Annotated in this window: 56 protein-coding genes, 1 pseudogene and 2 riboswitches (2 of these 59 cut by a window edge); of the genes and pseudogenes, 41 read left to right on the top strand and 16 right to left on the bottom strand. The window is 70.8% G+C overall.

The window, feature by feature from the left end; translation table 11 throughout:
* On the bottom strand, positions 1-1,374 hold the 5' portion of the coding sequence (locus BJ965_RS11660; protein ID WP_184908592.1) for an ABC transporter ATP-binding protein. 444 nt of this gene lie to the left of the window's left edge; 1,374 of the gene's 1,818 nt are visible here — the first part of the coding sequence; it begins with the start codon at positions 1,372-1,374; its stop codon lies beyond the left edge, outside the window.
* Between the two features lie 217 nt (positions 1,375-1,591).
* Between BJ965_RS11660 and BJ965_RS40420 the strand changes: the two are divergent.
* Positions 1,592-1,669: pseudogene (locus tag BJ965_RS40420) on the top strand (DNA-binding response regulator); the annotation flags it as partial.
* Positions 1,670-1,678: 9 nt separating this feature from the next.
* Here BJ965_RS40420 and glgX read toward each other — a convergent pair.
* Positions 1,679-3,931 carry a glycogen debranching protein GlgX gene (gene glgX / locus BJ965_RS11655; RefSeq protein WP_184908591.1) on the bottom strand — a complete coding sequence of 751 codons (2,253 nt, stop codon included), beginning with the start codon at positions 3,929-3,931 and terminating at the stop codon, positions 1,679-1,681.
* A gap of 188 nt (positions 3,932-4,119) precedes the next feature.
* Between glgX and BJ965_RS11650 the strand changes: the two genes are divergently transcribed.
* The 8 genes from BJ965_RS11650 (at position 4,120) to BJ965_RS11615 (ending at position 11,917) form a co-directional block, all read left to right on the top strand.
* Positions 4,120-5,364, top strand: coding sequence for a L,D-transpeptidase (locus tag BJ965_RS11650; RefSeq protein WP_184908590.1), 1,245 nt, complete (start codon positions 4,120-4,122; stop codon positions 5,362-5,364).
* 155 nt (positions 5,365-5,519) lie between these two features.
* Positions 5,520-6,743 carry a L,D-transpeptidase gene (locus BJ965_RS11645; protein WP_376777914.1) on the top strand — a complete coding sequence of 408 codons (1,224 nt, stop codon included), beginning with the start codon at positions 5,520-5,522 and terminating at the stop codon, positions 6,741-6,743.
* Between the two features lie 238 nt (positions 6,744-6,981).
* Positions 6,982-7,749 carry an enoyl-CoA hydratase/isomerase family protein gene (locus BJ965_RS11640; protein WP_184908588.1) on the top strand — a complete coding sequence of 256 codons (768 nt, stop codon included), beginning with the start codon at positions 6,982-6,984 and terminating at the stop codon, positions 7,747-7,749.
* 169 nt (positions 7,750-7,918) lie between these two features.
* Complete coding sequence (locus BJ965_RS11635; RefSeq protein WP_184908587.1) at positions 7,919-8,527, top strand: ATP-binding protein; 609 nt, start codon at positions 7,919-7,921, stop codon at positions 8,525-8,527.
* Positions 8,528-8,603: 76 nt separating this feature from the next.
* Positions 8,604-9,782 (top strand): YncE family protein, encoded by a 1,179-nt coding sequence (locus tag BJ965_RS11630; RefSeq protein WP_184908586.1) that lies wholly within the window; start codon positions 8,604-8,606, stop codon positions 9,780-9,782.
* A gap of 67 nt (positions 9,783-9,849) precedes the next feature.
* Positions 9,850-10,764 (top strand): MerR family transcriptional regulator, encoded by a 915-nt coding sequence (locus BJ965_RS11625; RefSeq protein ID WP_184908585.1) that lies wholly within the window; start codon positions 9,850-9,852, stop codon positions 10,762-10,764.
* Positions 10,765-10,823: 59 nt separating this feature from the next.
* A complete protein-coding gene (locus BJ965_RS11620; protein ID WP_030855113.1) occupies positions 10,824-11,036 on the top strand; it encodes an EF-hand domain-containing protein in 213 nt (70 codons plus the stop codon).
* A 218-nt stretch (positions 11,037-11,254) separates the two neighbouring features.
* Entirely contained in the window at positions 11,255-11,917 is a 663-nt protein-coding gene (locus BJ965_RS11615) for an NADPH-dependent F420 reductase (RefSeq protein WP_184908584.1), read from the top strand.
* A gap of 43 nt (positions 11,918-11,960) precedes the next feature.
* Here BJ965_RS11615 and BJ965_RS11610 read toward each other — a convergent pair whose 3' ends face one another.
* The 6 genes from BJ965_RS11610 to gcvT all read right to left on the bottom strand — a co-directional run bounded on the left by BJ965_RS11610 (position 11,961) and on the right by gcvT (position 18,541).
* Positions 11,961-12,518: a glycoside hydrolase family 25 protein gene (locus tag BJ965_RS11610; RefSeq protein WP_184908583.1), complete on the bottom strand. Its 558-nt coding sequence runs from the start codon at positions 12,516-12,518 to the stop codon at positions 11,961-11,963.
* 130 nt (positions 12,519-12,648) lie between these two features.
* On the bottom strand, positions 12,649-14,061 hold the full coding sequence (locus tag BJ965_RS11605) for an MFS transporter (RefSeq protein WP_184908582.1): 1,413 nt from the start codon (positions 14,059-14,061) through the stop codon (positions 12,649-12,651).
* Between the two features lie 103 nt (positions 14,062-14,164).
* Positions 14,165-15,532, bottom strand: a complete 1,368-nt coding sequence (locus BJ965_RS11600) for an L-serine ammonia-lyase (RefSeq protein WP_030851317.1) — start codon at positions 15,530-15,532, stop codon at positions 14,165-14,167.
* A gap of 87 nt (positions 15,533-15,619) precedes the next feature.
* Positions 15,620-16,882, bottom strand: a complete 1,263-nt coding sequence (gene glyA / locus BJ965_RS11595) for a serine hydroxymethyltransferase (RefSeq protein ID WP_184908581.1) — start codon at positions 16,880-16,882, stop codon at positions 15,620-15,622.
* Positions 16,883-16,890: 8 nt separating this feature from the next.
* A complete protein-coding gene (gene gcvH / locus BJ965_RS11590; RefSeq protein WP_184908580.1) occupies positions 16,891-17,268 on the bottom strand; it encodes a glycine cleavage system protein GcvH in 378 nt (125 codons plus the stop codon).
* Between the two features lie 103 nt (positions 17,269-17,371).
* Positions 17,372-18,541, bottom strand: coding sequence for a glycine cleavage system aminomethyltransferase GcvT (gene gcvT / locus BJ965_RS11585; RefSeq protein ID WP_221513102.1), 1,170 nt, complete (start codon positions 18,539-18,541; stop codon positions 17,372-17,374).
* Positions 18,532-18,652: riboswitch (glycine riboswitch) on the bottom strand. Its footprint overlaps the gene before it by 10 nt.
* A riboswitch (glycine riboswitch) is annotated at positions 18,653-18,752 on the bottom strand.
* A gap of 222 nt (positions 18,753-18,974) precedes the next feature.
* Here gcvT and BJ965_RS11580 point away from each other — a divergent pair.
* The 9 genes from BJ965_RS11580 (at position 18,975) to BJ965_RS11540 (ending at position 28,671) form a co-directional block, all read left to right on the top strand.
* Positions 18,975-19,649 (top strand): AAA family ATPase, encoded by a 675-nt coding sequence (locus tag BJ965_RS11580; protein ID WP_184908578.1) that lies wholly within the window; start codon positions 18,975-18,977, stop codon positions 19,647-19,649.
* A gap of 102 nt (positions 19,650-19,751) precedes the next feature.
* Complete coding sequence (locus BJ965_RS11575) at positions 19,752-20,540, top strand: enhanced serine sensitivity protein SseB (protein ID WP_184908577.1); 789 nt, start codon at positions 19,752-19,754, stop codon at positions 20,538-20,540.
* Positions 20,541-20,676: 136 nt separating this feature from the next.
* Entirely contained in the window at positions 20,677-21,477 is an 801-nt protein-coding gene (locus BJ965_RS11570; protein WP_184908576.1) for an enhanced serine sensitivity protein SseB C-terminal domain-containing protein, read from the top strand.
* A gap of 343 nt (positions 21,478-21,820) precedes the next feature.
* Positions 21,821-22,819, top strand: a complete 999-nt coding sequence (locus BJ965_RS11565; RefSeq protein WP_184908575.1) for an ABC transporter permease — start codon at positions 21,821-21,823, stop codon at positions 22,817-22,819.
* Between the two features lie 8 nt (positions 22,820-22,827).
* A complete protein-coding gene (locus tag BJ965_RS11560; RefSeq protein ID WP_184908574.1) occupies positions 22,828-24,594 on the top strand; it encodes an ABC transporter substrate-binding protein in 1,767 nt (588 codons plus the stop codon).
* 91 nt (positions 24,595-24,685) lie between these two features.
* On the top strand, positions 24,686-25,696 hold the full coding sequence (locus BJ965_RS11555) for an ABC transporter permease (protein WP_184908573.1): 1,011 nt from the start codon (positions 24,686-24,688) through the stop codon (positions 25,694-25,696).
* Positions 25,693-26,775: an ABC transporter ATP-binding protein gene (locus BJ965_RS11550; RefSeq protein WP_184908572.1), complete on the top strand. Its 1,083-nt coding sequence runs from the start codon at positions 25,693-25,695 to the stop codon at positions 26,773-26,775. The genes BJ965_RS11555 and BJ965_RS11550 overlap by 4 nt, the downstream gene beginning before the upstream one ends.
* A complete protein-coding gene (locus BJ965_RS11545; protein ID WP_313666814.1) occupies positions 26,772-27,932 on the top strand; it encodes an ABC transporter ATP-binding protein in 1,161 nt (386 codons plus the stop codon). Before BJ965_RS11550 ends, BJ965_RS11545 begins: the two co-directional genes overlap by 4 nt.
* Positions 27,933-27,996: 64 nt before the next feature.
* A complete protein-coding gene (locus BJ965_RS11540) occupies positions 27,997-28,671 on the top strand; it encodes a trimeric intracellular cation channel family protein (RefSeq protein WP_184908571.1) in 675 nt (224 codons plus the stop codon).
* Here BJ965_RS11540 and BJ965_RS11535 read toward each other — a convergent pair.
* Positions 28,562-29,797, bottom strand: a complete 1,236-nt coding sequence (locus tag BJ965_RS11535) for an alpha/beta hydrolase (RefSeq protein WP_184917066.1) — start codon at positions 29,795-29,797, stop codon at positions 28,562-28,564. The two genes, BJ965_RS11540 and BJ965_RS11535, sit on opposite strands and share 110 nt — an antisense overlap.
* A 144-nt stretch (positions 29,798-29,941) precedes the next feature.
* On the opposite strand from BJ965_RS11535, the gene BJ965_RS11530 reads away from it, so the two are divergent.
* Positions 29,942-30,802 carry a thioesterase family protein gene (locus BJ965_RS11530; protein WP_184908570.1) on the top strand — a complete coding sequence of 287 codons (861 nt, stop codon included), beginning with the start codon at positions 29,942-29,944 and terminating at the stop codon, positions 30,800-30,802.
* Between the two features lie 190 nt (positions 30,803-30,992).
* Here the strand turns inward: BJ965_RS11530 and BJ965_RS11525 are convergent, their stop codons facing one another.
* Complete coding sequence (locus tag BJ965_RS11525; RefSeq protein WP_184908569.1) at positions 30,993-31,631, bottom strand: TetR family transcriptional regulator; 639 nt, start codon at positions 31,629-31,631, stop codon at positions 30,993-30,995.
* Between the two features lie 116 nt (positions 31,632-31,747).
* Between BJ965_RS11525 and BJ965_RS11520 the strand changes: the two genes are divergently transcribed.
* The 3 genes from BJ965_RS11520 (at position 31,748) to BJ965_RS11510 (ending at position 33,539) form a co-directional block, all read left to right on the top strand.
* Complete coding sequence (locus BJ965_RS11520) at positions 31,748-31,912, top strand: hypothetical protein (protein WP_031103608.1); 165 nt, start codon at positions 31,748-31,750, stop codon at positions 31,910-31,912.
* A 50-nt stretch (positions 31,913-31,962) separates the two neighbouring features.
* A complete protein-coding gene (locus BJ965_RS11515) occupies positions 31,963-32,229 on the top strand; it encodes a hypothetical protein (protein WP_031103607.1) in 267 nt (88 codons plus the stop codon).
* A gap of 140 nt (positions 32,230-32,369) precedes the next feature.
* Positions 32,370-33,539, top strand: a complete 1,170-nt coding sequence (locus tag BJ965_RS11510) for a cysteine desulfurase family protein (RefSeq protein ID WP_184908568.1) — start codon at positions 32,370-32,372, stop codon at positions 33,537-33,539.
* Positions 33,540-33,546: 7 nt separating this feature from the next.
* On the opposite strand, the gene BJ965_RS11505 is transcribed toward BJ965_RS11510, so the two are convergent.
* Positions 33,547-33,924 (bottom strand): helix-turn-helix transcriptional regulator, encoded by a 378-nt coding sequence (locus BJ965_RS11505; RefSeq protein WP_184908567.1) that lies wholly within the window; start codon positions 33,922-33,924, stop codon positions 33,547-33,549.
* Between the two features lie 383 nt (positions 33,925-34,307).
* Here BJ965_RS11505 and BJ965_RS11500 point away from each other — a divergent pair, with 383 nt between their 5' ends.
* Positions 34,308-34,784, top strand: coding sequence for a hypothetical protein (locus BJ965_RS11500; RefSeq protein ID WP_184908566.1), 477 nt, complete (start codon positions 34,308-34,310; stop codon positions 34,782-34,784).
* A 173-nt stretch (positions 34,785-34,957) separates the two neighbouring features.
* Here the strand turns inward: BJ965_RS11500 and BJ965_RS11495 are convergent, their stop codons facing one another.
* Positions 34,958-35,623, bottom strand: a complete 666-nt coding sequence (locus BJ965_RS11495) for an N-acetylmuramoyl-L-alanine amidase (RefSeq protein ID WP_184908565.1) — start codon at positions 35,621-35,623, stop codon at positions 34,958-34,960.
* Positions 35,624-35,683: 60 nt separating this feature from the next.
* On the opposite strand from BJ965_RS11495, the gene mnmA reads away from it, so the two are divergent.
* On the top strand, positions 35,684-36,814 hold the full coding sequence (gene mnmA, locus BJ965_RS11490; RefSeq protein WP_184908564.1) for a tRNA 2-thiouridine(34) synthase MnmA: 1,131 nt from the start codon (positions 35,684-35,686) through the stop codon (positions 36,812-36,814).
* A 66-nt stretch (positions 36,815-36,880) separates the two neighbouring features.
* Here mnmA and BJ965_RS11485 read toward each other — a convergent pair whose 3' ends face one another.
* Both BJ965_RS11485 and BJ965_RS11480 read right to left on the bottom strand, forming a co-directional pair.
* Entirely contained in the window at positions 36,881-37,663 is a 783-nt protein-coding gene (locus BJ965_RS11485; protein ID WP_184908563.1) for an alpha/beta fold hydrolase, read from the bottom strand.
* A gap of 61 nt (positions 37,664-37,724) precedes the next feature.
* Positions 37,725-38,048 (bottom strand): DUF427 domain-containing protein, encoded by a 324-nt coding sequence (locus BJ965_RS11480; RefSeq protein WP_184908562.1) that lies wholly within the window; start codon positions 38,046-38,048, stop codon positions 37,725-37,727.
* An 81-nt stretch (positions 38,049-38,129) separates the two neighbouring features.
* On the opposite strand from BJ965_RS11480, the gene BJ965_RS11475 reads away from it, so the two are divergent.
* From BJ965_RS11475 to BJ965_RS11450, 6 genes are all read left to right on the top strand, one after another.
* Positions 38,130-38,933 (top strand): class I SAM-dependent methyltransferase, encoded by an 804-nt coding sequence (locus BJ965_RS11475; protein ID WP_184908561.1) that lies wholly within the window; start codon positions 38,130-38,132, stop codon positions 38,931-38,933.
* A complete protein-coding gene (locus BJ965_RS11470) occupies positions 38,930-39,469 on the top strand; it encodes an LOG family protein (RefSeq protein WP_184908560.1) in 540 nt (179 codons plus the stop codon). The genes BJ965_RS11475 and BJ965_RS11470 overlap by 4 nt, the downstream gene beginning before the upstream one ends.
* A gap of 18 nt (positions 39,470-39,487) precedes the next feature.
* Entirely contained in the window at positions 39,488-40,186 is a 699-nt protein-coding gene (locus tag BJ965_RS11465) for an SDR family oxidoreductase (protein WP_184908559.1), read from the top strand.
* 31 nt (positions 40,187-40,217) lie between these two features.
* Complete coding sequence (locus BJ965_RS11460; RefSeq protein WP_313666809.1) at positions 40,218-41,225, top strand: methionine synthase; 1,008 nt, start codon at positions 40,218-40,220, stop codon at positions 41,223-41,225.
* A 15-nt stretch (positions 41,226-41,240) separates the two neighbouring features.
* Complete coding sequence (gene ligA, locus BJ965_RS11455; RefSeq protein ID WP_184908558.1) at positions 41,241-43,436, top strand: NAD-dependent DNA ligase LigA; 2,196 nt, start codon at positions 41,241-41,243, stop codon at positions 43,434-43,436.
* Positions 43,437-43,693: 257 nt separating this feature from the next.
* Positions 43,694-45,970: a putative bifunctional diguanylate cyclase/phosphodiesterase gene (locus BJ965_RS11450; RefSeq protein WP_184908557.1), complete on the top strand. Its 2,277-nt coding sequence runs from the start codon at positions 43,694-43,696 to the stop codon at positions 45,968-45,970.
* A 54-nt stretch (positions 45,971-46,024) separates the two neighbouring features.
* On the opposite strand, the gene BJ965_RS11445 is transcribed toward BJ965_RS11450, so the two are convergent.
* Positions 46,025-46,612: a TetR/AcrR family transcriptional regulator gene (locus BJ965_RS11445; RefSeq protein WP_184908556.1), complete on the bottom strand. Its 588-nt coding sequence runs from the start codon at positions 46,610-46,612 to the stop codon at positions 46,025-46,027.
* A 95-nt stretch (positions 46,613-46,707) separates the two neighbouring features.
* On the opposite strand from BJ965_RS11445, the gene BJ965_RS11440 reads away from it, so the two are divergent.
* The 5 genes from BJ965_RS11440 (at position 46,708) to gatB (ending at position 50,745) form a co-directional block, all read left to right on the top strand.
* Entirely contained in the window at positions 46,708-47,079 is a 372-nt protein-coding gene (locus BJ965_RS11440) for a DUF4267 domain-containing protein (RefSeq protein WP_184908555.1), read from the top strand.
* A 103-nt stretch (positions 47,080-47,182) separates the two neighbouring features.
* A complete protein-coding gene (gatC, locus tag BJ965_RS11435) occupies positions 47,183-47,479 on the top strand; it encodes an Asp-tRNA(Asn)/Glu-tRNA(Gln) amidotransferase subunit GatC (protein WP_030851400.1) in 297 nt (98 codons plus the stop codon).
* Between the two features lie 5 nt (positions 47,480-47,484).
* Complete coding sequence (gene gatA / locus BJ965_RS11430; protein WP_184908554.1) at positions 47,485-48,978, top strand: Asp-tRNA(Asn)/Glu-tRNA(Gln) amidotransferase subunit GatA; 1,494 nt, start codon at positions 47,485-47,487, stop codon at positions 48,976-48,978.
* Positions 48,975-49,214, top strand: a complete 240-nt coding sequence (locus BJ965_RS11425; RefSeq protein WP_030851407.1) for a hypothetical protein — start codon at positions 48,975-48,977, stop codon at positions 49,212-49,214. The genes gatA and BJ965_RS11425 overlap by 4 nt, the downstream gene beginning before the upstream one ends.
* A 16-nt stretch (positions 49,215-49,230) precedes the next feature.
* Positions 49,231-50,745, top strand: coding sequence for an Asp-tRNA(Asn)/Glu-tRNA(Gln) amidotransferase subunit GatB (gene gatB, locus BJ965_RS11420; RefSeq protein WP_184908553.1), 1,515 nt, complete (start codon positions 49,231-49,233; stop codon positions 50,743-50,745).
* Positions 50,746-50,817: 72 nt separating this feature from the next.
* Here gatB and BJ965_RS11415 read toward each other — a convergent pair whose 3' ends face one another.
* Positions 50,818-51,621: an SAM-dependent methyltransferase gene (locus tag BJ965_RS11415; protein WP_184908552.1), complete on the bottom strand. Its 804-nt coding sequence runs from the start codon at positions 51,619-51,621 to the stop codon at positions 50,818-50,820.
* A 191-nt stretch (positions 51,622-51,812) separates the two neighbouring features.
* Here BJ965_RS11415 and BJ965_RS11410 point away from each other — a divergent pair, with 191 nt between their 5' ends.
* The 6 genes from BJ965_RS11410 to BJ965_RS11385 all read left to right on the top strand — a co-directional run.
* Complete coding sequence (locus BJ965_RS11410) at positions 51,813-52,154, top strand: hypothetical protein (RefSeq protein ID WP_184908551.1); 342 nt, start codon at positions 51,813-51,815, stop codon at positions 52,152-52,154.
* A gap of 158 nt (positions 52,155-52,312) precedes the next feature.
* On the top strand, positions 52,313-54,559 hold the full coding sequence (locus tag BJ965_RS11405; RefSeq protein ID WP_184908550.1) for an MMPL family transporter: 2,247 nt from the start codon (positions 52,313-52,315) through the stop codon (positions 54,557-54,559).
* Entirely contained in the window at positions 54,537-55,109 is a 573-nt protein-coding gene (locus BJ965_RS11400; protein WP_184908549.1) for a GNAT family N-acetyltransferase, read from the top strand. The genes BJ965_RS11405 and BJ965_RS11400 overlap by 23 nt, the downstream gene beginning before the upstream one ends.
* Positions 55,110-55,144: 35 nt before the next feature.
* Entirely contained in the window at positions 55,145-55,681 is a 537-nt protein-coding gene (locus BJ965_RS11395; protein ID WP_184908548.1) for a hypothetical protein, read from the top strand.
* A gap of 197 nt (positions 55,682-55,878) precedes the next feature.
* Positions 55,879-56,064 carry a hypothetical protein gene (locus BJ965_RS11390; protein ID WP_184908547.1) on the top strand — a complete coding sequence of 62 codons (186 nt, stop codon included), beginning with the start codon at positions 55,879-55,881 and terminating at the stop codon, positions 56,062-56,064.
* Between the two features lie 128 nt (positions 56,065-56,192).
* On the top strand, positions 56,193-56,341 hold the start of the coding sequence (locus BJ965_RS11385) for a helix-turn-helix transcriptional regulator (protein ID WP_184917060.1). The gene runs 2,896 nt beyond the window's last position; 149 of the gene's 3,045 nt are visible here — the first part of the coding sequence; its start codon is at positions 56,193-56,195; its stop codon lies beyond the right edge, outside the window.

The raw sequence follows: 56,341 nt of genomic DNA, 5'->3' as shown, positions 1-56,341 counted from the left end.
GTTGTCGCCGACCGCGGCCGAGAACAGGGTGGGCTCCTCAAAGGCCACGGCGACCTTGGCGCGCAGCGCTTGTCTGGACAGTTCCGTGATGTCGACGCCGTCGAGGGTGATGCGGCCCGAAGTGAGCTCGTAGAGGCGGGGGATGAGCGCGGTGAGGGTGGTCTTGCCGCTGCCGGTGGCGCCGACCAGGGCCATGGACTCGCCCGGCCGGATGTGCAGGTCGATGTGCTGCAGGACGGGCGGGGTGCCGGCGGGGGCGTCGGGGTAGCGGAACCGGACGTCGTGGAAGCGCAGTCCCCGGTCCCCGGCCCGAGCGGTGCCGGAGCCGGTGGCGGCGGCGGAGCCGGTGCTGGTGCTGGTGCCCGGTGTGGCGGTGGTGTCCTCCACCTCCTCGTCCATGACCTCGAAGTAGCGCTCCGTCGCCGTCGCCGCCTCCTGGCTCATCGCCAGCAGGAACCCGATCGACTCCACCGGCCATCGCAGCGCCAGCGCCGTCGACAGGAACGCCACCAGCGTCCCCGCCGACAGGGCGCCGTCGGCCACCTGGACGACCCCCACCACCAGCGCCGCCCCGATCGCGATCTCCGGCAGCGTCACGATGACGCCCCAGATCGTTGCCAGCAGCCGTGCCTTGCGCAGTTCCGTGCCGCGCAGCGTCTGTGACAGGTCCCGGAACGCCCGCGCCTGGCTGCGGTGGCGGCCGAAGCCCTTGATGATGCGGATGCCCAGCACGCTCTCCTCGACGACCGTCGTCAGGTCGCCGACCTGGTCCTGGGCGCGCCGGGCCACCTTGGCGTAGCGCTTCTCGAAGACCATGCAGGTCACCATGAGAGGGATGGCGGGCCCGAGGACGACCAGCCCGAGGGTCCAGTCCTGGAGCAGCATGATGACCACGCCCACGACGATCGTCACACCGTTGACCAGGAGGAACGTCAGCGGAAAGGCGAGGAACTGACGCAGCAGCATCAGATCCGTCGTCGCCCGGGACAGCAACTGCCCCGAGGCCCAGCGGTCGTGGAAGGCCACCGGCAGCCGCTGGAGGTGCCGGTACAGACCCGCCCGCATCGACGCCTCGACGTGCGAGAGCGGACGGGCCACCAGCAACCGCCGCAGCCCGAACAGCAGGGCCTCCGTGAGGCCGAGCAGCAGCAGGTACAGCGCGCCGAGCCACACTCCGGCCGGGTCCCGGTGGGCGATCGGCCCGTCCACCATCCACTTCAGGACGAGCGGGATCACCAGGCCCACGCAGGAGGCGAGTATCGCGACGAACGCGGCGCTGAACAGCCGCGCCCGCACGGGCCGCACATACGGCCACAGGCGCAGCAACGTACGCACGGTGGAACGGTCCTGGGCGGGGGCGGGTGTCGTGGCCATCAGCAGCGAGCCTACGGATCGCCACTGACACTGCCCACCGAGTTTCCGCCGGACCGGAATCGGTCGTCGGTCCTACGACCTGGGCGTTCGACGGGCCGCACGGCGCCAACCGGCCGGGCCGCACCGCCGCATCAGCCGATCGGTTGATGTCCGTTCGAGTGCGACGGCCCATGTGGCGGATCCCGCCTCGCCGGGACACTTCCTCTATGCCGACCGCACCCACCTCTACGCCAAGCTCGGCGTCAAGGACCGCGCGGTGGCGGTGGCGGTGGTCTACGACCGGGGCATCCTCGGCCGGCCGGGATCACCCCGCCACCCGCAGCAGCAGCACCGCCCGTGCCGGCATCGTGATCTCCGTCCCCGCCCGGTGCTCCACACCCGGGGCCGCCCCCTGCTCCTCCAGGCTCGTGTCGACGACGACCTCGTAGCGCTCGGCCCAAGGCGGCCCCGGCAGCCGGAAGTCCACCGGCCCCTCGCCCGCGTGCAGCACGGCCAGAAAACTGTCGTCGAGGATCTGCTCGCCGCGCTCGTCCCGGCCGGGGATGTCCCGGCCGGACAGGTACATGCCCAGCGTGGCGGCGGGCGCGTACCAGTCCTGCTCCGTCATCTCCGTGCCCCGGGACGTGAACCAGGCCAGGTCGCGCAGCCCGTCCGCGGTCTGGGCCCGGCCCGAGAAGAACGCCCTCCGCCGGAGCACCGGGTGCCGGTGGCGCAGCGCGATCAGCCGGGAGGTCAGCGCGAACAGGGCCTGCCAGCCGGGATCCTCCAGCAGCTCCCAGTCCAGCCAGCTGATCTCGTTGTCCTGGCAGTAGGCGTTGTTGTTGCCGCGCTGGGTGCGGCCCAGTTCGTCGCCCGCCACAAGCATGGGCACGCCCGTCGACAGCAGCAGGGTGGTCAGCAGGTTGCGGAGCTGCCGCCGCCTGAGCGCCCGTACGCCCTCGTCGGACGTCTCGCCCTCGGTGCCGCCGTTCCAGGCCCGGTTGTCGTCCGTGCCGTCCCGGTTGCCCTCGCCGTTGGCCTCGTTGTGCTTGCGCTCGTAGGACACGAGGTCGCGCAGGGTGAAGCCGTCGTGCGCGGTGATGAAGTTGACGGACGCGTACGGCCTGCGCCCGCCCCAGGCGTACAGGTCGCTGGAGCCCGACAGCCGGTAGCCCATCTCCCGTACGTCCGGCAGCGCGTGCCGCCAGAAGTCGCGCACGGCGTTGCGGTACCGGTCGTTCCACTCCGTCCACAGCGGCGGGAACGCCCCCACCTGGTAGCCGCCCGACCCCACGTCCCACGGCTCGGCGATCAGCTTCACCCGGCGCAGCACCGGGTCCTGGGCGATGACCGCGAGGAACGGGGACAGCATGTCGACGTCGTGCATGGAGCGGGCCAGCGCCGCCGCCAGATCGAAGCGGAAACCGTCGACGCCCATCTCGGTGACCCAGTAGCGCAGCGAGTCCGTGATCAGGCGCAGGACATGGGGCTGGACCACGTGCAGGGTGTTGCCACAGCCGGTGTAGTCGGCGTACCGGCGGGCGTCGTCCTGGAGGCGGTAGTAGCCGCGGTTGTCGATGCCCTTGAGGGACAGCGTCGGGCCCAGTTCGCCCGCCTCCGCGGTGTGGTTGTAGACCACGTCGAGGATGACCTCGATCCCGGCGGCGTGCAGGGCGCGCACCATCCGCTTGAATTCGCCGACCTGCTGTCCGGTCGTCCCGGAGGCCGCGTACGCCGCGTGCGGGGCGAAGTAGCCGATGGAGTTGTAGCCCCAGTAGTTGCGCAGGCCCCTGCGCAGCAGGTGGTCCTCGTGGGCGAACTGGTGCACCGGCAGCAGCTCCACCGCCGTCACGCCCAGCTTCACCAGGTGCTCGATCGCCGCCGGGTGGGCGAGACCGGCGTAGGTGCCGCGCAGCTCCTCGGGGATGCCCGGGTGGCGTTGCGTGAAGCCCTTGACGTGCAGCTCGTAGATCACCGAGTCGGCCCACGGCGTCTTGGGGCGGCGGTCGTCGGCCCAGTCGTCGTCATCGTGGACGACGACGCCCTTCGGGACGTGCGGCGCCGAGTCCCGGTCGTCGCGCACGGTGTCGGCGACATGCTGCTGCGGCCAGTCGCGGACGTGCCCGTACACCTCCGCCGGCAGGCTGAAGTCGCCGTCGACCGCCCGCGCGTACGGGTCGAGGAGCAGTTTCGCCGGGTTCCAGCGGGCGCCGGTCCACGGGTCCCAGCGGCCGTGCACCCGGTAGCCGTAGCGCTGGCCGGGCAGCGCACCGGGGACGAAGCCGTGCCAGATCTCGTGGGTCAGCTCGGCGAGCCGGACCCGCGACTCCTTGCCCGCCTCGTCGAACAGGCACAGCTCGACGCCCTCGGCCCCGCCCGCCCACAACGCGAAGTTGGTGCCCGCCACCCCGTCCGGGCCGACCCGGAACCGGGCGCCCAGCGGTGTCGGCGCGCCCGGCCACGCGGGCAGGGTGGGCGACGGCGCGGCCCGCCGTGCGCCGTTCACGGCTGCGGCCTGGCGCCCGTTCCCGGTGGCCTGATGACCGGCCACCGCCTCCTGCTCGGCTGCGCTGGACACCTGTCAGCCTCCCACCGGCTCATGGGACGACGGGGGACAGAGGGGTGCGGCCAGTGCTGCGGCCCGGGTCGCGGCTCCCCTGCGCGTCGTCCTCCCCACTGTTCTGCCCAGAGGGTGGGTCGCACTCACGTTTCCCCGGGGGCGGGCATGGTCGTTTCCCGGGGACACGGCCGGTCGTTGGGCACCGCGTGAGGCACGTACAAGGGCGCGCGCGGCGCGCGAGGGCCGCGCTGGCCGCCGTAGTGACATGGGCAGGGCTCCTCGCCGGGGCCACGGGCTGTACCTCGGACGACGCGGGAGGCATCGCCGGGGCGTTCGGCGCGCCCCCGGCGCCCGAGGACGTCATCAAGGTGTCGCCCGACGACGGCAGCAGGGGAGTGCGCCCCGGGAAGAGGCTGCGGGTGCGCGTGCCCGACGGCCGGCTGGAGAAGGTGAAGGTCGTCAGGTCGCAGGACGCGCAGGAGTCCCCGGTGCCCGGGCACCTATCGGCCGACGGCCTGACCTGGGAACCCGACGACGAACGGCTCGCGCTGGCCGCCAAGTACACGATCGACGCGGTGGCCGTGGACGGCGGCGGACGCCGCTCCGCCCGGCACACCACCTTCACCACCTACGTCCCGGAGGAACGCTTCATCGGCTACGTCGCCCCGGAGAACCGCGCCACGGTCGGCACCGGCATGATCGTCTCCCTGGAGTTCAACCGGCAGATCGCCGACCGCGCCGCCGTCGAACGCGCGGTCCGGGTCACCGCCCGCCCGGCCGTCGAGATCCGCCCGCACTGGTTCGGGAAGAACCGCCTCGACTTCCGCCCCGAGGACTACTGGAAACCCGGCACCCAGGTCACCGTCGCCCTGAACCTGCGCGACGTCGAGGGCGCGCCCGGCGTCTACGGCCTCCAGCACAAGACGTTCTCCTTCACCGTGGGCCGCAGCCAGGTCTCCATCGTCGACGCCGCCGCGCACTCCATGGAGGTCCGGCGCGACGGCGAGCCCCTCGCCACGGTGCCCGTCACGGCCGGGGCCCCCGGGAACACCACGTACAACGGCACGATGGTGGTGACCGAGATGCTCGACGTCACCCGGATGAACGGCGCCACGGTCGGCTTCAAGAAGCGCGACGGCAAGGGCGAGTACGACATCCCGGACGTCCCGCACGCCATGCGACTGACCGATTCCGGGACCTTCCTGCACGGCAACTACTGGGCGCACCACAGCGTCTTCGGCCGCACCAACGTCAGCCACGGCTGCATCGGACTGCGCGACGTGAAGGGCGGCGGCTCGGACACCCCGGCCGGCTGGTTCTTCGACCGAAGCCTCGTCGGGGACGTCGTCGAGGTCGTCAACAGCAATGACAAAAAGGTCGCTCCCGACAATGGGCTCGGAGGCTGGAATATGGACTGGAATGCATGGAAGGCGGGCAGTGCGGTGAAGTAGCCCGACAAGGGGGCGGGTTGAGCCGGCGATCTGTTGGGACCGAACGGTGACAATCGCGGGCCGCCGGTGCCGCGCACCCTGTGGTTACTATTCGCCGACGCGCGGGGGATCGCGCGGGGTGCGGGCCTGACCAGGCCCTGGGAGGGGAGAACCACGTGAACGGGCGACCGATATCGGGGGCGTCGGTTGGGCGCAGGAACGGAATGCTCGCGTCGGCGATCGGTGTGCTGCTGCTCGCCGTGACGGCGTGCGGCGGGGGGACCGGGGCCGGTGAGGGCGACGGCAAGGGCAAGGACTCGGGCGCCGCACAGAGCAAGCAGTCCGAGGCGGTCGTCGGCATCACCCCCAAGGACGGGGCCAAGTCCGTCGACACCAGCGGTGCGCTGAAGGTGACCGCACAGAAGGGCAAGCTGACCGAGGTCGAGGTCAAGGACGCCAAGGGCAAGAAGGTCGACGGGAAGATATCCGGGGACGGCGCCAACTGGACGCCGTCCACCCATCTGGCCGGGGCCACCAAGTACACGGTCCACGCGGTCGCCAAGGACTCCGAGGGCCGCACGGCCGCGGAGGACGCCGGCTTCACCACGCTGACCCCGGAGAACACCTTCACCGGCACCTTCACCCCCGAGGACGGCTCCAAGGTCGGCGTCGGGATGCCGTTCTCCGTCCGCTTCTCGCGGGGCATCACCAACCCGGAGGACGTCGAGAAGGCCATCCGCATCACGACGGAGCCGGCCGTCGACGTCGAGGGCCACTGGTTCGGCAACGACCGTCTCGACTTCCGCCCCGAGAAGTACTGGAAGCCCGGCACCAAGGTGACCGTCGACCTGAACCTCGACGGCGTCGAGGGACGCTCCGGTGTCTACGGCGAGCAGGACAAGACGGTGAAGTTCACCATCGGTCGCAACCAGGTCTCCGTCGTCGACGCCAAGAAGCTCACGATGAAGGTCATGCGCGACGGCAAGACCATCAAGACCATCCCGGTCACCACCGGCCAGCCCGGCATGGAGACCTGGAACGGCCAGATGGTCATCAGCGAGATGCTGACCGTGACCCGGATGAACGGCGAGACGGTCGGCTACGGCGGCGAGTACGACATCAAGGACGTCCCGCACGCCGTCCGCCTGACCACCTCCGGAACCTTCCTGCACGGCAACTACTGGGCGAGCGGCGCCTTCGGCAACTACAACGCCAGCCACGGCTGCATCGGCCTGCGCGACGTGCGCGGCGGCTGGGACAAGAAGGTGCCGGCCGCGTGGTTCTTCAACCACTCGATGGTCGGCGACGTGGTCGTCGTCAAGAACTCCGAGGACCGGACCGTCGCCCCGGACAACGGGCTCAACGGCTGGAACATGTCCTGGGAGAAGTGGACGAAGTAGTTCTCCCGCGACGCGAGGGCCCCGGTGTGACCGACCGCACCGGGGCCCTCCGCGTCAGCCCCCGTGCTGTGCCTGTCCGGGGGCAACCCCCGGACCCCCGGCCGATGTGACCCACCGCACCGCCCCCAACCCTGTTAGCCCCCGTGCTGTGCCTGCCCGGGGGCAACCCCCGGACCCCCGGCCGATGTGACCCACCGCACCGCCCCCAACCCTGTTAGCCCCCGTTAACCTGCTGCCTATGACCGTCTCTCTCGAAGTCGCTGAAGGCGTCGGCACGATCCGCCTCGACCGCCCGCCCATGAACGCGCTGGACATCGCCACGCAGGACCGGCTGAAGGAACTGGCTGAGGAGGCCACGCGCCGCGAGGACGTCAGGGCCGTGGTGCTCTGGGGCGGCGAGAAGGTGTTCGCGGCCGGTGCGGACATCAAGGAGATGCAGGCGATGGACCACACCGCGATGGTCCTGCGCGCCCGCGCCCTCCAGGACTCGTTCACGGCGGTGGCCAGGATCCCCAAGCCGGTCGTCGCGGCCGTGACGGGGTACGCGCTGGGCGGCGGCTGTGAACTCGCCCTGTGCGCGGACTTCCGCATCGCCGGCGAGAACGCCAAGCTCGGCCAGCCGGAGATCCTGCTCGGCCTGATCCCCGGTGCCGGCGGCACCCAGCGCCTGGCCCGCCTGGTCGGCCCCTCCAAGGCCAAGGACCTCATCTTCACGGGCCGCATGGTGAAGGCCGACGAGGCCCGCGAGATCGGCCTGGTGGACCGGGTCGTCCCCGTCGGCGAGGTGTACGCGCAGGCGCACGCCTGGGCCGCGAAGCTCGCGCAGGGACCGGCGCTGGCGCTGCGCGCGGCGAAGGAGTCGATCGACACGGGCCTGGAGACGGACATCGACACGGGCCTCGCGGTCGAACGGAACTGGTTCGCCGGCCTGTTCGCCACCGAGGACCGCGAGCGCGGGATGCGCAGCTTCGTGGAGGAGGGCCCGGGCAAGGCGAAGTTCCTCTGAACATCCCTCCAGGGGCTTGCAATTGACACGGTGTCTGACCCGGGGTCCCTCGATGGGGCGGTTTATGGCACCCTTAAGACAGCCTTAAGGGTGCCGGAACGGGAGATTCCGTCGATTGCCCCGGAACGATACGTTCCAGCAGGTCAGGTGAGGTGTCGAAGGGTCCGAAGTGCCGCTGGCATATGACGTACGGCCATCGGTTCACCCCCCGCTCCCTGGGGCGTATTCCCCGGGAACGGCCCCGCCGGACGCCCCGGGCGGCCATGATGGGGGCATGGCGGGGCTGGAGGGTATGGAACAGCCGCGGGGAGACGCACATGCGGCCGCGGCGCGCTGGTCGCCGACCGTCGAGGACGAACACGCGCTGAAGGCGCTCGAGCTGTACGGCAACCCGACGGAGGCAGAGGTTCCACTGCCGTCCCGCCCCGAGTCCGCGGCCACCGCGAGACGCCTCACCCAGGTCGTGGTCCTGCGCCACTGGGGGCTCACCCCCAAGACCACCGAGGACGCGGTTCTGCTCGTCTCCGAACTGGTCGGCAACGCCGTACGCCACACCGGCGCCCGCGTCTTCGGACTGCGCCTGCACCGGCGCCGCGGCTGGATCCGCGTCGAGGTCCGCGACCCCTCCCGCGGGCTGCCGTGCCTGATGCCGGTCCAGGAGATGGACATCAGCGGCCGGGGCCTGTTCCTCGTCGACAAGCTGGCCGACCGCTGGGGGGTCGATCTGCTGCCCCGGGGCAAGACGACCTGGTTCGAGATGCGGGTCGCCGACCGCTGAGCGCACGCGATGCCTCACCCGGTCGCCGGACGGACGAATCACCGGTTTCCCTTCGAGGCACCCATTGAATAGGGCAATGCACCGCCATCTCGTCAAGAGCGCCCTGGTCGCGGGTGCCACCCTCGCCGTCCTCTCCGCCTGCGGCACCGGCAGCGGGGAACGGACCTCCGAAGCGCGTGGTACCGAGGCCGCCGTGCCCGCCCCGCCCGAGAAGAAGCCCGTGAAGGGCCTGCCCGGCATGCCGCCCGTCCTGGACCCCGAGGACGTGTACGCCGCCGACCGTCCCAACAAGCTGTCCCCCGTGGTCAAGGACTTCCCGTCCCGGGTCTACGTCCCCAACACCGAGTCCGACACGGTCACCGTCATCGACCCGAAGACGTACGAGGTCACCGGGACGATCCGGGTGGGCCGGCAACCCCAGCACGTCGTGCCCTCCTGGGACCTGAAGACGCTCTGGGTCAACAACAACCGCGGCCACACCCTCACCCCCATCGACCCGAGGACCGGCGAGGCGGGCAAGGACGTCGAGGTCCACGACCCCTACAACCTCTACTTCACGCCCAACGGCAGATACGCCGTCGTCATGGCCTCCCTCGACCGCGAGCTGGTCTTCCGCGACCCGCACACCATGAAGGTGAAGAAGACCGTCCCGGTCTCCTGCTACGGCGTCAACCACGCCGACTTCTCCCTCGACGGCCGCTACTTCATCGTCTCCTGCGAGTTCAGCGGCGAACTGCTCAAGGTCGACACCGAGAGGATGGAGGTCGTCGGGCAGCAGCGGCTGCCGTTCCAGGGCGCCATGCCGCAGGACGTGAAGGTCTCACCCGACGGCAAGAGGTTCTACATCGCCGACATGATGGCCCACGGCATGTGGGTCCTGGACGGCGACCGGTTCACCGAGCCCACCCTGATGCCCACCGGCAAGGGCTGCCACGGCCTCTACGTCGGCCGCGACTCCCGCGAGATGTACGTGACCAACCGCGGCGAAGGCACCATCTCCGTCTTCGACTTCACCCAGGGCAGGCTGACCAAGAAGTGGAAACTGCCCGACGGCGGCAGCCCCGACATGGGCGGTGTCTCCGCCGACGGCAAGGTGCTGTGGCTGTCCGGCCGCTACGACGCCGAGGTGTACGCCGTCGACACCCGCACCGGCATCCAGCTCGCCCGGATCCCCGTCGGCAGCGGCCCGCACGGCCTCGCGGTCTACCCGCAGCCCGGCCGCTACTCGCTCGGCCACACAGGCGTGTTCCGGTGACGCCCGTCCGCCTCCCGCCGACGCGCTCCTTGAGCCTCCACCCGCTGGAGGGTCCAGACTCGCGGTCATGATCGACGACCGCACCGGACTGCTCACCATCGGTGAACTGGCCCGGGTCACGGGACTCGCCGTGCGCACCATCCGCTACTGGTCCGACGAGGGCGCCCTGCCCCCGGTGGGCCGGTCCGCGGGCGGCTACCGGCTGTACGACGCGGCGTCCGTGGCACGGCTGGAGCTGATCCGCACCCTGCGCGAACTGGGCCTCGGCCTCACGGACGTCCGCCGGATCCTGGCCGGTGAGACGACCGTCGCGCAGGTCGCGGCCGCGCACGTGGTCGCGCTGGACGCGCAGATCCGGGCGCTCGAGGTGACCCGTGCGGTGCTGTCGACCGTGGCGAAGCGGGATTCCGGCCTGGAGGAGATGGCGCTCATGAACAGACTGGCACGGCTGTCGGCGGCCGAGCGGCGGCGGATCGTGGAGGACTTCATGGCGGAGATCTTCGAAGGGATCGACCCGGCCGACCCGGACATCCGCCGCAGGCTGCGCTTCGCGGCCGCGAAGCTCCCCGACGACCCCACGCCCGAGCAGGTGGACGCATGGGTGGAGCTCGCCGAGCTGATCCAGGACCCCGGCTTTCGCGCGCAGATGCGGCAGATGATCGAGTTCAACGCGGCGGACCAGGGGCCGGACGCCCCGGCCGGTTCGTCCCTGTGGTTCGTGAGCCGGCTCGTGTCGCTCGCCGGCGAGGCACGGCAGCGCGGCATCGCCCCGGACGCACCGGAGGCCGACGAGGTCCTCCGGGACCTGCTCGGTGGCATCGACCGGGCCGTCGTACTCGAACGCCTCACGGCGGCCTCCAACGTACGGGTCGCCCGCTACCGCGAACTACAGGCCATCGTCAACGGCCTCGACTCCCAGCCGACCTACGACGAGGAGTTCGTCTGGGTGGTCGCCGCGCTGGAGGCTCACGCGGCCGGTTAATCTGACCTGCGTCAGACCTGCGTCAGCAGGACGCACAGCACGAGATGAGGGGCGGATCGGTGGCGGACATCGAGGAAGCACGCAAGCAGTTCGAGCGGATCGATACGGACGGTGACGGATTCATCACCGCTGCCGAGTTCAAGAGCGCCCTGGCCAAGTCGGGTGACTGGAACGTCACCGAGTCGGTCGCCGAGGTCGTCATCAAGACCCGTGACCTCGACGGCGACAAGCAGCTGAGCTTCGACGAGTTCTGGGCCTACCTGAACAAGTAGGCCTCCGGCTCGCCAGTTCTCCGGCGAAGGGGCCCGGTCCACGATCCTCGGACCGGGCCCCTCGCCGTGCCCGGGAACCCCGGTCAGACCTCCCGGACCCTGCGCGAAGAGCCCGAGGCCCCCTTCCGGGTCCGGAATAGCCCACCCGCCCCGGAGGTTGCCCTGGTCACGAAGGGTTCACGCGGCGCTGTTCATCTCCGGAAGGACGAGGCGAGGACATGAAGATCGGCATCATCGGAGCGGGCAACATCGGCGGCAACCTGACCCGGCGGCTCACCGCCCTCGGTCACGATGTCGCCGTCGCCAACTCCCGGGGGCCCGAGACGCTCACGGCCCTGGCGGAGGAGACCGGCGCGACGCCCGTGACGGTCGGGGAGGCGGCGCGGGGCGCCGAGATCGTCGTCGTCACCATTCCGCTGAAGGCGGTCCCGGACCTTCCCGCCGGCCTGCTCGACGGAGCGGCGGACGGCGTCGCGGTCATCGACACCGGTAACTACTACCCGCAGCAGCGCGACGGCAGGATCGCGGAGATCGAGGACGACGGGATCACCGAGAGCCGCTGGACGGAACGCCGGATCGGCCACCCGGTCGTCAAGGCCTTCAACGGCACCTTCGCCCAGGACATCCTGGACCGGCCGCTCCCCGCCGGCGACCCCGCCCGCATGGCCCTCCCGGTGGCCGGCGACGACGAGACGGCCAAGCGCAAGGTACGGGACCTGATCGACGCCCTCGGCTTCGACACCGTCGACGCGGGCGGCATCGACGACTCCTGGCGCCAACAGCCCGGCACCCCGGTCTACGGCCTGCGCGACGGCGTCGAGGGAGTCACCAAGGCCCTGTCGGAGGCCTCCCCGGACCGCACGCCGGAGTTCCGCGGCTAGGGCCCGCCGTCCGGATCACGCGGCAGACGCGGCAGGCCCCGGGTCAGGCATCCTCCGCCCATCTCCGCAGCGCCGTCTTGCTCTCGAAAGCGGCCACGTTCTTGTCCAGCGGGTCGTCGGTGTACTGGTGGAAGCGCCACTTGGCCTTGATGCGGGGCTTGCCCGCGCTCACGTAGTCGGCGATCCAGAGCGCGTCGCCCGCATAGGAGGTGGTATCGACGTTGAGCCAGAAGTGCCGGTTGCAGTAGAGGACCACCGGGTTGTTCGGCCGCAGGTCCTTCAGCTTCCGGATGAACAGGTCCTTCTCGGCGTTGCTCGCGTGCGTCCCGTTGCTGGTGGTTTCCCAGTCGACGGCGAGGATGTCGCCCGCCCGGTCGGGGGCTCTGCTCACGAAGTACTCGGCCTGGGCCGTCAGGTTGCCGGGCCACAGGAAGTGGTAGAAGCCGACGACCAGCCCGGCGTCCCGGGCCCGTCTGGTCTGGGCGGCGAGCTTGGGATTGACGTAGGAGCGCCCCTCCGTCGCCTTGACGAAGACGAAGGAGAGGCCGTCGGTTCCGTAGGAGGAGGACTGGTAGGCGCTCACGTCGATGCCGCGCAGCATGGGGGCTCCCTCTGGTGCGGGTGGGGCTGAAGTCCCCTCGGGTCAGGGGTTGTTGTTATGCCCCGCCAGGACGGCCGTACGCCGGGCGTGAGGAGGCTCGCGACCCGGCGGTGGTGAGCGCCGGTCGGTTTCAGGAGGCGGGGGAGCCCGCCCGGGGCCGGGTCGCGTCGTCGGTGGAGGCGGCCTCGCGGTCGTCCAGGGAGACGTCCTTGGTCTCCTTGCCGAGCAGGAGCGCGATCAGCGTCAGTACCGCCATCGCCGAGAGGTAGACGCCGACCAGCCAGGGCGAGCCGTCCCCGGCCTCCCACAGCGCCACGGCGATGAACGGGGCGACCGCCGCCCCGAGGATCGAGCTGACGTTGTACGAGATGCCGGAGCCGGTGTAGCGGACGCTGGTCGGGAAGAGCTCGGGCAGGAGCGCGCCCATCGGCCCGAACGTCATGCCCATCAGGGTGAAGCCGAGGACGAGCCACAGCACCACGCCGAGGGTGCCCAGACCGATCAACGGCGCCCAGACCAGTCCGAAGACGATGATCGCGGCGGTGATCCAGATCAGGGTGGTGCGCCGCCCGTACCGGTCCGCGAGCGGGCCCGAGGCCAGAGTGAACGCGGCGAAGAACAGCACACCGAAGATCATCATGAGGACGAACGTGGTGTAGTCGTAGCCGAGTCCGGGCACGGCGGCGTCCTTCGCGGCGCGTCCGTAGCTCAGCGAGAACGTGGTCATCAGGTAGAAGAGCACGTAGGTCGCCAGCATGATGAAGGTGCCCAGGACCAACTGCCTGCCGTGGCTGCGCACCACCGTGACGAGCGGCAGCCGCCGCACCCCGCCGGTCTCGCGGGTCCTGGCGAAGACCGCCGACTCGACGAGCCGGGAGCGCACCCACAGGCCGATCGCGACCATCACCGCGGAGAACAGGAACGGGACCCGCCAGCCCCAGCTGACGAAGGCGTCCGAGGGCTGCGAGGGGTCGGCGCCCGCCGCGGACGGCAGCAGCGCGCCCATGACCAGGAACAGGCCGTTGCCGATGATGAAGCCGAGCGGGGCGCCCAGTTGCGGGAAGGTGCCGTACAGGGCGCGCTTGCCGCTCGGGGCGTTCTCGGTCGCGACCAGGGCGGCGCCGCTCCACTCGCCGCCGAGCGCGAAGCCCTGCGCGAGCCGCATCAGCACGAGCAGCGCGGTGGCCAGCCAGCCGGCTTGCGCGTAGGTGGGCAGCACGCCGATGAGGAACGTGGCGATGCCCATGGTCAGCAGCGAGACGACGAGCGTCTTCTTGCGGCCGAGCCGGTCACCGAGGTGCCCGAAGACGACGGCGCCGACCGGACGGGCCACCATCGCGGCGCCGAAGACCGCGAAGGACGACAGCAACGCGGTGGTCGGGTCGCTGCTCGGGAAGAACAGCTGGGGGAAGACGAGCACCGCGGCGGTCGCGTAGATGTAGAAGTCGTAGAACTCGATCGTCGTGCCCATGAGGCTGGCGACGAGCACGCGGGACCGCGGGTTGACGGGCGGGGAGGCTGGACCGGTGGCGGGAGCGGGCATCGTTCGGTCTTTCACGTGTGAAACATGGGCACTGCAACGATGTCAGCGATCTTGATTTCCGGTATCGCCATCTCGCATGGCAAGACAGGTCCCGCCCCTGGGCTCAGCACTCGATGATGTTCACCGCAAGCCCGCCCCGGGCCGTCTCCTTGTACTTCACGGACATGTCCGCGCCGGTGTCCTTCATGGTCTTGATGACCTTGTCCAGGGACACCTTGTGCGAGCCGTCTCCGCGCATCGCCATGCGGGCGGCCGTGACGGCCTTGACCGCGGCCATGCCGTTGCGCTCGATACAGGGGATCTGGACCAGGCCGCCCACGGGATCGCAGGTGAGGCCGAGGTTGTGCTCCATGCCGATCTCGGCTGCGTTCTCGACCTGCTCGGGCGAGCCGCCGAGGACCTCGGCCAGGGCGCCCGCGGCCATGGAGCAGGCGGAGCCGACCTCGCCCTGGCAGCCGACCTCGGCGCCGGAGATGGAGGCGTTCTCCTTGAAGAGCATGCCGATCGCGCCCGCGGCGAGCAGGAAGCGGACCACGCCGTCCTCGTCGGCGCCGGGCACGAAGTTGACGTAGTAGTGCAGGACCGCCGGGATGATGCCGGCGGCGCCGTTGGTGGGGGCGGTGACGACCCGGCCGCCGGCCGCGTTCTCCTCGTTGACCGCCATCGCGTAGAGGGTGATCCACTCCATGGCGAGGGCCAGCGGGTCGCCCTCGGAGCGCAGCTTGCGCGCGGTGTTCGCGGCCCGGCGGCGCACCTTGAGGCCGCCCGGCAGGATGCCCTCCTGGGACAGTCCGCGCGCCACGCAGTCCCGCATCACCTGCCAGATCTCCAGCAGGCCCGCGCGGATCTCCTCCTCGGTGCGCCAGGCCCGCTCGTTCTCCAGCATCAGCGCGGAGATGGACAGGCCCGTCTCCTCGGCCAGGCGCAGCAGCTCGTCGCCGGTGCGGAAGGGGTACTTCAGCACGGTGTCGTCGAGCTTGATGCGGTCGGCCCCGACCGCGTCCTCGTCGACGACGAAGCCGCCTCCGACCGAGTAGTACGTCTTCGTCAGCAGCTCCGCGCCCGAGGCGTCGTACGCCCACAGGGTCATGCCGTTGGCGTGGTACGGGAGGGCCTTGCGGCGGTGCAGGACCATGTCGTCGTCGAAGGAGAACGCGACCTCGTGCTCGCCGAGCAGGTTGAGCCGGCCGCCGGACTTGATCGCTTCCACCCGCTCGTCCGCGCTCGACACGTCGACCGTGCGCGGCGAGTCGCCCTCCAGGCCGAGCAGCACCGCCTTGGGCGTGCCGTGGCCGTGTCCGGTCGCCCCGAGCGAGCCGTACAGCTCCGAGCGGACCGAGGCGACGGACCCCAGGAGCTCCTCGTTGCGCAGCCGCCGGACGAACAGGCCGGCCGCCCGCATCGGGCCGACGGTGTGGGAACTGGACGGGCCGATGCCGATCGAGAACAGGTCGAAGACCGAGATGGCCACGGGGGAACTCCTGACTACATGGGTGGTGCGGAGGGGGTGGGCGCCGCGACCGCTTGTGGCGGACGCGGCGCCCGAAAGGTTTCTTCGTTACGTGTTCAGACCCGGGTACAGCGGGTGCTTGGCGGCCAGGGCCTTCACCCGGGCCTTGAGGGCGTCCGCGTCGTAGGACGGCTTCAGCGCCTCGGCGATGACGTCCGCGACCTCCGCGAAGTCCTCGGCTGCGAAGCCCCGGGTCGCCAGCGCCGGTGTGCCGATCCGCAGACCGGACGTCACCATCGGCGGACGCGGGTCGTTCGGGATCGCGTTCCGGTTGACCGTGATGCCCACCTCGTGGAGGCGGTCCTCGGCCTGCCGGCCGTCCAGCTCCGAGTGGCGCAGGTCGACCAGGACCAGGTGCACGTCCGTGCCGCCGGACAGGACGTCCACACCCACGGCCCGGACGTCGTCCTTCACCAGACGCTCGGCCAGGATGCGGGCACCCTCCAGCGTACGGCGCTGGCGCTCCTTGAAGTCCTCCGAGGCGGCGACCTTGAAGGAGACCGCCTTGGCCGCGATCACGTGCTCCAGCGGGCCGCCCTGCTGACCGGGGAAGACGGCGGAGTTGATCTTCTTGGCCAGTTCGGCCGTGGAGAGGATCACACCGCCGCGCGGGCCGCCGAGGGTCTTGTGGGTCGTGGTGGTGACCACGTGGGCGTGCGGCACCGGGTTCGGGTGCAGCCCGGCCGCGACGAGCCCGGCGAAGTGGGCCATGTCGACCATCAGGTACGCGCCGACCTCGTCCGCGATCCGGCGGAACGCGGCGAAGTCCAGCTGCCGCGGGTAGGCCGACCAGCCGGCGACGATCAGCTTCGGCCGGGACTCCTTCGCCAGCCGCTCGACCTCGGCCATGTCGACCCGGCCGTCCTCGCCCACGTGGTAGGCGACGACGTCGTAGAGCTTGCCGGAGAAGTTGATCTTCATGCCATGGGTCAGGTGCCCGCCGTGCGCGAGGTTCAGACCCATGATGGTGTCGCCCGGCTTGAGCAGCGCGAACATCGCGGCCGCGTTGGCCTGGGCGCCCGAGTGCGGCTGGACGTTGGCGTGCTCGGCGCCGAACAGCTCCTTGACGCGGTCGATCGCGATCTGCTCGACCACGTCGACGTGCTCGCAGCCGCCGTAGTAGCGGCGGCCCGGGTAGCCCTCGGCGTACTTGTTGGTGAGGACCGAGCCCTGCGCCTCCATGACGGCGACCGGAGCGAAGTTCTCCGAGGCGATCATCTCCAGCGTGGACTGCTGGCGGTGCAGCTCGGCGTCGACCGCGGCGGCGACCGCCGGGTCGAGCTCGTGCAGGGGTGTGTTCAGGACGGACATACGACTCCTCAGCCCGCGGAGAACGCGGTGTACTCGTCGGCGGAGAGCAGGTCGCCCGGCTCGTCCGAGACCCGCACCTTGAACAGCCAGCCGCCCGCGAAGGGGGCCGAGTTCACCAGCGCCGGGTCGTTCACGACGTCCTCGTTGACCTCGGTGATCTCACCGGAGACGGGGGAGTACAGGTCGGACACCGACTTGGTCGACTCCAGCTCGCCGCAGGTCTCGCCGGCGGACACGGTGTCACCCACCTCGGGAAGCTGGACGAACACGACATCGCCGAGCGCGTTGGCCGCGTGCTCCGTGATGCCGACCGTCGAGACGCCGTCCTCGGCGGCCGACAGCCACTCGTGCTCCTTGCTGTAGCGCAGCTCTTTGGGGTTGCTCATGGCCTGGATTCTCCTGTACGCGCGGGAGTGCTGTGGAAGGGGGGACTGCTGGTGAGCTGGGACGACGGGCAGGGGCTCGCCGCCGCGGCCCTTCGGCCAGTGTCTACTTCTGGCGCTTGTAGAACGGCAGCGCCACGACCTCGTACGGCTCGTGACTGCCCCGGATGTCCACGCCCACGCCGCTCGTGCCGGGCGCGGCGTGCGCGGGATCGACGTACGCCATCGCGACCGGCTTGCCGAGCGTGGGGGAGGGGGCGCCGGAGGTGACCTCGCCGATCACCTCGCCGCCGGCGACCACCGCGTACCCGGCGCGCGGGACGCGGCGGCCCTCGGCGACCAGGCCCACGAGCACGCGCGGCGGCTGGGACTCGGCCCGGGCCGCGGCCTCGCGCAGGGCCTCGCGCCCGACGAAGTCGCCCTCTTTCTCGAACTTCACCACGCGGCCGAGCCCGGCGTCGAAGGGCGTCAGGGAGGTGGTCAGCTCGTGCCCGTACAGCGGCATGCCCGCCTCGAGGCGCAGCGTGTCGCGGCAGGACAGACCGCACGGGACCAGCCCGACGCCCTCGCCGGCCTTGGTCAGGGCCTGCCACAGCTCGACCGCGTGCTCGGGCTTCACGAACAGCTCGAAGCCGTCCTCGCCGGTGTAGCCGGTCCGGGCGATCAGGGCCGGGACGCCCGCGACCGTGCCGGGCAGCCCGGCGTAGTACTTCAGGCCGTCGAGGTCGGCGTCGGTCAGGGACTTCAGGATCCCCGGCGACTCGGGTCCCTGGACGGCGAGCAGCGCGTAGGCGTCCCGGTCGTCGCGCACCTCGGCGTCGAAGCCGGCGGCGCGCTCGGTCAGCGCGTCCAGCACCACCTGGGCGTTGGAGGCGTTGGCGACGACCATGTACTCGGTCTCGCCGAGGCGGTAGACGATCAGGTCGTCCAGAATGCCGCCGTCGGCCCGGCAGATCATGGTGTAGCGGGCCCGGCCCGGCTTCACGCCGCCGATGTTGCCCACCAGGGCGAAGTCCAGCAGGGCGGCGGCCTGTGGCCCGGTTACGGTGATCTCGCCCATGTGGGAGAGGTCGAACAGGCCGGCCTTCGTGCGCACGGCGAGGTGCTCGTCGCGCTCGGAGCCGTAGCGCAGGGGCATGTCCCAGCCGGCGAAGTCGGTCATCGTCGCGCCGAGCGAACGATGCAGGGCATCGAGCGCGGTGTGACGGAGTTCTCCTGTACTGCTCACGGTCGGTCGTCTCCCAAGGCAATGACGGGCGAGGTCGTTCCTCCCCATCTGTCATCGGAACCTGAGAGGTTCGCCATGACCCGAGGGGTCCTTGGCTTGCACCTTGGGTGGAGCCGCATCCCCGTCGAGGACAGGGGGCGGCCCGCTTTTCAGATGTGCCTCGCCCGCGCGGTAACGGGGCCTGAGAGATTCAAGGGAGGGACTTGCTCCTTCGGCGCCCCAGCTCTTGCGGTGCTGAGGACTCTCCCGCGCGGATTCAAACGGCCGGTATGCAGTTGGCGCGCACATCATTGCACGCATCCTTCCGGCGCGGCAGGGGGACCTTTCACAGGGAGTGCACGAGTCCCGCGCGCCGGGCACAGCGACCTGTAGCAGCCCTGTTGCAGGACGAGAACGTAAATGAGAGGCCAGCGGCATTACCTTCTCTTTACACTCGGCGGGGATGGGACTCCGTACCTGGCCCCAGGGGAGGACGATCACGGTGAACAGGACCACCGCGTACGCGACGACGGGCATCGCGCTGCCCGAGCAGCCGGCCGCCGCTCCGGTCCGGGCGGTCCGCGCCCCGGCGCCGGCGCCGGCGCCGGTCGTCCGCGACCTGCGCGACCGCCCCGGGGGCGGCCCGCACGCGCTGCTGTTCGGCCCCCGCGACCTCGTCGTGGTCACGGGCCTGCCCGGCAGCGGCAAGTCCACGCTGATGCGGCGCACCGTGCCGGGCCGGCGCGTCGACTCCCAGGACACGCGCGACCGCTGGGAGCGCCGCATGCCGCGCGCCCTGCCGTACGCGCTCTACCGTCCGCTCGTCCGTCTCTCCCACTACGCCGGGCTGCGCCGCGTCCTGCGCACCGGGGAGGGCGTCGTCGTGCACGACTGCGGCACCCAGGCCTGGGTCCGGCGCTGGCTCGCCCGCGAGGCCCGCCGCCGGGACGGCACGCTCCACCTGCTCCTCCTCGACGTCACGCCCGAGCAGGCCCTGGCCGGTCAGCGCGACCGCGGCCGCGGCGTCTCGCGCTACGCGTTCCTGCGCCACCGCGCGGCGAGCAACCGCCTGCTGCGCGCGGTGGAACGGGGCGATCTCCCCGCCGGCTGCGGCTCGGCCGTCCTCGCCGACCGGGACACGGCGAACACCCTCCACAGAATCGGCTTCACGGGCTGAGCCCGCGCCGTCGTACACCGGTCCCGTTCCCGATGCCCCCGGCGCTCCGTCAGCCGTTAGCCTTTTGAGCCACAGCAGTGGTTCCAGGCAGGCGGTAGGCAGATGGACATCCCGGCGGACTTCTCCGCGGACTTCCCGGCGCAGACGCAGACCCACCCGCACGGCGGTTGGCCCGGCAACGAGCTGGAGGAGGTGCTCTCGGCCTCCCTCGGCGCCGGACCGGCGGCCGGCGGGCGGATCGTCGAGGTGCTCGGGCGGAGCTTCGTGTGGATCCCGCTGCCCAGCGGCGGCGGCCCGCACAGCGGCCCCCTCGATCTGCCCGGCATCGAGATCGACGGCCAGGCGTTCGTGCCGGTGTTCAGCTCCGAGGAGCAGTTCCGCCAGGTCGTCGGCTCCCACATGTCGTACACCATCGCGCCCGCCGTGGAGTTCGCCCGCGGCCTGCCTCCGCACGCGGGCATAGCCGTCAACCCGGGTGGTGTGGTGGGTATCCCGCTGCCGCCGCCCGCCGTGGCCGAGCTGTGCCGGGCCGGCCGGACCCCGCTGGACGGCCCCGCGAGCGGCGGCCGGGTCCGCCTCTTCGAGCCCGACTGGCAGGACGACCCGGTGGACTTCCTCGCCGCCGCCTCCGCCGAGTTCGAGGCGACGGGTGTCGTCGTCACGGCCCGCCGCTGTCTCGCCGCCATCGAGACCGCCGACCCGGTGATGTTCGTGGGCGTCGAACTCTCCCAGTGGGAGGGCGACCTGCGCGCCCTGCCCCTGGACGCCCTCACCCGGGCGGTCACCGCCGCCCCGGCCCCCTGGCCGGTCAACCTGGTGCTCCTGGATGTGACGGAGGACCCGGTGGGAGCGTGGATGCGGGAGAGGGTCCGGCCCTTTTTCCAGCGGTAGGGCGGCACCTCAGGGGCGCGGGGAACGGCGCGAGAACCACCCACGACCCGCGGCCGCGATACGACCCCAGGCTCCGATCTCTCGCGCGGGCTTAAGCTAGGGCACCGTCGAGGCGTTGTACGAAGGGGCGGTAAAGGTGAGCGCGAGCGGCACGGCCGCGGCCGGACAGGTCGAGCACATGCTGCGCCAGGTCACGCCCGGGCGTTACGACGCCTACGAGGCACTCCTGCGCGCGCTCGCGACCCCGCACACCGGCCAGATCTGGATGCTCCTGTGGCACGGGCAGGCCGGCTCCCCCGACGCCCAGTACGGGAACATGGACGTCGACGGTCACGGCTACGCCCCCTGCGTGACCTCCGCCCAGGAGCTGTCCGCCAGCGGCTGGAACCGGTCGTACGAGGTGATCGACGGCGTCGACGTCGCCCGGGCCCTCTACCCCGACCACTTCGGACTCTGGCTCAACCCGCACGCCCCCGGCGGCGGCGTCGGCATCCCCTGGCTCGACCTGCGCCGGATCGCCACGGGCCTGGACCGCCAGCCCGCCGGCCCCCTGCGCCTGTCCGAACCCGCCATCGAGGTCCCGCAGTTCTACGCCCTGCTCGCGCAGAACGCCCACCGCACCCCGGCCGTCCGCTCGCTGCGCCGGGTCTGGGTGCAGCCCGCGCTGGGGGCGCCGTACCTCGCCATCGGACTGGATGTGTACGACACCTCGCCGCCGGCCGTGGACTCCGTGCGCGCGATGATGCAGCAGTCCCTCGGCGCCGTACCGGACGGACTCCCCGTGTCGACCGTCGCCATGTCCGACGAGCACGACCCGGTGGCCATGTGGCTGCGCGCGAACGCCCGCCCGTTCTACGACCGCGAGGCCCATGCCACCGCCCCCGTCCAGGCGCCGGTCTCCGGCTACGGATACCCTCCGGCGCAGGGCCGGTACTGACCGGCTCGAAGTCGCCCCCGGAGTCCTTCCCGCGTCACCCGCCGAACGCGACAACCGCTCAGCTCTCCGCGCGTAGATAGGGGCGAAAAGCGGCAGGTTGTCCTAAAATTCCCCTGTCTTGGCGCGTCCGACCCCCGCTACCCGTTGTCCGGATAACGGAACCCCGCAGACAGCATCACGTTTACGCATCCTTTCACCGCCAAGTCTGGCAACAGATCGCCAAAGCGTTGAAGACTCCCCGCAAGACACGGGCCGGGTCGGTCTTGTGTACGAGACAAACAAAACCGCTACAGCGGCAGCCAGGGGCTCGGCGATCGCCGGCCCGAGAGGGGTCAATCGCACCGTGACCGCACCGATCGAGACCACGGGGGCGGAAGCCGGAGCACAGCCCGAGGCAGTGCTCTCCGGGGTCAAGAAGAGCCAGATCGAAGGGCGCTCGCTCACCCAGATCGCCTGGATGCGCTTCAAGCGGGACAAGGTGGCGATGGCGGGCGGCGTCGTCGTCATCCTGCTCACGCTGCTGGCGGTGTTCTCCAAGCCGATCCAGTGGATCTTCAACCTCGATCCCAACAAGTTCAACCAGGACCTCATCGACCCGGCGCTGCTCGCTCCCAAGGGCGGCTGGGGAGGAATGAGTTGGGACCACCCGCTCGGCGTGGACCCCCAGTACGGCCGGGACATGCTCGCCCGCATCATCGACGGCTCCTGGGTCTCCCTCCTGGTCGCGGGCGGCGCCACGCTGCTGTCCGTGTGCATCGGCACCGTGCTCGGTGTCGTCGCCGGGTACTACGGCGGCTGGATCGACAGTGTGATCAGCAGGCTCATGGACACGTTCCTGGCCTTCCCTCTGCTGCTGTTCGCGATCTCGATCTCCGCCTCCGTGCAGGACGGGTTCTTCGGCCTCGAAGGCCTGAACCTGCGCATCAGTGTGCTGATCTTCGTGATCGGCTTCTTCAGCTGGCCGTACATCGGCCGCATCGTGCGCGCCCAGACGATGACCCTGCGCAAGCGGGAGTTCATCGAGGCCGCCACAAGCCTCGGGGCACGCGGCCCGTACGTCCTGTTCCGGGAACTGCTCCCGAACCTCGTCGCACCGATCCTCGTCTACTCGACGCTGATCATCCCGACGAACATCCTGTTCGAGGCCGCGCTGAGCTTCCTCGGCGTCGGTATCGCTCCGCCGCAGGCCTCCTGGGGCGGCATGCTCAGCAACGCTGTGGATCTCTACACGGCTGATCCGCAGTACATGTTCGTGCCCGGACTGGCGATCTTCATCACCGTCCTGGCCTTCAACCTGCTGGGTGACGGGCTGCGTGACGCCCTCGACCCTCGCAGCAAGTGATCCATCGAATGAGGGAGCTTCCTCAGGTGAAGACGAGAAGGGTGACCGCCGGCGTTGCGTCGGTCCTGGCACTGTCGCTGGGTGCTGCCGCGTGCGGCGGCGGAGGTGACGACAACGACGGGGGAGGCAACGGCAAGAAGGACGCCGCGCTGAACTCGATCGTCAACGCGTCGGACAAGAAGGGAGGCACGGCCACGTACGAGCACTCGGACGTGCCGGACTCCCTCGACCCGGGCAACACGTACTACGGCTGGGTCCAGAACTTCTCCCGCCTCTACGGCAGGACGCTCACCACGTTCAAGCCGGCGGCGGGCAAGGCAGGCCTGGAGGTCGTGCCGGACCTCGCCGAAGGACTCGGCAAGTCCAGCCCGGACGCCAAGACCTGGACGTACAAGCTGCGTGCGGGTGTGAAGTTCCAGGACGGCACCCCGGTGACGTCCAAGGACGTCAAGTACGCCATCGAGCGCTCCAACTTCGCGCCCGAGGCACTGTCCAACGGCCCGACGTACTTCAAGGCGTACCTGGAGGGCGGCGACAAGTACAAGGGCCCGTACAAGGACAAGGCCGCCGAGGGCCTGAAGTCCATCGAGACGCCGGACGACCGGACGATCGTCTTCAAGCTGAAGCAGCCGTTCGCCGACTTCGACTACCTCGCGACGTTCTCGCAGACGGCCCCCGTGCCGCAGGCGAAGGACACCGGTGCGAAGTACGTCCAGGCCATCCAGTCCACCGGCCCGTACCAGTTCCAGTCCTACGAGGAGGGCCGCGGCGCCACCCTCGTGCGCAACAAGCAGTGGGACGCCAAGACGGACCCGATCCGCAAGGCCCTGCCGGACAAGATCACGATCAAGTTCAAGGTCAACCCGGTCACGGTCGACAACAACCTGCTCTCCGACAAGATCACGGCTGACGCGGCCGGCACGGGTGTGCAGCCGCAGACCCAGCCGAAGGTGCTGCGCGGCAAGTACGCCAACCAGACGGACAGCTCCTACGCGGGCGCCACGCAGTACATCGCGCTCAACGTGAACGTGAAGCCGTTCGACAACGCCGACTGCCGCAAGGCCGTTCAGTGGGGCCTCGACAAGCAGTCGGTGCTCGACGCCATGGGCGGTTCGCCGAAGGGCGACGTGGCGACCACGCTGCTGCCGCCGTCGGTGAACGGCTACACCAAGTTCGACACCTACGCGACCGACGGTCACAAGGGTGACGTGGCCAAGGCCAAGGCGGCCCTGAAGGCGTGCGGCAAGCCGAACGGCTTCAACACGATCCTGACGGCCCGCTCCGACCGCCCCGCCGAGATCGCCGCGGCGACCGCCATCCAGGCGTCGCTGAAGAAGATCGGCATCAACATCGAGATCAAGCAGTTCCCCTCCGGCAAGTACTTCTCGAACTTCGCCGGTGTCCCGAGCTACGTCCACGACAACAAGCTCGGCATGCTCTCGATGGCCTGGGGTGCCGACTGGCCGACCGGCTACGGCTTCCTCGACCAGATCGTCAACGGCGCCGCCATCAAGCCCTCGGGCGGCAACAACCTGATGGAGCTGGACGACCCGAAGATCAACAAGGCCCTGACGGACGCGATCGCCAACACCGACGACGCGGCCCGCACCAAGGCCTGGGGTGACATCGACAAGATGGTCCTCGACAACGCCTCGGTCGTCCCGCTGGTCTACCGCAAGAACCTGCTGCTCCGGCCGACGTCCGCGACGAACGTCACGGTCACGCAGGCCTACCTCGGCATGTACGACTACCTGCTGATGAGCTCCTCGAAGTAATTCAGCAGGCCGGATCCTTTCGAAAGGCAGGTGAAGGCACCGGGTGGCCGCGGCGGACGACCCCGCCGCGGCCACCCGGGGCCGTACAGCTGTGGCTGCGTACATCCTCCGACGCGTCATGGGCGCAGTGCTGTTGCTGCTGGTGGTCAGCGCAGTCACCTTCGCCATCTTCTTCCTGGTCCCCCGCATCGGCGGGCAGACGGCCGACCAGTTGGCCACCCAGTACGTGGGCAAGGACGCGAACCCCGCTTCCGTCGCCGCGATCAAGGAAAACCTTGGGCTGGACCAGCCGGTCTACGTGCAGTACTGGGAATTCATCAAGGGCCTCGTGGTGGGTGCCGACTACAAGTTCGGTCCCGACGCGACGCACTGCAGCGCACCCTGCTTCGGGTACTCCTTCAAGAGCCACATCGAGGTGTGGCCGCAGTTGGAGCAGCGGATCCCCGTCTCCTTCTCGCTGGCCATCGGTGCGGCGGTGATCTGGCTGGTCACCGGCGTGACGACCGGCGTCATCTCGGCACTGCGCAAGGGCAAGCCGATCGACCGCTTCTCCATGTTCATCGCGCTCGCCGGCGTCTCGCTGCCGATCTTCTTCACCGGCCAGATCCTGCTCGCGCTCTTCGTCTACGAGATCCCGGTCTGGGAGAGCATCGACTACGTCCCGTTCACGGACAACCCGGCCGAATGGGCCTGGCACCTGATGCTGCCCTGGATCAGCCTCGCGTTCCTCTTCTCCGCGCTCTACGCCCGGCTCACCCGGGCGGGCATGCTGGAGACGATGAGCGAGGACTACATCAGAACGGCCAGGGCCAAGGGTCTCAAGGAGACCACGGTCGTGGCCAAGCACGGCCTGCGCTCCGCGCTCACCCCGATCGTCACCATCTTCGGCATGGACTTCGGCACCCTGGTCGGCACCGCGGTGCTCACCGAGACCGTGTTCTCCCTCCAGGGCATCGGCGCCTACTCCGTCCAGGCCATCAAGGACAACGACCTGCCCATCGTGATGGGCGTGACCCTGGTCGCCGCGTTCTTCATCGTCTTCTGCAATCTGATCGTCGACCTGGTGTACGCCGCCATCGACCCCCGGGTGAGGTACTCGTGAGCAAGCTCGACAAAGCCGCGCTCGGCGAACCGGACACCACCGCCGCGTCCGTCCCGGACGACGTGTTCCTGTCCGTCCGTGATCTGCGCATCCACTTCGACACCGACGACGGCCTGGTCAAGTCCGTCGACGGCGTCAGCTTCGACGTGCGCAAGGGCAAGACCCTGGGCATCGTGGGCGAGTCCGGCTCCGGCAAGTCGGTCACCTCGCTCGGCGTGATGGGCCTGCACCGCTCGGCCCGCGCCAGGGTCTCCGGCGAGGTCTGGCTGGACGGCCAGGAGCTGATCGGGGCCGACCCCGACGAGGTACGGCGGCTGCGCGGCCGGAAGATGGCCATGATCTTCCAGGACCCGCTGTCGGCGATGCACCCCTACTACACGGTGGGGCAGCAGATCGTCGAGGCGTACCGCGTCCACCACGACGTCAGCAAGAAGGTCGCCAAGCAGCGGGCGATAGAGATGCTCGACCGGGTCGGCATCCCCGAGCCCGCCAAGCGCGTCGACGGCTACCCGCACGAGTTCTCCGGCGGTATGCGTCAGCGCGCCATGATCGCCATGGCGCTGGTGAACAACCCCGAGCTGCTCATCGCCGACGAGCCGACCACCGCCCTGGACGTCACCGTGCAGGCGCAGATCCTCGATCTGATCCATGATCTGCAGAAGGAGTTCGGCTCCGCGGTCATCATGATCACCCACGACCTGGGTGTGGTCGCCGAGATGGCCGACGACCTGCTGGTCATGTACGGCGGCCGGTGCGTGGAGCGCGGCCCCGCCGAAGGCGTCTTCTCCGAGCCCCGTCACCCCTACACCTGGGGCCTGCTCGGCTCGATGCCGCGCATGGACCGCGAGGAGACGGACCGGCTCATCCCGATCAAGGGCGCGCCGCCCTCCCTCATCAACCTCCCGTCCGGCTGCGCCTTCAACCCGCGCTGCCCGTACGCGGACATCCCGAAGGACAACGTCACCCGCACGGTCCGCCCCGAGCTGACCGAGGTCGGCGGCTCGCACTGGGCCGCCTGCCACATGACGCAGGAGCAGCGGGAGCGTATCTGGACCGAAGAGATTGCGCCGAAGCTGTGAGCGACGACAAAACGGTGAGCACACCGGACACCAGCGGGAGCACCCTCACCAAGGGCACCACCGCCGACGGCGAGGTCCTGCTGAAGGTGAGCGGCCTTCAGAAGCACTTCCCGATCCGCAAGGGCCTGCTCCAGCGGCAGACCGGCGCGGTGCGTGCCGTCGACGGCATCGACTTCGAGGTGCGCAGGGGCGAGACGCTCGGCGTCGTCGGCGAGTCGGGCTGCGGCAAGTCGACCATGGGCCGGCTGATCACCCGGCTGCTGGAACCGACCGGCGGCTCGGTCGAGTTCGAGGGCCAGGACATCACGCACCTGAAGACCGGCGAGCTGCGCCCCATGCGCCGCGACGTGCAGATGATCTTCCAGGACCCGTACTCCTCGCTGAACCCCCGCCACACGATCGGCACGATCGTCGGCGCCCCCTTCCGGCTCCAGGGCGTCGAGCCCGAGGGCGGTGTGAAGAAGGAGGTGCAGCGGCTGCTGTCGGTGGTCGGCCTCAACCCCGAGCACTACAACCGCTACCCGCACGAGTTCTCCGGCGGCCAGCGCCAGCGCATCGGCATCGCCCGCGCGCTCGCGCTCAACCCCAAGCTGGTCGTGGCGGACGAGCCGGTCTCCGCGCTGGACGTGTCGATCCAGGCTCAGGTGGTGAACCTGCTGGACGACCTCCAGGACGAGCTGGGTCTGACGTATGTGATCATCGCGCACGACCTGTCGGTCGTCCGGCACGTGTCGGACCGGATCGCGGTGATGTACCTCGGCAAGATCGTCGAGCTGGCCGAGCGCGACCAGCTGTACAAGTCGCCGATGCACCCGTACTCCAAGGCCCTGCTGTCGGCCGTGCCGGTGCCGGACCCCAAGCGCCGGGGCGCCAAGAGCGAGCGCATCCTGCTCAAGGGCGACGTGCCCTCGCCGATCGCCCCGCCGAGCGGTTGCCGCTTCCACACCCGGTGCTGGAAGGCGACGGAGATCTGCAAGACGACCGAGCCGCCGCTCAAGGAGCTGCGGGCCGGGCAGCAGGTCGCCTGTCACCACCCGGAGAACTTCGCGGACCAGCAGCCGCAGGACACCAAGCTGCTGTCGTCGGCGCACGAGGCCGCCGCCGAGAGCACCGTGGCGAAGACCGCGGGGAACGACACCGCGACCGTCGAGAAGTGAGTCACCCCGAGCCCCCGCCCTCGTACATCAGGGCGGGGGCTCACCCGTGGGTGAAAATGGCCGGGTGCTCCAGCAACTCTTCAGCCCCTCCGTCCAGCACACGCTCGACCTGATCGGCATCTTCGTCTTCGCGATCTCCGGCGCCCTGCTGGCCGTGCGCAAGAACTTCGACGTGTTCGGCATGGCCGTCCTCGCCGAGGTCACCGCGCTGGGCGGAGGGCTGTTCCGGGACCTGGTCATCGGGGCCGTACCGCCCGCCGCCTTCACGGACCTGGGGTACTTCCTCACCCCGCTGCTCGCCACCCTCCTGGTCTTCTTCCTGCATCCCCAGGTGGAGCGCATCCAGGGCGCGGTGAACGTCTTCGACGCGGCCGGCCTCGGCCTGTTCTGCGTGGCCGGCACGATCAAGGCGTACGAGTACGGGCTCGGCCTGACCGCCTCGGCCGGACTCGGGCTGACCACCGCCGTGGGGGGCGGTGTGCTGCGGGACGTCCTCGCCAACGAGGTGCCCTCGCTGCTGCGGTGGGACCGCGACCTGTACGCGGTCCCGGCGATCGTCGGCTCCGCCCTGGCCGCCCTGTGCATCCGCTACGACGCCCTGAACCCGTTCACCAGCGGTCTCGCGGTGATCACCGCCTTCGTACTGCGCCTGCTCGCGATGCGGTACCACTGGCGAGCTCCGCGGGCGTGGCACCGCCGGTCGACCGTGAGCGAGGAGGAGCAGCCCGTCCTGCCGTGACAGGGCGCAGGCCCATCTCCTGGGTCAGCCATCGGAACACCGGGACCACCTGCGGCCGCCACAGCGCCATGTTGTGGCCGCCCGCGCTCTTCGGGATGTACACGACGTGCACGGTCGTCGGGGCCTTCGCGGTCTGCTCCAGGGCCACGGCGGCCTCGTAGCCGTCGTGCGGCTGGCCGGAGAGGTACAGCGCGATCCGGGGCGGGACGGGCGACCTGCGCAGCATCAGGCAGGGGTTGTTCGCGGCGCGCAGGGCGGGACTCTGCGCGGTGAGGGAGTCGCGTTCGCCGATGGGGTCGTTGTAGCCGGACAGGCTGACGGCGGCCCGGTAGCGGTCGGGGTGGGCGACGGCGAGCCGGGCCGCGCAGTGCGCCCCGGCCGAGTAGCCGGCGACGGCCCAGCCCCGCGGGGCTGGCTGGGCGCGGAAGTTGTCCGTGACCATCTTCGGCACGTCGACGCTCAGCCAGGTGTCGGCGTTGACCGCGCCCGTGATGTTGGCGCAGCCGGTGTCCACGCCGGCCAGCAGGTTGGTGCGGGGGGCGACCAGGATGAACGGGGCGACCTGCCCGCTGCGCATCAGCGGTTCCAGCTGCTCGTGCGCGTGCAGCGAGCCGAACCACGCCTTCGCCGAACCGGGGTAGCCGGGCAGCAGTTCCACCACCGGGAACGTGTGGTGCCGGTAGGCCGGTTCGCCGTACTGCGGCGGCAGCCAGACGTAGACCTCGGCGTTCACCCCCGACACCCGGCCCCTGAGCTGGGTCACCCGCACCCCGCCGGCCGCGCCCGTCCCGGGCCCGCCGGCCGGCTCGAAGGTCTGCCGCACCCTGGGCAGCCGCCGGAGCGCGATCCCGCCGGTGCCGTCGGCGCCCAGGTTCGCCGCCTGCTGCACATGGTCGCCGGTGCCGAGCAGGTCGGCCCAGTTGTCGTAGAGGTTGTTGGCGTTGTTGACCAGCGTGAAGACCAGGGCCACGGCCGTCCCCTGCGCGAACAGCAGCATCAGCGCCCGGGCCGCGGCACGCAGGGCCCTGGGTCCGCGGATGCGCGACCAGAGGACCAGAGGCAGGACGAGGGCGGCCACGGAGAGTACGACCAGTGTGCAGAGGAACGGCGTCCCGGTGAGGCTCATGCCCCTGTAGAGGACGCGCAGGGCCTTGGGGTTTACGGACGAGTCGGACACTTACCGAGAAATTGCCCGTGTCTCACCAAGGCGCGACCCTGGCCCCGAGCAGGAAAGCTACCGCTTAGTAGTGAGTTCTTGTACTGTTCAGCCATGCCAGAAGCAGCCACCGCCCCGGCCGCCCGGGCCACGATCGGCGACAGCGAGTTCGACCGCGACACCGCGCTCACCCGCCGCGCGCCGGGCGTCTACGACATCGACCTCTCGGCCGGCTGGACGATCATCAGCGCCGTCAACGGCGGCTATCTGCTGGCCGTCCTGGGCCGCGCCCTCGCGGACGCCCTGCCGCACGCCGACCCCTTCACGATCTCGGCGCACTACCTGACCGCGTCCCAGCCCGGCCCCGCCGTCGTCCGCACGGACGTCGTCCGCACCGGCCGCACCCTGTCGACCGGCCAGGCCTCCCTCTTCCAGTACGACGACGAGGGCCGCGAGGTGGAACGCATCCGCGTCCTCGCCTCCTACGGTGACCTGGACACCCTGCCTGACGACGTCCGTACGTCGGCCCAACCGCCCGCGATTCCGCCGCTGGAGCACTGCTTCGGCCCGGAGGACGGACCCGCCCCGGTCGACGGCAGCTCGGCCATCACCGACCGGCTGATGCTCAAGCTCGACCCGTCGACCCTGGGCTGGGCCCTCGGGCAGCCCTCCGGCAAGGGCGAGATGCGTGCCTGGTTCGGCCTCGCGGACGGGCGCGACCCCGACCCGCTCTCCCTGCTGCTCGCGGTGGACGCCCTGCCGCCCACCGCGTTCGAGATCGGGCTGAAGGGCTGGGTGCCGACCGTCGAGCTGACCGTGCACGTGCGCTGCCGCCCGGCGCCGGGCCCGCTGCGGGTGTCGATCACCACGCGCAACCTCGCCGGCGGCTTCCTGGAGGAGGACGCCGAGGTGTGGGACGGCGCGGACCGGCTGGTCGCACAGTCCCGGCAGCTGGCCCGGGTCCGGCTGGGCTGAACTCTGCCGGCGGGCAGTCGCGGGAAGAGCGGCAGGCGCAATGGGGGCGGCGGCACAGTAGGGGCAGTGGCGCTGTAGGAACAGCAGGCGTATCGAAGGCCCGCCCGGGCACGGCAGGGGCGGCGCGTCCGGGTAACGGGCGCGCCGCCCCTGTGCGTTGTCACGAGGGTGGATCCGGCGTACGAGGGTGTCAATCCAGCCAGTGATGGCGGCCGAGGCCGATCAGCCGCATCTGGCGGGCCGCCAGCTGTGCGACCTGCCGGGTCCGCTCCGGGCGCTCCTCCTCCGGCCCCTCCAGGGCTTCCAGGAACAGTGACGCCGTGCTCAGCATCTGGTCGACGTAGAGGTGGGCGAGCATCAGCAGGTCGTCCTCGCTCCAGCCCTCGGACACCGGGTCCTTGGCCAGCTCCTCCTTGACCTCGTGGGCGAACCGGGCCAGTTGGTCCCGTATCGCCTCGCGGACCGGCTGGACTCCGCCATGCCGTTCACGGGCGATGAAGCGGACGTGGGCGGGGTACCCGTCGACATGACGGGCGATCAGTTCGATGGCGCGCGTGACGCGTTCCTCGTGGTCGCCGGTCGCGGACACCGTCGTCCGGATCATCGGGTGCAGGCTCCCCAGCGCCTCCTCGACCAGGGCCACGCCCAGATCCGCCGTGGAGCGGAAGTGGCGGTAGAAGGCGGTCGGGGCGACACCGACGGCGCGAGTGACCTCGCGCAGTCCCAGGCTGCTCAGGCTCTGCTCCTCCAGCAGCGCCAGGGCCGCGTCCAGGAGTGCCTGCCGGGTCTTCTGCTTCTGGGCCTGCCGGATGCCGAGGGTGTGACTCATACCATGCAGTTAACAACTGTTCTCTGGAATTGAAAAGTCATGAGAGCCGTTAGACTGGGAAGTCAGTGAACAACTGTAACTACAACCGTTCACCGAAATCTTGGGGGCTGTTACCCGTGCTGTTCATCGTCGCCGCGCTCCTGCTGCTGGGTGTCGTCCTGGGCACCGTCGCGCACGCGCCGCTCACCTTCTCCGTCGCCGTCGGCGCCGTCATCGCCGTCTGGCTCGGCATCTTCGCGCTCCGCGAGCGTGGTCGCCGGCGCCACACGCAGGCCCACTGACGCCGACCCCGTCCACCGTCCCCTCGATCCGACTTCGGGAGTCGATCACCATGCAGCTCACCGCCCCGGCCTCGCGCCGCACCGGCATTCGTGACACCGACGGCATGGCCGTCGCGTCCTTCATCCTCGGCCTCCTCGGCCTGCTCGTGCTCAACCTCTTCCTCGGCCCGATCGCCATCGTGCTGGCGAGCGTCGCCCTGTGGCGCGGCACCGAGCGCCGCGGCCGCGCGCTGCTGGGCCTGGGTCTGGGCGTCGCCGACCTGCTGGTCCTCGCGGCCTTCATGGAGTTCGACAGCACGATCTCGTGGAGCTTCTGAGCCGCCGTCGGACAGCCGTCCGCCGGTACGCCGCGGCCGGGCCCGGGGACGACGGGCCGTCGCCGCGCCGCGAGGCGGTTCATGTTCGTCCAGCCTTGATCTGAGGCCGGTCGAAGGGGAGCCGTAGAATCGGGCTCACCATGGCTTACCTCGACCACGCCGCGACCACCCCGATGCTCCCGGAGGCGGCAGAGGCGCTCACCGCCCAGCTGGGTGCCACCGGCAACGCGTCCTCCCTCCACGCATCCGGCAGGCAGGCCCGCCGCACCGTCGAGGAGGCCCGCGAGACCCTCGCCGAAGCCCTCGGCGCCCGCCCCAGCGAGGTCGTCTTCACCTCGGGCGGCACGGAGGCCGACAACCTGGCCGTCAAGGGCCTTTACTGGTCCCGCCGTGACGCAGACCCGGCCCGCACCCGCGTCCTCGCCAGCCCCGTCGAGCACCACGCGGTCCTCGACGCCGTGCACTGGCTCGGCGAACACGAGGGCGCCACCGTCGAGTACCTGCCGGTCGACTCCCACGGCCGCGTCCACCCGGAAACCCTGCGCGAGGCCATCGCCCGCAACCCCGACGACGTGGCCCTCGCCACCGTCATGTGGGCGAACAACGAGATCGGGACGATCCTGCCCGTGCGTGAACTCGCCGACGTGGCAGCCGAGTTCGCCGTCCCACTGCACGCGGACGCCGTCCAGGCCTTCGGTCAGATCCCCGTGGACTTCGCCGCCTCCGGCCTCGCCGCGATGACCGTCTCCGGCCACAAGATCGGCGGCCCCTACGGCATCGGCGCACTGATCCTCGGCCGTGAGCACACCCCCGTACCGGTCCTGCACGGCGGTGGCCAGGAGCGCCATGTGCGCTCCGGCACCCTCGACGTGCCCGCCGTCGCCTCCTTCGCCGTCGCCGGGCGGCTGGCCGCCGAACAGCGCGAGTGGTTCGCCCTCGAGATCGGCACCCTGCGCGACTCCCTCGTCAGCGCGGTCCGCTCGGCCGTCCCGGACGCGATCCTCGGCGGCGACCCGGATCCGGAGGGCCGCCTTCCGGCCAACGCGCACTTCACCTTCCCCGGCTGCGAGGGCGACTCCCTGCTGCTTCTGCTCGACGCCCAGGGCATCGAGTGCTCCACCGGCTCCGCCTGCACCGCCGGCGTCGCCCAGCCCAGCCACGTCCTCCTCGCCACCGGCACGGACCCCGACCTGGCCCGCGGCACCCTGCGCTTCTCTCTCGGCCACACCTCCACCGAGGCCGACGTCGAGGCCCTGGCGAAGGCCATCGGCCCGGCGGTGGAACGGGCGAGGGCGGCGGGGCTGACCTGAGGACTGGTCAGTCGGACACCGGCCGCGACGGCTTCTGCCCGCCACCCGCCGCCGGGGTGACGGTGGCCACCGGCGCCGTGATCGCGCGGAGCACGGACTGCTGGGGCGCGATGCTCTGCGGCGGCGGGAATTTGGCCGCCAGGCCTTTCAACAGCCGGATGTAGGCGGCCCGTTGAGGCGCACGGGGCTCCGAACGGCCCGCTTCCCACGCACTCACGGTCTCCCTGCGCACCCCCAGTGTGTGGGCCACGCGCTCCTGGCTGAGACTGCCGGCCTCACGCAGCCGTTTGCGCTCGGCGGGCTCGGGCAGCCCGTCCGTCGGCGAAGCCTCTTCCAGCAGTGCGTCGACTGCGGCGAACAAGGCTCTCCCCTGATCCTCGGACACGCTGGTCACCTCCCCTTTTCATTGCTCGAAGCATATCGAAACGCACTTTGAAACGCTTGCTGAATCGCAAGCTGGAACGCACGCATTCCGCACATGGGGCGAACGTCCCCGCTTTGCCGGGGCGCCTGCAGGAGGAAGACGCGCTGATGCCCTGAACTGGGGTTTTGATCGGCAGGTTGGGTGATCGGCACCTCCAGCGCCCCTGACCCCCCCTCGGTGGCATCTGTAGGACAAGGATAATTTTCGGGGGTTCGGCTTGTCGTCTTCCGCAGAAGAGCTCTCACGGGGCGCGACGTTAACGTGAGCGTTGCGCGCACGTTCCTCACGGGTCGCGCACGCTCCCCGCCTGCGGGTACCGCCTGCCCTCCGGAACGGAACATGCCATGCCTTCGCACGCGCTGGCCGCTGCCGCTACCGCGCCCGTGTATCTCACGGCCGTTGTCACGGCGGGCCTCGGGCTCCTCGCTCTGGCGGTCAACCTCGTCCTGCGCAAGCTCAAGCAGCGCCGTCAGGACCTTGCCGGTCCGCTTCAGGCGCTGATCGCCCTGTTCGCACTGCTCAGAGTTCTGGACACCAGGCCCACGACCGCCAAGGACCTGGAACTGATCCAGGAGCACGTCGCCGTCCTCGAAGGCGCCGTCCTCAGGCGGAAAAGGCTCGGCAAGATCCTCGACGAGGTCGTCCGCCTCGCCGGTGAGTACCGGGCCATCGAATTACCGGAGGTCGGCCATCGCCTCCCGGCAGGTCTGAGCGCCAGCGCCTTGTACGAGCGCTCGCGCAGGCAGGGCACCGTCGCGCGAGAGCTCCAGGCCGCCGTCGTCGCCGCGACAGAACGGATCGAGCGGATGCACCGCCGCTGATCTCTTGCCGGCTCACGCTCGTGATCACCGCTCTGTCGCGCCCGTGATCGCCGCAAGATCAAGGCCGTGATCACCGCAGGCTCAAGGCTGTGATCACCACAAGCTCAAGTCCGCGATCACCACAAGCTCAAGTACGCGATCACCGCAGGCTCGAGGCCGTGATCGCCGCAGGCTCAAGTCCGCGTCGAACGTGCCTCGCGCACCAACCGCATGTACTTCTCCCAGTCCCAGTGCCGCCCCGGATCCGTGTGGTCCGTGCCCGGGACCTCCACGTGGCCGATGATGTGCTCGCGGTCGACGGGTATGTCGTAGCGAGCGCAGATCCGGGCCGTGAGACGGGCGGAGGCCTCGTACATCTTGTCCGTGAGGTCCTGCGGGCGGTCCACGAAACCCTCGTGCTCGATGCCGACACTGCGTTCGTTGTAGTCGCGGTTGCCCGCGTGGTAGGCCACGTCCAGCTCGCGGATCATCTGCGTGACGTGTCCGTCCTGACGGACGATGTAGTGCGCCGCCGCCTTGTGGCCCGGGTCCTGGAACGCCTTCACCGCGCTGTCGAAGCTCCCCTGGGTGACATGGATGACCACCATGTCTATCCCGTAGTCGTCGGGCCGGTCCGCGCGCCGCCAGTTCGCGTCCGACGCCGCCACCCAGCGCGCGCCCGCGTAGTCGACCTCGCCCTCCTTGCGGGGCTTCTCGACGCCCGGAGCGCGCCACCACAGGCGCGCCAGCTCGTCCCGGGCGAGCACGGCGGAACCCGCCGCGGCCACCGTCCCGCCGATCAGCAGCGCGCGGCGGCCGACCTTCCGGTCACCGTCCTTCGAAGCCTTCCGCTCTCCCATGTGATCGTCAACGGATACCCGGCGGTCCTGGTTCCCGCGCCCCCTTACCCTGGAAGGGTTATGACTGACACCCCGCAGCGCCCCCGCCCCCTCCGCGTCCTGGCCGCCATGTCCGGCGGAGTCGATTCCGCCGTCGCCGCCGCCCGCGCGGCCGAAGCGGGCCACGATGTGACCGGCGTCCACCTCGCGCTCTCCGCCAACCCGCAATCCTTCCGGACGGGCGCGCGCGGCTGCTGCACCATCGAGGACTCACGCGACGCCCGCCGCGCCGCGGACGTCATCGGCATCCCGTTCTACGTGTGGGACCTCGCCGACCGCTTCCGCGAGGACGTCGTCGAGGACTTCGTCGCCGAGTACGAGGCCGGCCGCACCCCCAACCCGTGCCTGCGCTGCAACGAGAAGATCAAGTTCGCCGCCCTCCTGGACAAGGCGCTCGCGCTGGGCTTCGACGCGGTCTGCACGGGCCACTACGCCCAGGTGATCGTCCGCGAGGACGGCACCCGCGAGCTGCACCGCGCCTCCGACATGGCCAAGGACCAGTCGTACGTCCTCGGCGTGCTGGACGACCGGCAGCTCGCCCACGCGATGTTCCCGCTCGGCGACACCCTCACCACCAAGGACGAGATCCGCGCGGAGGCCGAGCGCCGGGGCCTGGCCGTGGCCAAGAAGCCCGACTCGCACGACATCTGCTTCATCGCCGACGGCGACACCCAGGGCTTCCTCGCGAACCGGCTCGGCCGCTCCGAGGGCGACATCGTCGACGAGTCGGGCAACCGGCTCGGCACGCACGAGGGCGCGTACGGCTTCACCATCGGCCAGCGCAAGGGTCTGCGCATCGGCACCCCCGCCCCCGACGGCAAGCCGCGCTACGTGCTCGACATCTCGCCGGTGGACAACACGGTGACCGTGGGCCCGGCGTCCGCCCTGGACGTCACCGCCCTCACCGCCGTGAAGCCCCGCTGGTGCGGCGCCGCCCCCACCGGCCCCGGTACCTACACGGCCCAGCTGCGCGCCCACGGCGGCGAGACCGAGGTGAGCGCCGAGGTCGTCGACGGCTCCCTGGAAGTCACCTTCACCGAGCCCGTCCGCGGTGTCGCCCCCGGCCAGGCGATCGTGCTGTACGACGGCACACGCGTGGTGGGCTCGGCGACGATCGCGTCGACGACCAGGGCGACGGCCGGCGTGGCCTGATCCCGCCGCGGAACCCGGCGGGCCCGGGGGCGGGCTCCACGCGCGCGTGCCCCCGCGCCCCCGGGCTCAGTCCCGGCTGAAGAACTCCGTGAGCACCGGCGCCAACACGTTCGGCTCCACCATGTGCGTCTGCCCCTGGAGCGTGCGGTACGTACCCTCGGGGACCGTGTCCGCGATCGCCCGGGCCGCCTCGCGCAGCCACGCGGGACTCGCGTCGCCCGCGACCGCCAGGACGGGAACACCGACCGAGCCCAGCCGGGAGCGCGGGACCCGGCCGTCGCGCATCACGGCGTCGTCGTAGGCGAGGCTCGCGGCCATCGTCTCCATGCCGGCCCACATGGGGGACTGGCGGGCGCCCTGGATCACCCCCTCGGCCAGGCCGGTCAGCCGCAGGAACAGTTCGACCGCGTCCCCGCGCCGCCCCTCACCGAGCGCCTCCGTCAGCCGCTCCGTGTACGCCGCACGCTCCTTGGCGCCCTCCTCGGACATCGCGAACGGCGTCTCGTACACCGCCACGCGCCGTACCGGCAGCCCGCTCGCCGCCGCCTCCAGCGCCAGCGCCCCGCCCGAGGAGATGCCGTACAGGAGCGCTTCGCCGCCCACCGCCTCGATCACCGCGGCCAGGTCCTCGACCTCACGCTCCACCGCGTACGGCGCGGTGTCCGCGCTGGCGCCGCGGCCCCGGCGGTCGTACACCACGGCCTGGAAACGCTCCGAGAGCGACACGGCGAGCGGCGCCAGAGTGCCGCCCGTCGACATCGCGCCGCTCACCAGGACGACCGCGGGACCGCGGCCGGTGCTCTCGTACGCGATGCGGGTGCCGTCGCGCGAAAGGATCTTCTTGTCCATGCTCATGCAGACTGCCGCACGCCGCGGTGTTCATCGATGAAGCGTGCGGCGCGTCAGCCGATCAGAAAACTTCCACCTCGTAGAAGCACAGGTGGTCCTTGATCTCGGCGACGTCCGGCTTGGGGTCCGGATACGCCCAGACGAGGTCCGCCGCCTCCGGCCGCGACCAGTAGGAGGCGGTGCCTTTGAACGGGCAGTACGTCTGGGTATCGGACGGCGTCAGCAGGTCCAGGCGTACGTCCTCGGGCGGGATGTAGTACCGCTCGGGACAGCCCGTCTCGCGCAGCACCAGCGCCCGGTCGCTCTCCGCCAGCACCTGCCCTGCGTGCACCACGCGCACGTGCCCGCCGCCGCGCTCGACGGTGATGCGATGCCCTCTGGTCACGATCGCCCCTCCTCGGGTAGCCGACTTGTGAGGTACAGCGCAGGCTGAAGCGGAGTTCTTCCCTCGCCGCAGGAGGCCCCGATGCGCGCCACGGAACCGGCCGGAAACCGCTCCCGCCTGCTCCACCAGGTCCGGTACGCGCTGCGCCACCCGGAGCGCGTGCCCGCGCACGCCCGGCGCGCGGTGCGGGACGCCTGGCTGCGGCTGCGCCACCCCGACCACATCGCCTACTACCGGGCCGTCATGGCCTCGGACGCGGCCCGCAGCACCGAGGCGGCGGTCGGGCACAACCCCTCGCGCGAGCAGTGGGCGCGCATCGGCCGCATGCAGTTCGACTACCTGGTGGGCCACGGCCTGAAGCCGCACCACCGGATGCTGGAGATCGGCTGCGGCAACCTGCGCGCCGGGCGGCTGTTCATCGACCACCTCGACACCGGGCACTACTACGGCATCGACATCTCGCCGCACATCCTGCTCGCCGCCCAGGACACCCTCGTCGCCGAGAAGCTCCAGCCCAAACTGCCCTACCTGGCCCTCGCCGACGACCTCACCTTCGCCTTCCTGCCGGACGCGCACTTCGACGTCGTGCACGCGCACAGCGTCTTCTCGCACTCGCCACTGCACGTCATCGAGGAGTGCTTCGCGCACGTCGGCCGGATCCTCGCGCCCGGCGGGTTCTTCGACTTCACCTTCGACCGCACCGAGGGCGAGGAGCACCAGGTCCTGCACGAGGACTTCTACTACCGGACGCGGACCCTCACCGACCTCGCGGCCCGGCACGGCCTGGACGCCCGGTTCATGGACGACTGGGAGCGCCTGCCCCACCGGCAGTCCAGAATGCGGGTCACCGCCGCCGTGGACCGGGCCCGTACGGTGGGTTCATGAACATCTGTGTCTTCCTGTCCGCCGCCGACCTCGACGAGCGCTACACCCGCCCCGCGCGGGAATTCGCCGAGCTGCTGGGCAAGGGCGGTCACACGCTCGTGTGGGGCGGCTCCGACGTCGGCCTCATGAAGGTGGTCGCCGACGGGGTGCAGGAGGCGGGCGGCCGGCTGGCCGGCGTCTCCGTGCAGTTCCTCGCCGCCAAGGCCCGTCCGGGCGTCGACGAGATGGTCGTCGCCAAGGACCTCGCCGAGCGCAAGAAGCTGCTCCTGGAGAGGGCCGACGCCGTGGTGATCATGGTCGGCGGCACGGGCACGCTCGACGAGGCCACCGAGATCCTGGAACTGAAGAAGCACGGGCACACCGACAAGCCGGTGGTCCTGCTCAACACGGCGGGCTTCTACGACGGACTGAAGGAGCAGTTCCGCCGCATGGACGCCGAGGGCTTCCTGCCCCGGCCGCTCACCGACCTGGTGTTCTTCGCCGAGGAGCCGGTGGGGGCACTCGCGTACCTGGAGGAGAGCCAGGGCGTCGCATGACCCGGTACTGATGCGAGCATGGCGGGCATGGCTACTCATGTGATCACCGGAGCCGGCTCCGGCATCGGCGCGGCCGTGGCCCGCCGCCTGCACGCGCGCGGGGACGAACTCGTGCTGCACGCACGCGACGCGGGCCGCGCGAAGGAGCTGGCGGCCGAGTTCCCCGGGGCGCGGACCCTGGTCGGTGACCTCGCCGACCCCGACAAGCTCTCCTGGGCCTTCTCCCACCAGTCGCTGCCGGACCGCGTGGACTCGCTGCTGCACATCGCCGGCGTCGTCGACCTCGGCCCGGTCGGCGAGCTCACCCCGAAGGCCTGGCGCCACCAGCTCAACGTCAACCTGGTCGCCCCCGCCGAGCTGACCCGTCACTTCCTGCCCCAACTGCGCGCCGCCCGCGGCCACGTGCTCTTCGTCAACTCCGGCGCCGGTCTCAACGCCCACGCCGGCTGGTCCGCGTACGCCGCCTCCAAGCACGGCCTGAAGGCGCTCGCCGACTCCCTGCGCCACGAGGAGCACGGCAACGGGGTCCGCGTCACCTCGGTGTACCCCGGCCGCACGGCCAGCCCCATGCAGGCCAAGGTCCACCAGCAGGAGGGCAAGGAGTACGACGCAGCGCGGTGGATCGACCCGGAGTCGGTCGCCACGACGATCGTCATGGCCCTGGATCTGCCCCGGGACGCGGAGGTCAACGACCTGACGGTGCGACCGGGGCGCTGACCCCGGTGCGCCTCCTGCGTAGGCTTCTCCGGTGAGCGAAAACAGCCAGTTCAGGTTCGGCGCGGCCACCGGCGTGGGGTCCATGCCGGGTGGCGACGCCCGAGAGGCCGCCAAGACGGCCACCGGCACCTTCGAGGACTTCCCCTTCCTGCCCGAACTGCCCGCCCGGGGGCCCGGCGCGGACATGATCGGGCGGACCGCCGGCATGCTCGTCGAGCTGTACGCGCGTGTGGAGCCCAGCGGATGGCGCCTCGGGGACCGGCCGGGCCGGGACACCAAGCGGGCCCGCTCCTGGCTCGGCGAGGACCTCGACGCGCTGGAGGAGTTCACGCAGGAGTACGAGGGGCCGCTGAAGGTCCAGGCCGTCGGCCCCTGGACCCTCGCGGCCAACCTGGAGCTGCGGGGCGGCGAGGTGGCGCTCTCCGACCCGGGGGCCTGCCGCGACCTCGCCGCCTCCCTCGCCGAGGGGCTGCGACTGCATCTCGCCGAGGTGCGGCGGCGGATCCCCGGCGCGCAGCTCGTCCTCCAGCTCGACGAGCCGTCCCTCACCGCCGTCCTGCGCGGGCAGGTGAAGAGCGCCAGCGGCTACCGCACCCACCGGGCCGCCGACCGGCAGGTCGTCGAGCAGACGCTGCGCGACCTCGTCGGGGTGCACACGTCCGGCCCGGTCGTGGTCCACTCCTGCGCCCCCGACGTGCCGTTCGCGCTGCTTCGCCGGGCGGGCGCGGCCGCCGTCTCCTTCGACTTCTCCCTGCTCACCGAGCGTGACGACGAGGTGATCGGGGAGGCCGTGGAGGGCGGCACCCGGCTCTTCACCGGTGTCGTCCCGTCCGCGGAGGGCCCATTGTCAGACCCTGCCGGTAGCGTCATGGGTGTCAGGACGCTGTGGCGCAGGCTGGGGCTGTCTCCGGGGCTTCTCGCGGAGGCGGTCACGGTCACCCCGGCGTGCGGACTCGCGGGGGTCTCCCCGGGGTACGCGCGCACGGCTCTCGCGCACTGCGCCCGGGCGGCGAGATCCCTCGCGGACAACCCAGAGTAACGGGAGGACGACACGGTGGCCGGCGACCAGCAAGCGGAGACGACGACGGTGCCCGCAGAGGCACGGGAGAAGCACGCGCGCCTCGCGGAGCAGATCGAGGAGCACCGCTTCCGCTACTACGTGAAGGACGCTCCCGTCGTCAGCGACGCGGAGTTCGACCAGCTGCTGCGTTCCCTGGAGGCGTTGGAGGAGGAGTACCCGGAGCTGCGCACGCCGGACTCGCCGACCCAGAAGGTCTCCGGGTCCTACGAGACGGAGTTCACGGCCGTCGCGCACCGCGAGCGGATGCTCTCCCTCGACAACACGTTCAACGACGTGGAGATGGCCGCCTGGACGGAGCGCATCGCCAGGGAACTGGGGGAGCAGGACTACCACTTCCTGTGCGAGCTGAAGGTCGACGGCCTCGCGGTGAACCTCACCTACGAGCACGGCCGCCTCACCCGCGCGGCCACCCGCGGCGACGGCCGCACCGGCGAGGACATCACGCCGAACGTACGGACGATCGCGGAGATCCCCGACCGTCTCAAGGGCGACTCCGTCCCCGACCTCGTGGAGATCCGCGGCGAGGTCTACTTCCCGATGGAGAAGTTCCAGGAGCTCAACGCCCGCCTCGTCGAGGCCGGCGACAAGCCCTTCGCCAACCCGCGCAACGCGGCGGCCGGTTCACTGCGCCAGAAGGACCCGCGCGTCACCGCCACCCGCCCCCTGCACATGGTGGTCCACGGCATCGGCGCCCTGGAGGGCTTCACCGGCCTGACCCGCCTCTCCGAGGCCTACGACCTGCTGAAGTCCTGGGGCCTGCCCACATCCGGCCACAACCGGGTGGTCGACGGCCTGGAAGGCATCCGGGAGTTCATCGCCTACTTCGGCGAGAACCGCCACTCCGTGGAGTGGGAGATCGACGGCGTCGTCGTCAAGCTCGACCAGATCCCTCTCCAGGGCCGCCTCGGTTCCACCTCGCGCGCCCCGCGCTGGGCGATCGCGTACAAGTACGCGCCGGAGGAGGTCAACACCAAGCTCGTCAACATCCGCGTGGGCGTGGGCCGCACCGGCCGGGTCACCCCGTACGCCCAGGTCGAACCGGTCACGGTCGCGGGATCCGAGGTCGAGTTCGCCACCCTCCACAACCAGGACGTGGTCAAGGCCAAGGGCGTCCTCATCGGCGACACGGTCGTGCTGCGCAAGGCCGGTGACGTCATCCCGGAGATCCTCGGCCCGGTCGCCGACCTGCGCGACGGCAGCGAGCGCGAGTTCGTGATGCCGGCTGAGTGCCCCGAGTGCGGCACGGCGCTGCGGCCGATGAAGGAGGGCGACGTCGACCTGCGCTGCCCGAACGCCCGTACGTGCCCGGCCCAGTTGCGCGAGCGCCTGTTCTACCTCGCGGGCCGCAAGGCCCTGGACATCGAGCACTTCGGCTACGTCGCCGCCGCCGCCCTGACCGCCCCGCTGGAGCCCAAGACCCCGCCGCTGGTCGACGAGGGGGACCTGTTCGACCTGACCATCGAGCAGCTGCTGCCCATCAAGGCGTACGTCCTCGACCCGGACAGCGGGCTGCCCAAGCGCGACCCGAAGACCGGCGAGGAGAAGGTCGCCACGATCTTCGCCAACCAGGAGGGCAACCCCCGCAAGAACGCGGTCGCCATGCTGGAGAACATCGCGGCGGCCAAGGAGCGCCCGCTCGCACGGGTCATCACCAGCCTGTCGATCCGTCACGTCGGGCCCGTCGCGGCCGAGGCACTGGCCCGTGAGTTCCGCTCGATCGAGCGCATCGACCAGGCCACGGAGGAGGAGCTGGCGGTCACCGAGGGCGTCGGCCCGACCATCGCCGCCTCCCTGAAGCAGTGGTTCGCCGAGGACTGGCACCGCGACATCATCCGTAAGTGGAAGGCCGCGGGCGTCCGCATGGAGGCCGAGAGCACCGGCGAGGACGAGGGGCCGCGCCCCCTCGAAGGCCTCACCGTCGTCGTCACCGGCACCCTCGAACACTTCACGCGGGACGGCGCCAAGGAGGCGCTGCAGAGCCGCGGAGCGAAGGTGACCGGCTCGGTTTCGAAGAAGACGTCGTTCGTCGTGGTGGGTGACAGCCCCGGATCGAAGTACGACAAGGCGATGCAGCTGAAGGTTCCGGTCCTGAACGAGGAGGGTTTCGGCGTCCTGCTGGAGCAGGGACCGGAAGCCGCGGCCGAAGTCGCCCTTTCGGCCGAGGAGTAGCGGTTGAAGGCCACCCGTTCGGCGCATACCAGATGCATACGGGTGGCCGAGGCGCATTCGGGCAACCGTCGGCGACCGCTGCCCGTGGAAGCCTTCTGCGGCCTACTGTTGAGATGTGCGCCTGCCGTGCCCAGCCGCGGTCGGGGCATCTTCGTGCTCGCACAGAGCGCGGGAAGGGTTTTCGGGCGCGGGCCGTTGAGGGTTGTCGGGCACCTGGCCGCGGGGCGTGGGCACCGCCGGCTGTGAGAGGGACGGGAATGGAACCGACCGAGAGCGCCGGGCCGGGCTCAGGGCTGCGCCTGCGCCGCATGGCGGTCGCATGGCGTGCAGTCCGTGGGGCCGTGCGGCCGGCGGGGCGTCCGGGTGAGGTGCGCGCCGTCGGACAGTACACCCCGGACGGTCGTGGCGGTGCGGGGCGCGCCGCGGACGGCCCCGGAACACAGTCGATCACCGAACACCCGCCCGGACTCAACGGCGGGGACGACGCGGACGGTGAACGGCACCACTCCTGGCCCGCGCTGCCCGCGGCCGTCGTCGCGGCGGCCGGGTTCGTCCTGGGCGCTGGCTTCTACCGCGCCTTCACCGACGGCCACGCGCTCTTCCCGGCGGGCACGGCCGGCTGGTCGCTGGCCGTGCTGACCGGCATCATCGTCGGCCACCTCGTCATGCTGGGCCGCTCCCGCTGGTGGGGCGGCACCGGCTCGGGCGCCGCCCTCACCCTCGCCGTGCTGCTGCTCTACGGCTGGGTTCCGGCCGGCATGGTCAGCCTCACGGTCGTCGTGCTGGTCGGCATAGCCCGCCGCAACCGCTGGCGCCAGGGCGTGCTGCACGGCGCGGTCGACCTCCTCGGCATCGGCGCCGGCGCGCTCGTGCTGGGCGCCTTCGGCACCGTGCCGTCCGTCGAGTCCCCCGCGGAGCCCGCCGCCTGGACCCTCGCCACCGCACCCCAGGTGGCCCTGGTCGCCGTCGCCTACCTGATGGTCACCCGCGTCCTGCTCTGGTACCTGCACGCCCCGCGCCCCGGACTGCCCACCGTCGCCCGCACCGCCCTGGTCAGACAGGGCCTGGTCGCGGTCGCGCTGCTGGGGATCGCGCCGCTGGTCTGCGTGGTCGCCGTGGCCAAGCCGATCCTGCTGCCGCTGTTCTCCATCCCGCTGATCGCCCTGGACTCCACCCTGTGGATAGCCCGGGCCCGGGCGGAGGAGCAGCTGCGCGACCCGCTGACCGGTCTGCCCAACCGCCAGTGGCTGCTGGAGCGCATCTGGACCGCGCTGGACGACGCGGAGCGGATCAACGCCCGCGCCGCACTGATGCTGATCGACCTCGACCGGTTCCGGTCGGTCAACGACACGCTCGGTCATCTCGCCGGTGACCGGCTGCTGCTGCAGATCGCCGACCGGCTGCGGGTGGCACTGCCGCGCGGGGCGGAGGCCGCCCGGCTCGGCGGGGACGAGTTCGCCGTCTTACTCCCGGTCGCCGACTCCACGACCTCCGCGACCCGAGTCGCCCGCAACCTCGTCGCCGCCCTCAGCTCCCCCCTCGACCTCGACGGCCTCACCCTCGTCCTGGAGGCCAGCGCCGGAGTCGCCGTCTTCCCCGACCACGCCCTGGACGCCGAAGGACTGCTGCGGCGGGCGGACGTGGCGATGTACCAGGCGAAGCGGGACCGCACCGGCGTCGAGGTCTACGAGTCCAAGCGCGACTCCAACACCCCCGACCGTCTCGCCCTGCTGGGGGATCTGCGCCGCGCCCTCGACGCGCACGAGGTGCATCTGCACTACCAGCCCAAGGTCCGCTTCGACGGACAGGTCGCGGGCCTGGAGGCCCTGGTCCGCTGGGTGCACCCCGAGCGGGGCAAGGTGCCGCCGGACGAGTTCATAGCGATCGCCGAGTCCTCGGGCCTGATGCCCCACCTCACCGAGTACGTCCTGGAGACCGCGCTCGGCCAGGTCGCGCAATGGCGGGAGCAGGGCCTGTTCGTCCCGGTCGCGGTGAACGTCTCCCCGCGCGATGTGCACACCCCCGGCTTCGCCGGCTCCGTCGCCGCCCGGCTGGCCCGGCACGGCGTCCCGGCGGGAGCGCTCCAACTGGAGATCACGGAACACGTCCTCCTGGAGGACCCGCAGCGCGCCGCCGACACCCTCAACCAACTGACCGCGCACGGCGTGAAGATGTCCCTCGACGACTTCGGTACGGGCTATTCCTCGCTGGTGCACCTGCGCCGACTCCCGGTCAGCGAGCTGAAGATCGACCGCTCGTTCGTGGCCCGGCTCGCGGTCGACACCGAGGACGCCGAGATCGTGCGCTGCACGGTCGACCTCGCGCACTCCCTCGGCCTGCTCGTCGTCGCCGAGGGCGTCGAGGACGACGAGACCTGGGAGCGCCTGCGCGATCTCGGCTGCGACGCCGTCCAGGGCTGGCTGGTCGCGGCGGCGATGCCCCCGGAGGAGACCACGGCCTGGCTGCTGGCGCGCGGGCCCCGGGGGTGGCAGCGACCGCGCGCCGCGCTCCCCGCGGCGACGGCCGACGAGTAGGCCGCATCCCCGCTGTTCGGCCCGCCCGGTCGTTCCACGTCCGCGGGCGAGGGCTCAGCTCGTGCCCGGCGGCACGAAGTGGCCGATCAGCAGCGCCAGGCGCTGCTCGTGTGCCTCCTCGGGCAGCCGGCCGCTGCGCATCAGGGTCACCAGCCCGTGCAGCCCGGCCCAGTACGTCTCCGTCAGCAGACCCGTGTCCTCGCCGTCCGCCGCGATCGGCTGGACGGCCTGCAGCAGTTCGCCGAAGGCGTCCTGGAGGGCGGCCGGCGCCTCGGGGGTGGCGAAGGGCAGGTCCACGGCGAGCGTGAAGATCACGTCGTAGAGCGCGGGTCGCCGCCGGGCGAAGGCGGTGTACGCGCCGCCCACCGCCGCCAGCGCCTCGCGGGCGCTCCCGGCCGCCGTGCGCGCCGCCCGCAGTTCGTCGGCCAGGTCCGCGCAGCCCTGGACCGCCACGGCCGCCATGATCGCGCCCTTGCCCTTGAAGTGGCTGTAGAGGACCGGCTGGCTGTATTCGATCTCCTCGGCGAGCCGACGCGTGGTCACCGCGTCCCAGCCTTCCGCCTCGGCCAGTTCCCGGGCGGCCGTCACGATCAGCCGCTCGCGTTCCGCTCGTTCGCGCTCCCGGCGCGTCTGGATCGTCATGCCGCAATTCTAGCAGCGCTAGCGTTCCTGTCGACGCTCTGCTAGCTTCGCTCTCATCCCTAGCACTGCTAGAAACTCGGACATCGGAGAGAGCCATGACCGCGACCGCGTACACCCTGGCCGTCGTGCTCAACCTGTTCTGCCTGTTCCTCGGCTACCGGTTCCTGTTCCAGCCCGCCTCCGCGGCGGCCGGCTACGGCGTCCCGGCCGACCCCGGCGGCGACGCCGGCGCCTACCTGACGATCAAGGGCTTGCGGGACGGCACCCTCGGCCTGGTCGGTCTGGCGCTGCTCGCCTTCGCGGGGACCGGAGCCGAGGCCTGGTTCTTGCTCGCCGTGGCTCTCGTGCCGCTCGGCGACACCCTGATCGTGCTGCGCAACGGCGGAAAGAAGGCGGTCGCCTTCGGGATCCACTTCGCCACCGCGGCCGTCGTCCTGATCAGTGCCGCGCTGCTCTTCGCGGTCTGAGGGGTCCGGGAAACCTTCGGGGCGGCAAACCGTTTCACGGGCACGGCCCCCCGACCCATAGGATTGGGCCACACCACATTCACTCACCCCAGAGGATCGCTGCATGCCTGGCATCACGCGCGAGGAGGTCGCCCACCTCGCCCGGCTGGCGCGTCTGGAGCTGAAGCCCGAAGAGCTCGAGCACTTCGCGGGACAGCTGGACGACATCATCGGCGCGGTCGCACGCGTCAGTGAGGTCGCCGACCAAGACGTACCGCCGACCTCGCACCCGCTCCCGCTGACGAACGTCATGCGCAAGGACGAGGTCCGTCCGTCGCTCACCCCCGAGCAGGCGCTCTCCGGCGCCCCGGCCCAGGAGCAGCAGCGTTTCAAGGTGCCGCAGATCCTGGGGGAGGACTAACAGCCATGACGGACATCATCAAGCTCACGGCCGCCGAGACCGCCGCGAAGATCGCCTCCGGCGAACTCACCGCGGTGCAGGTCACCGAGGCCCACCTCGCCCGCATCGAGGCCGTCGACGAGAAGGTGCACGCCTTCCTGCACGTCGACCGCGAGGGCGCCCTCGCCCAGGCCCGCGCCGTGGACGAGAAGCGCGCCAAGGGCGAGAAGCTCGGCCCGCTGGCGGGCGTGCCCCTCGCGCTGAAGGACATCTTCACCACCGAGGGCATCCCGACCACCGTCGGCTCGAAGATCCTCGAGGGCTGGATCCCGCCGTACGACGCGACGCTCACCAAGCGGCTCAAGGCCGCCGACGTCGTGATCCTCGGCAAGACCAACATGGACGAGTTCGCCATGGGGTCCTCCACCGAGAACAGCGCCTACGGCCCGACCGGCAACCCCTGGGACCTCACCAAGATCCCCGGCGGCTCCGGCGGCGGTTCGTCCGCCGCGCTCGCCTCCTTCCAGGCGCCGCTCGCCATCGGCACGGACACCGGCGGCTCCATCCGCCAGCCCGCCGCCGTCACCGGCACGGTCGGTGTGAAGCCGACGTACGGTGCGGTCTCCCGCTACGGCATGGTCGCCTTCTCGTCCTCCCTCGACCAGGGCGGACCCTGCGCCCGTACGGTCCTGGACGCGGCGCTGCTGCACGAGGTCATCGCCGGGCACGACCCGCTCGACTCGACCTCCATCGACGAGCCCGTCCCGGCGGTCGTCGAGGCCGCCCGCAACGGCAGCGTCGAGGGCATGCGCGTCGGCGTCGTCAAGCAGTTCCGCGGCGAGGGCTACCAGGCCGGCGTCATCCAGCGTTTCGACGAGTCCGTGGAACTGCTGAAGGAACTGGGCGCCGAGATCGTCGAGCTGGACTGCCCGTCCTTCGACCTGGCGCTGTCGGCGTACTACCTGATCGCGCCGTCCGAGTGCTCCTCCAACCTCGCCCGCTTCGACGGCCTGCGCTACGGCCTGCGGACCGGCGACGACGGCACGCACTCCGCCGAGGAGGTCACCTCCCTCACCCGTGAGGCCGGCTTCGGCCCCGAGGTCAAGCGCCGCATCATGCTCGGCACGTACGCCCTGTCCAGCGGCTACTACGACGCCTACTACGGCAGCGCCCAGAAGGTCCGCACGCTCATCAAGCAGGACTTCGACAAGGCGTTCGGGCAGGTCGACGTGATCGTCTCCCCGACGACCCCGACCACCGCCTTCGCGATCGGCGAGCGTGCCGACGATCCGATGGCGATGTACCTCGCCGACCTGTGCACCATCCCGACCAACCTGGCGGGCAACGCGGCCATGTCGCTGCCGTGCGGTCTCGCCCCGGAGGACAACCTCCCGGTCGGCCTGCAGATCATCGCCCCCGTCATGAAGGACGACCGCCTGTACAAGGTGGGTGCCGCCGTCGAGGCCGCCTTCGTGGAAAAGTGGGGCCACCCGCTGATCGAGGAGGCTCCGTCGCTGTGAGCGCACTGTCCAAGGCCAAGGGCTTCAAGAAGTCCAAGTCCGGTCTGTACATCTCGATGGCCACGTCGGCGTTCGGCGCCGTCGGGGTCTACAAGCAGATCAAGAAGGCCCGCGGAGACAACGACACGCTGCGGCTGCTCGACGCCGTCGTGACCGGAGCCGCGGTCGTCACCAACCTGGCCATTCTCTATCGCGAGCTGAAGCAGCTGGGCGACGACGACGTTCTGCTGGGCTGAGAGGGAAGTACTCACCGTGACCACCACGACCGACCTGGTGTCGTACGAGGACGCACTCGCGTCGTACGACCCCGTCATGGGCCTCGAGGTCCATGTCGAACTCGGCACCAAGACCAAAATGTTCTGCGGCTGCTCGACCGCCCTCGGCCAGGACGCCAACACGCAGACCTGCCCGGTCTGCCTCGGCATGCCCGGCGCGCTCCCGGTCGTCAACGCGACCGGCGTCGAGTCCGCGATCAAGATCGGCCTCGCGCTGAACTGCGAGATCGCCGAGTGGTGCCGCTTCGCCCGGAAGAACTACTTCTATCCGGACATGCCGAAGAACTTCCAGACCTCCCAGTACGACGAGCCGATCGCCTTCAACGGCTACCTCGACGTGCAGCTGGAGGACGGCGAGACCTTCCGCGTGGAGATCGAGCGCGCCCACATGGAGGAGGACACCGGCAAGTCGACGCACGTCGGCGGTGCCACCGGCCGCATCCACGGCGCCTCGCACTCGCTGCTGGACTACAACCGCGCCGGCATCCCGCTCATCGAGATCGTCACCAAGCCGATCGAGGGCGCGGGCGAGCGTGCCCCCGAGGTCGCACGGGCCTACGTCCGTGAGCTGCGTGAGCTCATCAAGGCGCTCGGCGTCTCCGAGGCCCGCATGGAGATGGGCCAGATGCGCTGCGACGTGAACCTGTCGCTGCGCCCGCACGGCCGGGAGAAGTTCGGCACGCGTTCCGAGACGAAGAACGTCAACTCGCTCAGGTCCGTGGAGCGCGCGGCACGCTTCGAGATCCAGCGGCACGCGGCCGTGCTGTCGTCCGGCGGCACGATCATCCAGGAGACCCGCCACTTCCACGAGGACACGGGGTCGACGACCTCGGGCCGTGTGAAGGAGGAGGCCGAGGACTACCGGTACTTCCCGGAGCCCGACCTCGTCCCGGTGGCCCCGTCCCGCGAGTGGGTCGAGGAGATCCGGGCCGGGCTGCCCGAACTGCCGCTGGTCCGCCGCAGCCGGCTCCGCGAGGAGTGGGGCGTCTCGGCCACCGACATGCAGGCGATCCTCAACGCCGGTGCGCTGGAGCCCATCGTCGCCACGATCGAGGCCGGGGCCGACGCCGCCTCCGCCCGCAAGTGGTGGATGGGCGAGCTGGCCCGCAGCGCCAACGAGTCGGGCAAGGCGCTCGACGAGCTGGCGATCACGCCGGCGCAGGTCGCCCGGGTCACCGAGCTCGTCGCGAAGGGCGACCTGAACGACAAGCTGGCCCGGCAGGTCATCGAGGGCGTCCTCGCGGGCGAGGGCACCCCGGACGAGGTCGTCGACAAGCGCGGTCTGAAGGTCGTCTCCGACGAGGGCGCCCTCACCACCGCCGTCGAGGAGGCCATCGCCGGCAACCCGGGCGTCGCGGACAAGATCCGCGGCGGCAAGGTGGCCGCGGCCGGTGCGCTGGTCGGCGCCGTCATGAAGGCCACCCGAGGCCAGGCGGACGCGGCCCGCGTCAAGGAGCTCATCCTGGAGAAGCTGGGCGTCAGCGAGGGCTGACCTCCCGTGACCCGACGAGGGGGGACGCACCGGACCCGGTGCGTCCCCCCTCGTCATCCCCTCGTCATCCACTCAGAGGCGGCTGCCGACGACCCGGACGAAGCCCAGCGTCCGGCCGCGGTCGAGGCGCAGCATCTCGGCGCACTGTCCGGCCATCCGGACGTGCCACTCGTCCGTGCTCTCGTCGGCCACGACCTCGCACCAGCGCAGCCAGTCGCGCCAGCCGTCCTCCAGCCAGTCCGCTGTCTCGACCTTCACGGCCCCGCTGCGGGTCCAGTGGCGCCGCCACCAGGCGGCCGAGTGGAAGCACCAGAAGTCGGGCTCCCAGTAAGGCTCGAGGTGCTCCGGCGGCTCGACGCCGTCGATCTCCTCGCGCAGTGCCGGCACGACGACGCCGATCCGCCCGCCCGGCTTCAGCAGCCGGATCGGAGTGGGCAGGTAGAGGTCGTCGGTGCCGAAGTACTGGTAGGCGTCGATCGAGACGATCGCGTCGAAGGTGCCCTCGCCGAACGGCAGGTCGTGGGCCTCGGCGGACACGGGCAGGACCCGGTCGCCGACACCCGCCCCGGCGATCCGCCCGGCGTTGTCGTCGGGCTTGATCCACAGGTCGGCGGCGACGACCTGGAGGTCGTACTCCTTGGCGAGGAAGATCGACGTCATGGCACGTCCGCAGCCCAGGTCGAGTACCCGGGAGCCGGGGCTCAGGGTGTCGAGCCCCAGGGCGGGGGCCAGCCACTCCAGCAGCCACAGCGCGTGCGGGCCCATCTGGTTGTCGATGGTCCAGCGGGCGTCGTAGCCACTGCTGCGGGGGTAGCCGGGGTGGCTCACACGGTCAGTGAGGGGGTCGTTCGAGGTCCGGGAAGTGATGTCCGACATCGGTGAACGGGCTCCTTGAGTCCTTCGGGAAGAACGGGAATGCGTGGGAGCTCGGTCGGACCGTCAAACAATGCACCTGCTTCGGCCGGGCGGCGGGAGGCCGCGGGCGTTTCCTCGGACCGACGGACGCTAACAGCCGGCCCGGCGGCCCCGCACCCGGTTTTCCCCCTCGGCGCGCTACCGTCTCGGCCATGAGTGGACGTCCTGATTCCGACACCGATCCGGAGACAGTGGACTCGGAGGCGGCCGCCGGCCGGGACGGGACCGAGGACCCGATGGGCGACGAGGAGGACGCGCGCCGGGCCCGCTGGACGGCGGCGGGCACCGGCGCCGCGCTGACACTGGCCGGTCTCGCCGCGGCGCTGCTCCGCCTCACCCGCTCCGCACCGGCCCTCGTCCCGGCCGCGTACGCCGGCGGGGCCGCCGTGTGCGCCGCCGCCACCGTGCTGGGCTCCCGCGGGCGTACCCGGCGGGCCCTGTGGCTGCTGGTCGCGGGCGTGATGGTGATGGCGCTGGGGGACCAGTTCGACTGATTCCGGCCGCTGTGAATAAGCCCACGAAAGCGACAAATGATCTCGTGAGCCTGTAAGAGTGGCAGCGCATTGCTCATGCGTTCTTTGCTGGCTGTTCAGTTCATGCACGACTGTTCCCGGTCAAAGATCCACACAAGGCAACTCCGGGAGCACGTTTCGTGGCAGCCCTCGCACGCTGGTGCGTCCAGCGCCGTCTGCTCAGCGTCCTGCTGTGGCTCCTCGCGTTCGCGGGTGTCGCCGCGGGCGCCGCCGTCGCCGGCACCACGTACTCGAACGACTACCAGGTCCCCGGCACCGAGTCGGGCCGCGCCACCGAGCTGCTGCACGAGGGCTTCCCGCAGCTCGGCGGTGACAGCGACACCGTCGTCTGGCACACCACGTCCGGCAGTGTCCGCGCCGCCGACGTCGAGCAGACGATGAGCCGCACCCTGGACCGGATCGAGAACCTCCCCGGAGTGGCCTCGGTCACCGGCCCCTACGACGGGCCGGGCACGGGCCGCGTCAGTGAGGACGGCCGCACCGCGTACGCCTCGGTCACCTTCGACGACCAGGCCGAGGACATCGCCAAGGGCGAGGCGCAGGCCGTCGTCGACACCGCGAAGAGCGCCGAGACCGACGGGCTCCAGGTGGAGCTGGGCGGCAGCGCCGTCGCGCTCACCGAGTCCTCCGGCGGGCACGTCGCCGAGATCGTCGGCGTGATCGTCGCCGCGGTGGTGCTGTTCCTCGCCTTCGGCTCGCTCGCCGCCTCCCTGCTGCCCATCGCCACCGCCCTGGTCGGCGTCGGCACCGCCTACGCCGGGATCGTGCTGCTCGGCCACGCCATGACCGTCGCCGACTTCGCCCCCATGCTGGGCATGCTCATCGGGCTCGGCGTCGGCATCGACTACGCGCTGTTCATCGTCACCAGACACCGCCGCGGGCTGAAACGCGGGCTGTCCGTCACCGAGGCCGCCACGAACGCCGTCGCGACCACCGGACGGGCCGTCGTCTTCGCGGGTGCCACCGTTTGCATCGCCCTGCTCGGCATGCTGATCCTCCAGCTGAGCTTCCTCAACGGCGTCGCCATAGCGGCCAGCCTCACCGTGATCCTCACGGTCGCCGCCTCCGTGACCCTGCTGCCCGCCCTGCTGTCCTTCATAGGCATGCGCGCGCTCAGCCGCCGTGAGCGCCGCCGCCTGGCCGAGCACGGACCCGAACCCGAGGTGCCCACAGGCTTCGCGGCCCGCTGGTCGGCCTTCGTGGAACGCCACCCCAAGGTGCTCGGCGCGGTCGCCCTGGTCGTCATGGCCGTTCTCGCGCTCCCCACCTTCTCCCTGCACCTGGGCACCTCCGACCAGGGCAACGGCCCGAAGACCGCCACCACCCGCCAGGCCTACGACCTGCTCGCCGACGGCTTCGGCCCCGGCGTGAACGGCCCGCTCACCCTCGTCACCAAGGTCGACGGAGCCGACGACAAGCTCGCCCTGGACAACCTCGACGGCACGCTCCGCGCCACCGACGGCGTCGCCTCGGTGACCCCGGTGACGTTCGACTCCGGCGGCCACACCGCGTACCTCACCGTCGTCCCGGAGTCCTCGCCGCAGTCGCAGCGCACCAGCGACCTCGTCGACCGGCTGCGCGGCGAGGTGCTGCCCCGCGCCGAGTCGGGCACCTCGCTCGATGTGCAGGTGGGCGGCATGACGGCCGGCTACGACGACTTCGCCGACGTCATCGTCTCCAAGCTGCCGGTGTTCGTCGGGGTCGTCATCGGCCTGGGCTGCCTGCTGCTCCTGCTGGCCTTCCGGTCCATCGGCATCCCGCTGAAGGCCGCCGCGATGAACGTCGCCGCCGTGGCCTCCGCCTTCGGCGTGGTGGTCGCGATCTTCCAATGGGGCTGGGCCAGCGAACTGCTCGGCCTCGGCAGCGCCGGACCCATCGAACCCTTCCTGCCGGTGATCATGGTGTCGGTGCTCTTCGGCCTCTCCATGGACTACCAGGTCTTCCTGGTCAGCCGGATGTACGAGGAGTGGCTGGAGACCGGCGACAACCGCCGGGCCGTACGTGTCGGCCTCGCCGAGACCAGCCGGGTGATCAACTCGGCGGCGGTCATCATGATCTCCGTCTTCCTGGCCTTCGTACTCAGCGGCGACCGCGTGATCGCCATGTTCGGCATCGCCCTGGCCGCCGCCGTCGCCCTGGACGCCTTCGTCCTGCGCACGCTCCTCGTCCCCGCCCTGATGCATCTGCTCGGCGGCGCCAACTGGTGGCTGCCGCGCTGGCTGGACAAACGCATGCCGCGCATCAGCATCGAGCCGCCCGAGAGCCGCGCCGCCCATGAGAGGCTGGCCGCCGCGACGGACGCCGAGGTGGCGGACGTCCTGGCGGAGGAGGAGCGGCAGCGGGATGTACGCGATATCCCTGGGTGACGACGCCGAGCTGAGGCCCCTGGAGCCCTGGCACGCCGGGGAGTTCCTGGCGCACCTGGAGCGGGGGCGGGAGTTCATCGGGCAGTACATCCCCTTCGGCACGACCGAGACGGACCTGCTCTCCGCCCGCGCCAAGCTCCAGCGCTACGCCGACATGCGCGCCGCCGACACGGGGTCCCTGCACGGTCTGTGGCTGGAGGGGACGCTGGTGGGCGGCGTGCTGTTCCTGAACTTCGACGCGGACACCGGCAACTGCGAGGTCGGCTGCTGGCTGGAGCCGGCCGCCACGGGCCGGGGCCTGGTCACACGGGCGATGCGGGTCCTCATCGAATGGGCCGTCGAGCAGCGCGGCATCCACCGCGTCGAGTGGGTCGCCGCCGCCGGAAACCGGCCCAGCCTGAACGTGGCGCGACGGCTCGGCATGACCCGCGACGGTGTACGGCGCGCGGCGCACCCCTATGGTGGCGTACGGCACGATCTCGAAGTCTGGTCGGTGCTGGCGCCCGAGTGGCGCGCCGCACGCGCGCGTGTCGCTCACAACGATCATTAAGAGACTTCTCAGACAGCGACCCTACGGTGCGAGACATGGCTACGAACGCAGTGGACGAGACCGAGGCCACCAAGGCCACGACCGACGAGAAGGCGGTGGACACCACCAAGTCCGACGAGGTGCCCGAGACCGAGGTCCCGGCCGCGGCCGACGACGCGCAGACCAAGGAGGAGGCCCCCTCCGGCGTCGGACAGGGCGCTGCCGCCGTCGTCTCCGCCGCACTGGGCGTCGTCTCGCTCACCGGCAGCTGGATCGGCACCGTGGCCTCCGCGCGCCAGAACCTCGTCGGCCAGCTGGAGACCGCGCAGAACGCGGGAGTGGCCCAGCAGATCCAGGCGGTCTACGGCGACGCCTGGCAGACCACCGCCCTGTGGGGCGGCCTGTTCGCGCTGATCGCGCTGGTCGTCGGCGTCGTGACGCTCGCCAGGCCCGCGTTCGGCACGCCGGGCAGGATCCAGGCCCCCTGGATCAAGTCCGTCGCCTGGGCGGGAGTCGCGCTCGGCGTCATCGGCCTGTTCCTGGCCGTCCTCAAGTACACCGGCATCCTGCTCGGACTGCCCTCCGCCAGCTGAGAGCCCGCAGGTCCTGAGGGGTCTTAGGCGGTTCCGTGAGCACCTTACGGAACCGCCTGAGGCCCCTCGGCCGCGTCTAAGGCCCCTCCGGCCTCCGAAGATGCGGAACTCTCCCGATGTGGCGGCCCCACCTGGGAGACGAGAGTGAGGTCATCGCGGAAAACACTCCGTGACCGCCTCTCCTCAAGGGACACACCATGTACGAGTACGAGCTCCAGCAGCTGCGCACCAGCGACCTCATCCACCGGGCCGACCACGAGCGCCTGGTCCGCGAGGCCGCCCGGGCCCGCCGCGCGGCCCGCCATGAAGCCGGCCAGGACTCCGCCGAGCACGAGAGCCATAGCCGCCGCTTCCGCCGGCTGCGGTCCGCCCGGACCGCGTGAACACCGGGGCGGGACCGGCCCCCGGCGTGGCCGTGCGAGAAGCAGCGGCCGTCGTTCGCACAGGAACGGCGGCCGCTGCTCCGGCCGTTCGACGGAAAACCGGTGCCGTGCCGTCGGACCCGCATGCGATGCTCGGGGCCGTGGAGACCAGGTCCGTGAGCCCCGTGTTCGTCGGCCGTGCCGAGGAACTGGGCACGCTGCACGACGCGCTCGTACGCGCCCGCGAGGGCGAGCCGCAGGCGCTGCTCATCGGCGGGGAGGCCGGAGTCGGCAAGAC

Source organism: Streptomyces luteogriseus (assembly GCF_014205055.1).
GTDB lineage: Bacteria > Actinomycetota > Actinomycetes > Streptomycetales > Streptomycetaceae > Streptomyces > Streptomyces luteogriseus.
This window is presented reverse-complemented; position numbering and strand designations above follow the sequence as displayed.

Excerpts from the sequence above, each read along its gene's own strand:
- BJ965_RS11410 (WP_184908551.1), top strand. The coding sequence starts at position 51,813 with ATGAGTGGACGTCCTGATTCCGACACCGATCCGGAGACAGTGGACTCG.
- BJ965_RS11465 (WP_184908559.1), top strand. The coding sequence starts at position 39,488 with ATGGCGGGCATGGCTACTCATGTGATCACCGGAGCCGGCTCCGGCATC.
- BJ965_RS11575 (WP_184908577.1), top strand. The coding sequence starts at position 19,752 with ATGGACATCCCGGCGGACTTCTCCGCGGACTTCCCGGCGCAGACGCAG.
- BJ965_RS11475 (WP_184908561.1), top strand. The coding sequence starts at position 38,130 with ATGCGCGCCACGGAACCGGCCGGAAACCGCTCCCGCCTGCTCCACCAG.
- BJ965_RS11400 (WP_184908549.1), top strand. The coding sequence starts at position 54,537 with ATGTACGCGATATCCCTGGGTGACGACGCCGAGCTGAGGCCCCTGGAG.
- gatA (WP_184908554.1), top strand. The coding sequence starts at position 47,485 with ATGACGGACATCATCAAGCTCACGGCCGCCGAGACCGCCGCGAAGATC.
- gcvH (WP_184908580.1), bottom strand. The coding sequence starts at position 17,268 with ATGAGCAACCCCAAAGAGCTGCGCTACAGCAAGGAGCACGAGTGGCTG.
- BJ965_RS11535 (WP_184917066.1), bottom strand. The coding sequence starts at position 29,797 with ATGAGCCTCACCGGGACGCCGTTCCTCTGCACACTGGTCGTACTCTCC.
- BJ965_RS11605 (WP_184908582.1), bottom strand. The coding sequence starts at position 14,061 with ATGCCCGCTCCCGCCACCGGTCCAGCCTCCCCGCCCGTCAACCCGCGG.
- gcvT (WP_221513102.1), bottom strand. The coding sequence starts at position 18,541 with ATGGGGAGGAACGACCTCGCCCGTCATTGCCTTGGGAGACGACCGACC.
- mnmA (WP_184908564.1), top strand. The coding sequence starts at position 35,684 with ATGACTGACACCCCGCAGCGCCCCCGCCCCCTCCGCGTCCTGGCCGCC.
- BJ965_RS11395 (WP_184908548.1), top strand. The coding sequence starts at position 55,145 with ATGGCTACGAACGCAGTGGACGAGACCGAGGCCACCAAGGCCACGACC.
- BJ965_RS11415 (WP_184908552.1), bottom strand. The coding sequence starts at position 51,621 with ATGTCGGACATCACTTCCCGGACCTCGAACGACCCCCTCACTGACCGT.
- BJ965_RS11390 (WP_184908547.1), top strand. The coding sequence starts at position 55,879 with ATGTACGAGTACGAGCTCCAGCAGCTGCGCACCAGCGACCTCATCCAC.
- BJ965_RS11515 (WP_031103607.1), top strand. The coding sequence starts at position 31,963 with ATGCAGCTCACCGCCCCGGCCTCGCGCCGCACCGGCATTCGTGACACC.
- BJ965_RS11470 (WP_184908560.1), top strand. The coding sequence starts at position 38,930 with ATGAACATCTGTGTCTTCCTGTCCGCCGCCGACCTCGACGAGCGCTAC.
- BJ965_RS11610 (WP_184908583.1), bottom strand. The coding sequence starts at position 12,518 with ATGCTGCGCGGCATCGACGTGAGCGCCTACCAGTCCTCCTCCTACGGA.
- BJ965_RS11640 (WP_184908588.1), top strand. The coding sequence starts at position 6,982 with ATGACCGTCTCTCTCGAAGTCGCTGAAGGCGTCGGCACGATCCGCCTC.
- BJ965_RS11615 (WP_184908584.1), top strand. The coding sequence starts at position 11,255 with ATGAAGATCGGCATCATCGGAGCGGGCAACATCGGCGGCAACCTGACC.
- gatC (WP_030851400.1), top strand. The coding sequence starts at position 47,183 with ATGCCTGGCATCACGCGCGAGGAGGTCGCCCACCTCGCCCGGCTGGCG.
- BJ965_RS11625 (WP_184908585.1), top strand. The coding sequence starts at position 9,850 with ATGATCGACGACCGCACCGGACTGCTCACCATCGGTGAACTGGCCCGG.
- BJ965_RS11485 (WP_184908563.1), bottom strand. The coding sequence starts at position 37,663 with ATGGACAAGAAGATCCTTTCGCGCGACGGCACCCGCATCGCGTACGAG.
- BJ965_RS11560 (WP_184908574.1), top strand. The coding sequence starts at position 22,828 with ATGAGGGAGCTTCCTCAGGTGAAGACGAGAAGGGTGACCGCCGGCGTT.
- BJ965_RS11440 (WP_184908555.1), top strand. The coding sequence starts at position 46,708 with ATGACCGCGACCGCGTACACCCTGGCCGTCGTGCTCAACCTGTTCTGC.
- BJ965_RS11630 (WP_184908586.1), top strand. The coding sequence starts at position 8,604 with ATGCACCGCCATCTCGTCAAGAGCGCCCTGGTCGCGGGTGCCACCCTC.
- BJ965_RS11450 (WP_184908557.1), top strand. The coding sequence starts at position 43,694 with ATGGAACCGACCGAGAGCGCCGGGCCGGGCTCAGGGCTGCGCCTGCGC.
- BJ965_RS11525 (WP_184908569.1), bottom strand. The coding sequence starts at position 31,631 with ATGAGTCACACCCTCGGCATCCGGCAGGCCCAGAAGCAGAAGACCCGG.
- glyA (WP_184908581.1), bottom strand. The coding sequence starts at position 16,882 with ATGTCCGTCCTGAACACACCCCTGCACGAGCTCGACCCGGCGGTCGCC.
- BJ965_RS11510 (WP_184908568.1), top strand. The coding sequence starts at position 32,370 with ATGGCTTACCTCGACCACGCCGCGACCACCCCGATGCTCCCGGAGGCG.
- BJ965_RS11530 (WP_184908570.1), top strand. The coding sequence starts at position 29,942 with ATGCCAGAAGCAGCCACCGCCCCGGCCGCCCGGGCCACGATCGGCGAC.
- BJ965_RS11445 (WP_184908556.1), bottom strand. The coding sequence starts at position 46,612 with ATGACGATCCAGACGCGCCGGGAGCGCGAACGAGCGGAACGCGAGCGG.
- BJ965_RS11495 (WP_184908565.1), bottom strand. The coding sequence starts at position 35,623 with ATGGGAGAGCGGAAGGCTTCGAAGGACGGTGACCGGAAGGTCGGCCGC.
- BJ965_RS11500 (WP_184908566.1), top strand. The coding sequence starts at position 34,308 with ATGCCTTCGCACGCGCTGGCCGCTGCCGCTACCGCGCCCGTGTATCTC.